Annotated in this window: 47 protein-coding genes and 2 pseudogenes (1 of these 49 running past the window's edge); 14 read left to right on the top strand and 35 right to left on the bottom strand. The window is 57.7% G+C overall.

The window, feature by feature from the left end; genetic code table 11:
- Positions 1-1872 carry the 3' portion of an ATP-binding protein gene (locus OO258_RS17960; protein ID WP_266031914.1) on the top strand. The gene continues 312 nt to the left of window position 1, outside the view, so 1872 of the gene's 2184 nt are visible here — the last part of the coding sequence; its start codon lies off the left edge, out of view; the stop codon is at positions 1870-1872.
- Positions 1873-1938: 66 nt separating this feature from the next.
- Here OO258_RS17960 and OO258_RS17955 read toward each other — a convergent pair whose 3' ends face one another.
- Positions 1939-2553, bottom strand: a complete 615-nt coding sequence (locus OO258_RS17955; RefSeq protein WP_266031913.1) for a LysE family translocator — start codon at positions 2551-2553, stop codon at positions 1939-1941.
- 111 nt (positions 2554-2664) lie between these two features.
- Here OO258_RS17955 and OO258_RS17950 point away from each other — a divergent pair, with 111 nt between their 5' ends.
- Positions 2665-3117: an Lrp/AsnC family transcriptional regulator gene (locus OO258_RS17950; RefSeq protein WP_133972560.1), complete on the top strand. Its 453-nt coding sequence runs from the start codon at positions 2665-2667 to the stop codon at positions 3115-3117.
- Positions 3118-3770: 653 nt separating this feature from the next.
- Positions 3771-5183, top strand: coding sequence for a purine-cytosine permease family protein (locus OO258_RS17945; RefSeq protein WP_110743166.1), 1413 nt, complete (start codon positions 3771-3773; stop codon positions 5181-5183).
- Positions 5184-5247: 64 nt separating this feature from the next.
- Here OO258_RS17945 and OO258_RS17940 read toward each other — a convergent pair whose 3' ends face one another.
- The 5 genes from OO258_RS17940 to glnT all read right to left on the bottom strand — a co-directional run bounded on the left by OO258_RS17940 (position 5248) and on the right by glnT (position 10951).
- Positions 5248-6549: an ammonium transporter gene (locus tag OO258_RS17940; RefSeq protein WP_266031912.1), complete on the bottom strand. Its 1302-nt coding sequence runs from the start codon at positions 6547-6549 to the stop codon at positions 5248-5250.
- A 52-nt stretch (positions 6550-6601) separates the two neighbouring features.
- Complete coding sequence (locus tag OO258_RS17935; protein ID WP_016715698.1) at positions 6602-7927, bottom strand: FMN-binding glutamate synthase family protein; 1326 nt, start codon at positions 7925-7927, stop codon at positions 6602-6604.
- Positions 7928-7942: 15 nt separating this feature from the next.
- Entirely contained in the window at positions 7943-8617 is a 675-nt protein-coding gene (locus OO258_RS17930; RefSeq protein WP_110743169.1) for a protein glxC, read from the bottom strand.
- A gap of 27 nt (positions 8618-8644) precedes the next feature.
- Positions 8645-9550, bottom strand: coding sequence for a class II glutamine amidotransferase (locus OO258_RS17925; protein WP_110743170.1), 906 nt, complete (start codon positions 9548-9550; stop codon positions 8645-8647).
- Positions 9551-9616: 66 nt separating this feature from the next.
- Positions 9617-10951, bottom strand: a complete 1335-nt coding sequence (gene glnT / locus OO258_RS17920) for a type III glutamate--ammonia ligase (protein ID WP_110743171.1) — start codon at positions 10949-10951, stop codon at positions 9617-9619.
- A gap of 346 nt (positions 10952-11297) precedes the next feature.
- On the opposite strand from glnT, the gene OO258_RS17915 reads away from it, so the two are divergent.
- Both OO258_RS17915 and OO258_RS17910 read left to right on the top strand, forming a co-directional pair.
- On the top strand, positions 11298-11891 hold the full coding sequence (locus OO258_RS17915; protein WP_110743172.1) for a helix-turn-helix domain-containing protein: 594 nt from the start codon (positions 11298-11300) through the stop codon (positions 11889-11891).
- Positions 11892-12184: 293 nt separating this feature from the next.
- Positions 12185-13114, top strand: coding sequence for a DMT family transporter (locus OO258_RS17910; RefSeq protein ID WP_266031911.1), 930 nt, complete (start codon positions 12185-12187; stop codon positions 13112-13114).
- A 179-nt stretch (positions 13115-13293) separates the two neighbouring features.
- On the opposite strand, the gene OO258_RS27720 is transcribed toward OO258_RS17910, so the two are convergent.
- The 3 genes from OO258_RS27720 to OO258_RS17900 all read right to left on the bottom strand — a co-directional run bounded on the left by OO258_RS27720 (position 13294) and on the right by OO258_RS17900 (position 17438).
- Complete coding sequence (locus tag OO258_RS27720; protein WP_416309215.1) at positions 13294-13710, bottom strand: winged helix-turn-helix domain-containing protein; 417 nt, start codon at positions 13708-13710, stop codon at positions 13294-13296.
- A complete protein-coding gene (locus tag OO258_RS17905; RefSeq protein WP_266031910.1) occupies positions 13685-16093 on the bottom strand; it encodes a membrane-bound PQQ-dependent dehydrogenase, glucose/quinate/shikimate family in 2409 nt (802 codons plus the stop codon). Before OO258_RS17905 ends, OO258_RS27720 begins: the two co-directional genes overlap by 26 nt.
- A gap of 340 nt (positions 16094-16433) precedes the next feature.
- Positions 16434-17438: a LacI family DNA-binding transcriptional regulator gene (locus tag OO258_RS17900; RefSeq protein WP_266031909.1), complete on the bottom strand. Its 1005-nt coding sequence runs from the start codon at positions 17436-17438 to the stop codon at positions 16434-16436.
- Between the two features lie 234 nt (positions 17439-17672).
- Between OO258_RS17900 and OO258_RS17895 the strand changes: the two genes are divergently transcribed.
- Positions 17673-18545 carry a sugar phosphate isomerase/epimerase family protein gene (locus tag OO258_RS17895; RefSeq protein ID WP_266031908.1) on the top strand — a complete coding sequence of 291 codons (873 nt, stop codon included), beginning with the start codon at positions 17673-17675 and terminating at the stop codon, positions 18543-18545.
- Positions 18546-18629: 84 nt separating this feature from the next.
- On the opposite strand, the gene mmsB is transcribed toward OO258_RS17895, so the two are convergent.
- From mmsB to OO258_RS17865, 6 genes are all read right to left on the bottom strand, one after another.
- Entirely contained in the window at positions 18630-19820 is a 1191-nt protein-coding gene (gene mmsB / locus OO258_RS17890; RefSeq protein WP_266031907.1) for a multiple monosaccharide ABC transporter permease, read from the bottom strand.
- Positions 19817-21352, bottom strand: coding sequence for a multiple monosaccharide ABC transporter ATP-binding protein (gene mmsA, locus OO258_RS17885; RefSeq protein WP_266031906.1), 1536 nt, complete (start codon positions 21350-21352; stop codon positions 19817-19819). The genes mmsB and mmsA overlap by 4 nt, the downstream gene beginning before the upstream one ends.
- Before the next feature lie 55 nt (positions 21353-21407).
- Positions 21408-22475: a multiple monosaccharide ABC transporter substrate-binding protein gene (chvE, locus tag OO258_RS17880; RefSeq protein WP_266031905.1), complete on the bottom strand. Its 1068-nt coding sequence runs from the start codon at positions 22473-22475 to the stop codon at positions 21408-21410.
- 93 nt (positions 22476-22568) lie between these two features.
- Positions 22569-23654, bottom strand: a complete 1086-nt coding sequence (locus OO258_RS17875; protein ID WP_016499236.1) for a Gfo/Idh/MocA family protein — start codon at positions 23652-23654, stop codon at positions 22569-22571.
- A 51-nt stretch (positions 23655-23705) separates the two neighbouring features.
- Entirely contained in the window at positions 23706-24701 is a 996-nt protein-coding gene (iolG, locus tag OO258_RS17870; RefSeq protein WP_266031904.1) for an inositol 2-dehydrogenase, read from the bottom strand.
- 46 nt (positions 24702-24747) lie between these two features.
- Positions 24748-25614 (bottom strand): sugar phosphate isomerase/epimerase family protein, encoded by an 867-nt coding sequence (locus OO258_RS17865; protein WP_266031903.1) that lies wholly within the window; start codon positions 25612-25614, stop codon positions 24748-24750.
- A gap of 318 nt (positions 25615-25932) precedes the next feature.
- Between OO258_RS17865 and OO258_RS17860 the strand changes: the two genes are divergently transcribed.
- The 3 genes from OO258_RS17860 to OO258_RS17850 all read left to right on the top strand — a co-directional run bounded on the left by OO258_RS17860 (position 25933) and on the right by OO258_RS17850 (position 28476).
- Positions 25933-26847 (top strand): LysR family transcriptional regulator, encoded by a 915-nt coding sequence (locus OO258_RS17860; protein ID WP_266031902.1) that lies wholly within the window; start codon positions 25933-25935, stop codon positions 26845-26847.
- Positions 26848-26952: 105 nt separating this feature from the next.
- A complete protein-coding gene (locus tag OO258_RS17855; RefSeq protein WP_197898951.1) occupies positions 26953-27336 on the top strand; it encodes a nuclear transport factor 2 family protein in 384 nt (127 codons plus the stop codon).
- Positions 27337-27411: 75 nt separating this feature from the next.
- Entirely contained in the window at positions 27412-28476 is a 1065-nt protein-coding gene (locus OO258_RS17850; protein ID WP_416309219.1) for a maleylacetate reductase, read from the top strand.
- Between the two features lie 57 nt (positions 28477-28533).
- Here the strand turns inward: OO258_RS17850 and OO258_RS17845 are convergent, their stop codons facing one another.
- Positions 28534-29448 (bottom strand): LysR family transcriptional regulator, encoded by a 915-nt coding sequence (locus OO258_RS17845; protein WP_266031900.1) that lies wholly within the window; start codon positions 29446-29448, stop codon positions 28534-28536.
- A gap of 156 nt (positions 29449-29604) precedes the next feature.
- Here OO258_RS17845 and OO258_RS17840 point away from each other — a divergent pair, with 156 nt between their 5' ends.
- Both OO258_RS17840 and OO258_RS17835 read left to right on the top strand, forming a co-directional pair.
- Positions 29605-30477, top strand: coding sequence for an intradiol ring-cleavage dioxygenase (locus OO258_RS17840; protein WP_266031899.1), 873 nt, complete (start codon positions 29605-29607; stop codon positions 30475-30477).
- Positions 30478-30537: 60 nt separating this feature from the next.
- The gene (locus tag OO258_RS17835) at positions 30538-30843 is read left to right on the top strand and encodes a Dabb family protein (RefSeq protein ID WP_004576104.1); all 306 of its coding nucleotides are present in this window, start codon (positions 30538-30540) and stop codon (positions 30841-30843) included.
- A 143-nt stretch (positions 30844-30986) separates the two neighbouring features.
- Here the strand turns inward: OO258_RS17835 and OO258_RS17830 are convergent, their stop codons facing one another.
- The 4 genes and pseudogenes from OO258_RS17830 to OO258_RS17815 form a co-directional block, all read right to left on the bottom strand.
- Positions 30987-32345 carry a carbohydrate porin gene (locus tag OO258_RS17830; protein ID WP_266031898.1) on the bottom strand — a complete coding sequence of 453 codons (1359 nt, stop codon included), beginning with the start codon at positions 32343-32345 and terminating at the stop codon, positions 30987-30989.
- 216 nt (positions 32346-32561) lie between these two features.
- Positions 32562-34025 carry a sugar porter family MFS transporter gene (locus OO258_RS17825; protein ID WP_266031897.1) on the bottom strand — a complete coding sequence of 488 codons (1464 nt, stop codon included), beginning with the start codon at positions 34023-34025 and terminating at the stop codon, positions 32562-32564.
- A gap of 267 nt (positions 34026-34292) precedes the next feature.
- Positions 34293-34420: pseudogene (locus tag OO258_RS17820) on the bottom strand (OprD family outer membrane porin); the annotation flags it as partial.
- A gap of 113 nt (positions 34421-34533) precedes the next feature.
- Positions 34534-35424, bottom strand: a pseudogene (locus tag OO258_RS17815) (LysR family transcriptional regulator).
- 102 nt (positions 35425-35526) lie between these two features.
- Here OO258_RS17815 and OO258_RS17810 point away from each other — a divergent pair.
- Positions 35527-35970 (top strand): cupin domain-containing protein, encoded by a 444-nt coding sequence (locus OO258_RS17810; protein ID WP_110743175.1) that lies wholly within the window; start codon positions 35527-35529, stop codon positions 35968-35970.
- Between the two features lie 41 nt (positions 35971-36011).
- Here OO258_RS17810 and OO258_RS17805 read toward each other — a convergent pair whose 3' ends face one another.
- A complete protein-coding gene (locus OO258_RS17805; protein ID WP_266031896.1) occupies positions 36012-36317 on the bottom strand; it encodes a winged helix-turn-helix domain-containing protein in 306 nt (101 codons plus the stop codon).
- A 241-nt stretch (positions 36318-36558) separates the two neighbouring features.
- Positions 36559-36924, bottom strand: a complete 366-nt coding sequence (locus OO258_RS17800; protein ID WP_266031895.1) for a LysR family transcriptional regulator — start codon at positions 36922-36924, stop codon at positions 36559-36561.
- Between the two features lie 150 nt (positions 36925-37074).
- Between OO258_RS17800 and OO258_RS17795 the strand changes: the two genes are divergently transcribed.
- A complete protein-coding gene (locus tag OO258_RS17795; RefSeq protein ID WP_266031894.1) occupies positions 37075-38175 on the top strand; it encodes an alkene reductase in 1101 nt (366 codons plus the stop codon).
- Between the two features lie 130 nt (positions 38176-38305).
- On the opposite strand, the gene OO258_RS17790 is transcribed toward OO258_RS17795, so the two are convergent.
- The 12 genes from OO258_RS17790 to OO258_RS17735 all read right to left on the bottom strand — a co-directional run bounded on the left by OO258_RS17790 (position 38306) and on the right by OO258_RS17735 (position 55553).
- A complete protein-coding gene (locus tag OO258_RS17790) occupies positions 38306-39229 on the bottom strand; it encodes a LysR family transcriptional regulator (RefSeq protein WP_108078684.1) in 924 nt (307 codons plus the stop codon).
- Positions 39230-39390: 161 nt separating this feature from the next.
- Complete coding sequence (locus tag OO258_RS17785; RefSeq protein ID WP_266031893.1) at positions 39391-40605, bottom strand: MFS transporter; 1215 nt, start codon at positions 40603-40605, stop codon at positions 39391-39393.
- Positions 40606-40819: 214 nt separating this feature from the next.
- The gene (locus OO258_RS17780; RefSeq protein WP_266031892.1) at positions 40820-42244 is read right to left on the bottom strand and encodes an efflux transporter outer membrane subunit; all 1425 of its coding nucleotides are present in this window, start codon (positions 42242-42244) and stop codon (positions 40820-40822) included.
- Entirely contained in the window at positions 42234-45386 is a 3153-nt protein-coding gene (locus tag OO258_RS17775) for an efflux RND transporter permease subunit (protein WP_266031891.1), read from the bottom strand. Before OO258_RS17775 ends, OO258_RS17780 begins: the two co-directional genes overlap by 11 nt.
- A gap of 10 nt (positions 45387-45396) precedes the next feature.
- Positions 45397-46527, bottom strand: coding sequence for an efflux RND transporter periplasmic adaptor subunit (locus OO258_RS17770; RefSeq protein WP_110743182.1), 1131 nt, complete (start codon positions 46525-46527; stop codon positions 45397-45399).
- Between the two features lie 509 nt (positions 46528-47036).
- Positions 47037-47765, bottom strand: coding sequence for a hypothetical protein (locus tag OO258_RS17765; RefSeq protein ID WP_266031890.1), 729 nt, complete (start codon positions 47763-47765; stop codon positions 47037-47039).
- Entirely contained in the window at positions 47755-48828 is a 1074-nt protein-coding gene (locus OO258_RS17760) for an MsnO8 family LLM class oxidoreductase (RefSeq protein ID WP_266031984.1), read from the bottom strand. Before OO258_RS17760 ends, OO258_RS17765 begins: the two co-directional genes overlap by 11 nt.
- A gap of 2 nt (positions 48829-48830) precedes the next feature.
- On the bottom strand, positions 48831-49307 hold the full coding sequence (locus OO258_RS17755; protein ID WP_110743184.1) for a nuclear transport factor 2 family protein: 477 nt from the start codon (positions 49305-49307) through the stop codon (positions 48831-48833).
- A 318-nt stretch (positions 49308-49625) separates the two neighbouring features.
- On the bottom strand, positions 49626-52013 hold the full coding sequence (locus OO258_RS17750; protein WP_266031889.1) for a membrane-bound PQQ-dependent dehydrogenase, glucose/quinate/shikimate family: 2388 nt from the start codon (positions 52011-52013) through the stop codon (positions 49626-49628).
- A 135-nt stretch (positions 52014-52148) separates the two neighbouring features.
- Entirely contained in the window at positions 52149-53663 is a 1515-nt protein-coding gene (locus OO258_RS17745) for an aldehyde dehydrogenase family protein (protein ID WP_266031888.1), read from the bottom strand.
- Positions 53664-53909: 246 nt separating this feature from the next.
- Positions 53910-55007 carry an alkene reductase gene (locus OO258_RS17740; protein ID WP_180688106.1) on the bottom strand — a complete coding sequence of 366 codons (1098 nt, stop codon included), beginning with the start codon at positions 55005-55007 and terminating at the stop codon, positions 53910-53912.
- A gap of 39 nt (positions 55008-55046) precedes the next feature.
- Positions 55047-55553: a nuclear transport factor 2 family protein gene (locus OO258_RS17735; RefSeq protein WP_266031887.1), complete on the bottom strand. Its 507-nt coding sequence runs from the start codon at positions 55551-55553 to the stop codon at positions 55047-55049.
- A 186-nt stretch (positions 55554-55739) separates the two neighbouring features.
- On the opposite strand from OO258_RS17735, the gene OO258_RS17730 reads away from it, so the two are divergent.
- Positions 55740-56699, top strand: coding sequence for a LysR family transcriptional regulator (locus OO258_RS17730; RefSeq protein WP_218278940.1), 960 nt, complete (start codon positions 55740-55742; stop codon positions 56697-56699).
- 72 nt (positions 56700-56771) lie between these two features.
- Here the strand turns inward: OO258_RS17730 and OO258_RS17725 are convergent, their stop codons facing one another.
- On the bottom strand, positions 56772-57557 hold the full coding sequence (locus OO258_RS17725) for a carbohydrate porin (protein ID WP_266031886.1): 786 nt from the start codon (positions 57555-57557) through the stop codon (positions 56772-56774).
- Positions 57558-57671: the final 114 nt, after the last annotated feature.

Here is a 57671-nt window from a genome sequence, read left to right as displayed (position 1 = left end):
TATATCGAGGACTATTTGCTCACCATCGACCGCAATGGCGGGCCCGAACGCGCCTACTTCACCTTCTGCTACAGCCCTATCCGTGGCCACGACGGCCAGGTACTGGGCATGCTCGATACCGTCACCGAAACCACCGCCAACGTGCTGGCCAACCAGCGCCTGAAGTTCCTCGACGACCTTGGCCGCAGCATTGCCGATGCCACCGAACCGGACCAGGTGCTCGCCATCGCCACCCACCGGCTCCTCGAGCACCTGCAGTTGTCGAGTTGCGCCTACGCAGTCATGGATCCCGACGAGGACGGCTTCACCATTTGTGGCGACGCGGTAGCACCCGGCTCGCCGCACCTTGTCGGGCAATATCAGCTGCGCGACTTCGGCCACCTGGCAGTCAGCCGCCTGCGCAGCGGCCAGGCCCTGGTGATCAACGACAATCTACGCGAGCTGGCCCCTGAGGAAGCGGCCACCTTCCAGGCAATCGGCATCACCGCGACCATTTGCATGCCCCTGATCAAGGGCGGCCGGCTGACCGCGCTAATGGCCATTCACGATAAAGCACCACGGGCATGGACCCACTATGAGCAAGCGCTGATCAGCGAAGTCACCGAGCGCTGCTGGGCGCATATCCAGCGCGTACAGGCCAACGCCGAGGTTCGCGAAGCCATGGCGGCGCTGGAAGCGCTCAATGCCACCCTGGAGCACCGCGTGGAGGAGCGCACCACCCAGTTGCTGCACACCGAAGCCGTATTGCGCCAGGCGCACAAGCTGGAGGCGATCGGCCAGCTGACCGGCGGCGTGGCCCATGACTTCAACAACCTGCTGACCATCATTCGCTCGTCACTGCACTTTCTGCAACGCCCCAGCCTGGACGAAAAACGCCGCGAGCGCTATCTCAAGACCATGTCCGACACCGTTGACCGTGGCGCCAAGCTGACCGGCCAGCTGCTTGCATTTGCCCGCCGCCAGGCGTTGAGCCCGGAGGTGTTCGAGGCCGGGGCACGGCTGGAGGCCATGGCCGATATGCTCGACACCGCCACCGGTGCGCGCATCCAGATCGAATTGCAGCTGCCGCAGGCGCCCTGCCATATCCGCGCCGACCTCAGCCAGCTGGAAACCGCAGTGATCAACCTGATGCTCAATGGCCGCGATGCCATGGCCGGCGAAGGCACCCTGCAACTGCGCTTGCAAGCGGACCAGCCGCTACCCGGCCTGCGCGGCCATGCGCCGCAGCCAGGCCCGTTCGCGGCGATATCAGTGCGCGACAGCGGCGTCGGCATCGCCAACGAATTGCTGGAGCGCATTTTCGACCCGTTCTTCACCACCAAGGCGCCGGGCGAAGGCACCGGTCTTGGCTTGTCACAGGTGTTCGGCTTTGCCAAGCAGTCAGGGGGCGATGTGCAGGTTCACAGCATCCCCGGCCAGGGCACCACCTTCACCCTGTACCTGCCGCAGCAGGCGCCACCGGCAGACCACGCCGAAGACGCCACGGCGACCCGCCAGCAGCAGGCAGAGGGCGGCCGGCGACGGATACTGGTGGTAGAAGACAACCCGGACCTGGGCAACTTCACTGCGCAGATCCTGGAAGACCAGGGCTACCGGATCAGCTATGCGCGTTCGGCGGAAGAAGCGCTGGCACAGCTTACCGGCCCGGCGGGTGATTTTGATGCGGTGTTTTCCGATGTGATCATGCCCGGCATGGGCGGCCTGGCGCTGGCCCGTGAACTACGCCGTCAGCGTCCACAGTTGCCGATAATCCTGACCTCAGGGTACAGCGAGGCGGTTGCCGAAGGCGGGCATCAAGGGTTCGCCTTTCTGGCCAAGCCCTACTCGGCGGAACAATTGTGCCAGGTACTCGGCCAGGTGCTGGGCAGTTAAGCGTGGGGCGCGCTGCGTCCCTGTCAGACCGGCAACCACCTCCGAAGCCATTCATGACCGGTGAAATCAGTTGATCTGCCCGGCTATCAGCCCCAGGGCCACGGTAATCATCGCCACACCCGACACCCGCCCTACCAGCTTTGCCGCGCCCGGCCGAGTGCTCAGCACGGCCTTGGCGCCATAACCCACCAGCGAGTAGATCACCAGTGAGCTGCACAAGTGCACCAGCCCCAGCAGCAAGATCTGCACCGGCACCGGCCAACTGGACTGGGGGTCGGTGAACTGCGGCAGCAGGGCCAGGAACAGCAGGAAAACCTTGGGGTTCAGGCCACTGACGCAGAATCCCTTCAACGCCCAGCGCGAACCCGACTCCCCGACCCCGCCCTGCCCGGCTGACGGCAATACCGGGCTCAGCAACAGGTTGCCACCCAGCCACAGCAGGTAGCTACAGCCAGCCAGGGTAAGCAAGGTGAGCGCCAACGGGTGGCCCGCCAGCAGGCTACCGACCCCAGCCGCCACCACAAGGGTGGCGAGAAAGTGCCCCGACAACATCCCCGCCACCGCGGGCATCACCCAACGCCCGCGCATGCCTGCCGAGATGGCATAGGCCCAGTCTGCACCAGGGGTAATCACGAATAGCATCGACACAGCCCAGAACGCCGTCAGCACACTGATAGCCACTTGAATCTTCCTTATCTACTGCTTGGGGATGAGGAAAGATTACGGATTCCGCCTGGGGATTTTCTTTCGTATATTCCCCGCCAACATTCATTTACTGGAAGATTCTTGCCAATGGACAGAACTGACCGAAAAATCCTTGCCGAGCTGCAAAAAGACGGTCGGCTGTCGGTGACCGAACTGGCCGACCGCGTGGGGCTCAGCCTGTCCCCCTGCCATCGGCGCCTGAGGGCACTGGAAGAGTCCGGGGCGATTCTGGGCTATCACGCTCGCCTGGCACCGAGCGCCCTGGGGCTGAACTTTGCCGCGTTGGTGTTCGTCACCCTGCGCGAAGTCACCCGCCAGCCGGTGGCTGACTTTGAAGCGGCGTTGGCTGAGATCCCGCAGATTGTCGAAGCGCAGCGGTTGTTCGGTGACCCGGACTACCTGCTGCATGTGGTGGCCAAGGACCTGCCGGCGTTTCAGAAGCTGTACGACGAGCAACTGACCAGCATTCCCAATGTGAAGCGCTTGAGTTCCACCCTGGTGATGAAAGAGGTGATTCAAGACCGGCTACTGCCGATGTAGTTGTTTCCTCTCGGCCGGCCCCTTAGCGGCTAAATCCACCCCGATACACCACAGGTTCATGCTTGTAGGCGCAACTGTCTTGCTCAATTTCCAGGATCTCGCCCAATCCCTGTGGGAGCGGGCTTGTCCCGCGAACACGGGCAAAGCCCGTGCCAGGCACCGTGTTGAATTCTTCGCGGGCAAGCCCGCTCCCACAGGTACCCCGCAGGCCTGAGGCTGATGCAGTACTTGGAGAAACAACTGGCTTGCTCAACACCTGAAAACCGGCGCGATCATGGTGGAAGCAACTGATTTGCTCAATTTCCAGGATCTAGCCCAATCCTTGTGCGGCTTCAGCCGCGAAGGGGCCGCTACAGGCAACCTTTTCACCTGCACTGTAAACGTGCACACCGCACCACCCCAGCCCACCACAAACCTGCACGCCCCCAAGCAAACCCTTCTACCCCAAGCCTTCCGACCAACTGGCACCCTCCTTGCTACCGTCAACCGCTTAAGCTTTTGTCAGCCTTAGGTTTTTTAACGCTTATGGGTACATATTTACTAATTTCCCCTTACCCCAGCGCCCCGCATCATCGCTCCAACAAGAACGCGTCGCCCTTCGCCGGCACGCCCCCGGGCAGCTCCCTATGCCCTACCTTGCCTTGGAGTCAGTCATGACCAGTGCAGCCAATTCGGCACCCTTGATAGAAAAACACACCATCGGCTATGTGCCGCCGGAAGACCGCCATGGAAAGGTAAGGGATCTATTCACACTGTGGTTCGGCGGCAATATCGCGCCACTGCCCATCGTCACCGGCGCGCTAGGGGTGCAGTTGTTTCACCTGAACCTGGTATGGGGCATCGTCGCCATCCTCGTCGGTCACCTGGTCGGTGGCGTGCTGATGGCCTTGCACTCGGCCCAGGGCCCGCAGATGGGCATCCCGCAGATGATCCAGAGCCGCGCCCAGTTCGGCACCCTTGGTGCGCTGCTGGTGGTGGTGATCGCCGGGGTCATGTACATCGGCTTCTTCGCCTCCAACATCGTGCTTGCCGGCAAGTCGCTGCATGGCGTGGTCGACGCCGTACCCGTCCCGGTCGGCATCGTCATCGGTGCGCTGGGTTCGGGCATCATCGGCATCATCGGCTACCGCTTCATCCACGTACTCAACCGCATCGGCACCTGGGTGCTGGGCATCGGTATCGTGGTCGGGTTCGGCTACATCTTCACCCATGTGCAAAGCGACGACTTCCTCACCCGCGGCGGCTTCAACCTGGCCGGCTGGCTGGCCACCGTGTCGCTGGCGGCGCTGTGGCAAATCGCCTTTGCACCCTATGTGTCGGACTACTCGCGCTACCTGCCGGCAGACGTGAAAGTCAGCTCGACCTTCTGGACTACCTACCTGGGTTCAGCCCTGGGTTCAAGCCTGTCGTTCATCTTCGGCGCCGTGGCGGTGCTGGCAATCCCGGCCGGTATGGACACCATGGACGCGGTCAAGCTGGCCACCGGCACCCTCGGCCCGATCATGCTGGTGCTGTTCCTGCTCAGCGTCATCAGCCACAACGCCCTCAATCTGTATGGCGCAGTGCTGTCGATCATCACCCTGGTGCAGACCTTCGCCTACCGCTGGATTCCGACCGCCAAGAGCCGCGCGGTGCTGTCGCTGATCGTGCTGTCCGCCTGCTGCGTGGTGGCGGTGTTCGCCTCTGCAGACTTCATCGGCCATTTCGTCGACATGGTGCTGGTGCTGCTGGTGGTGCTGGTGCCATGGACGGCAATCAACCTGATCGACTTCTATGCCATTCACAAGGGCGACTATGACATTCAGTCGATCTTCCAGGTGGATGGCGGCGTCTACGGGCGTTACAACCCGCAGGCATTGATCGCCTATGCGATCGGCATCGTGGTGCAGATCCCGTTCATGAACACACCGCTGTACGTCGGGCCGATTTCCGAGCACATCAACGGGGCTGACCTGTCGTGGCTGGTGGGCCTGGCAGTGACCTCGCCGCTGTACTGGTGGCTGGCCAGCCGTGACAGCGCCTACCGCCGTCGGCAGACCAGTGCGAAGTTGGCCATGGGGCACTGATCGAATCGGTGCCGGCCTTTTCGCGGGTCAAGCCGCGAAAAGGCCGGCACAGGCACCGCATCAATCAGAGGTTGTACGCCCGCTCATTGTGCTCCGCCAGGTCCAGCCCCTGCTCTTCCTCTTCTCGGCTGGCCCGCAGCCCCACGGTCAGCTTGATGGCCCCGAGAATCGCCCAGCTCACCACGAAGCAATAGACAAAGGTAAACGCCACGCCCTTGAGCTGTATCAGCGCCTGCCCGAGCGGCGAGGCCCCTTCCACATATCCGCCCAGCGACGGCGCGGCAAACACACCGGTCAACACGGCCCCGATCATCCCGCCAACACCATGCAGCCCGAATACATCGAGGCTGTCGTCATACCCCAGCGCCTGCTTGAGCCGGGTCACGGCAAAGAAGCAGATCGCCCCAGTCAACAAGCCGATTACCATCGCGCCCAACGGCCCGACAAAAGCACAGGCTGGTGTGATTCCGACCAGTCCGGCCAGCGCGCCGGAAGCCGCACCCAGCGCTGTCGGTCGACCATGCATCACCTTTTCGGTCAACAACCAGCCGACAATCCCGGCACAGGCCGCCACCATGGTCGCCAGCATCACCACCCCTGCCCCTTGGTTGGCCGCAAGCCCTGAACCGACGTTGAAGCCGAACCAGCCCACCCACAACAACCCTGCCCCTACCAGGGTGAAACCGAGGTTGTGCGGCGGCATCGCCACCTGCGGGTAACCCTTGCGCTTACCCAGCATCAACGCCGCCGCCAGGGCTGCCACACCAGAGTTAATATGCACCGCCGTACCGCCAGCAAAGTCCAAGACACCCCAGTTGACCATCAATGCCCCCGGCCCGCCCCATACCATGTGGGCGATTGGCGCATACACCAGCACGAACCACGCCGCCATGAACAGCAGCGAAGCGCTGAACTTCATGCGTTCGGCAAACCCACCGGCAATCAGCGCCGGCGTGATGATCGCGAAGGTCAGCTGGAACACCGCGAACACGCCTTCGGGGATGGTGCCGACCAGGCTGTCATGGCCGATGTCCAGCATCAGGGCCTTGTCCAGCCCGCCGATGAAGCTGTTTACGGTGATCTGCCCTTCGACCATGCCGCTGGTATCGACCACTAGGCTGTAGCCGAACAGCACCCAGAGAATGCCGATGACACCGGCCACAGCGAACAGCTGGGTGAATACAGACAGAAAGTTCTTCGCCCGCACCATGCCGCCATAGAACAGCGCAAGGCCAGGGATGCACATCATCAACACGAACATCGCGGCGCAGATCATCCACGCGGTATTGCCGGTGTCCAGAGTGGGTTCGGCGGCGTGGGCCAATGGCGTCAACGCGAGCAGCACAACAGCAAGGGCATGCTTCATGGGTCACTCCTGTGCGAATGGGGGGCTGCTTCGCAGCCCCCCGAGGGTCAACTCAATACTGCGCCTGGCCCGGCACCCACGCGGTCCCTGCCAACGGCACCCGGGCCATGGCCGCCGCCTCGACGGTCAACGCCACCAAGTCCTCCGGATCAAGGTTGTGCAGATGCGACTTGCCACACGCCCGCGCCATGGTCTGCGCCTCCAGCACCAGTACCCGCAAGTAGTTGGCCAGCCGCCGCCCGGCTTCCTCCGGGTTCAACCGCTTGGCCAGCTCCGGGTCCTGAGTGGTAATCCCGGCCGGGTCGCGACCGTTCTGCCAGTCGTCATAGAACCCTGCCGCCGAACCGATCTTCTTCAGCTCGCTGTCCAGCCGCGGGTGGTTGTCGCCCAGGGCAATCAGCGCCGCCGTGCCAATCGCCACCGCATCCGCCCCCAAGGCCATGGCCTTGGCCACATCGGCACCGTTGCGGATACCCCCCGAGACGATCAGCTGCACCTTGCGGTGCATACCCATTTCCTGCAGCGCCTGCACCGCCTGGGGAATAGCCGGCAAGATCGGGATGCCAACGTGCTCGATGAACACCTCCTGGGTTGCAGCCGTACCACCCTGCATGCCATCGAGCACGATCACATCGGCACCCGCTTTCACCGCCAGCTTGACGTCGTAGTACGGGCGGCTGGCACCGATCTTCACGTAGATCGGTTTTTCCCAGTCGGTGATCTCGCGGATCTCGGCAATCTTGATGGCCAAGTCATCCGGGCCGGTCCAGTCCGGGTGGCGGCAGGCACTGCGCTGGTCTACGCCGATCGGCAAGGTACGCATGCCGGCCACCCGCTCGGTCACTTTCATGCCCAGCAGCATGCCGCCACCGCCCGGCTTGGCACCCTGGCCAAGGACGATCTCGATGGCGTCGGCCTTGCGCAAGTCGTCGGGGTTCATGCCGTAGCGTGACGGCAGGTACTGGTACACCAGGTGCTGCGACTGGCCGCGCTCCTCCGGCGTCATGCCGCCGTCGCCGGTGGTGGTACTGGTACCAGCGATCGTCGCGCCACGGCCCAGGGCCTCCTTGGCGTTGGCCGACAGCGCGCCGAAGCTCATGCCGGCGATGGTCACCGGGATCTTCAGGTGGATCGGCTTTTTGGCAAAGCGGTTACCCAGCACCACGTCGGTACCGCACTTCTCGCGGTAGCCTTCCAGCGGGTAGCGCGACACGCTGGCACCGAGCAGCAGCAGGTCGTCAAAGTGCGGCACGCGGCGCTTGGTGCCGCCGCCGCGGATGTCATAGATGCCGGTTTCGGCGGCACGCTGGATTTCCTGGATGGTCAGGCGGTCGAAGGTGGCCGACTCACGCAGTACCGGGGGGAATTGCTCGCTCATGGGAATGCTCCTGGATCAGTACGCGCTGGCGTTGTCGACTTTGAAGTTGTACAGCTGGCGGGCCGAGCCGTAGCGTTTGAAATCGGCGGCCTTGTGCGTCAGGCCGGCCTTGTCCAATAGCGCCTGCAACTCTTGCAGGTGCTCGGCGCGCATCTCTTTCTCGATGCAGTCCGAACCCAGCGACTGCACTGAGCCCTTGACGTAGATACGCACCTCGTACAGCGAATCGCCCAGCGCATCGCCGGCATCACCGCAGACCACCAGGCGCCCGGCCTGGCCCATGAAGCAGCTCATATGGCCGATGCTGCCGCCCACCACAATATCCACGCCCTTCATCGAGATGCCACAGCGCGCACCGGCATCACCCTCGATCACCAGCAGCCCGCCATGGGCAGTCGCGCCAGCGGCCTGCGAAGCGCTGCCCTTGACCCGTACCGAACCGGACATCATGTTCTCGGCCACGCCGACACCCACGTTGCCATGCACCGTGACGCTGGCCTGCTGGTTCATGCCGGCACAGTAGTAGCCAGCGTGGCCTTCGATATCCACGGCCACCTCAGCATTAATGCCCACGGCCAGGTTGTGCTTGCCGTCAGGGTGAGTCACCCGCCATTCGTGATCTTGCACCTCGCCGTGCAAAGACTCGTTCAGGACACGCACCGAAGTGCTGGAAAGGTCAATCGTCTTCATAAGGTTCTCCAGGGGTTCGGTGGGAAGTCAGGCGCTTTCGCGCTCCCAGACGTACAAGGTGGCCGGCGCCGGCTCCCAGACCTTGGCGTGCTCGATGCCCGGCAGGCCGGCCAGGGCCTGGTACTCCGAGGCCATCGCCACATAGTCGTCGGTCTCGGCCAGCACGGCCGGCTTGCAGGCAATCGGGTCGCGAATCACGGCAAAGCCATTGCGAGTGCCGATGGCGAAAGTGAAGAAGCCGTCCAGGTCCTCCAGCGCGCCGTCCAGGGCCTGGGCCAGGCTGTCGCCCTGCTGCAGGCGCCAGGTCAGGTAGCCGGCGGCCACTTCAGTGTCGTTGTCGGTTTCGAAACTGATGCCTTCGCGCTTGAGCACCTGGCGCAGGCGGAAGTGGTTGGACAGCGACCCGTTGTGCACCAGGCACAGGTCGGCGCCGGTGGAAAACGGGTGGCTGCCTTCCATGGTCACGGCACTTTCGGTGGCCATGCGGGTATGGCCGATGATGTGGCTACCCTTCATGCTCGCCAGGCCGAAGCGGCTGGAAATTTCTGCCGGCAGGCCCATGCCCTTGAGAATTTCGATGCTCTGGCCGGCGCTCATGATGCGTACGTCCGGCGCCAGTTCGCTCAAGGCCTGGCGCGCTGCGGCCTCGCCGGTATGTACTTTCAGCACCGCGGCGCTGGCATTCTGGAACCAGTCCAGCGAGCAGCCCAGGCGCCCTTCCAACTGGCCCATCAAGCGGGTCCAGGGGTAGTCGGGATCCGTGGCTTGCAGGGTCAGCTTGACCCAGCCATCGGCCACTTCATCGCCGTAGATGGCAAAACCGGCGCTGTCCGGGCCTCGGTCGGTCATGGCTTCGAGCATGGGTTCGAAGAGCTTGCCAAGCTGGGCTTCCAGCTCAGGCTTCTTCAGGTAAAGACCTACGATTCCACACATGGTGATGCTCCTTCTAGGCAGTGGGTGGCCGCCGCGTACGCGGCTACCCAGGGATAGGGTTGGCGGTCAGAAGAACTCGGTGTAGCGCTGGATCTCCCAGTCGGAGACATGGCGGCAGTACTCCACCCACTCCATGCGCTTGAGCTTGATGAACTCGTCGACGATCTCGGCGCCGAGGACCTCGCGGAACAGCGGGTCCGCCTCCAGGGCATCGGCGGCTTCCTTCAACGACTGCGGCAGGGTCTTGATCCCGCGCGCGGCGATCTCCTCCAGGCTCAGGTTGTAGAGGTTCTCGTTGCACATCTCGCCCGGCTCCAGCTGGCGGTCGATACCATCCAGGCCGGCTGCGATGATCGCGGCGGTGACCAGATACGGGTTGCAGCCGGCGTCCGGCAGGCGGAACTCCAGGCGGCCATAGGGAATGCGCACCATCGCCGAGCGGTTGTTGGCACCGTAGGCGACGAACGCCGGAGCCCAGGTGGCTCCAGACAGCGAGCGGCCAACCACCAGGCGTTTGTAGGAGTTCACCGTCGGTGCAGCGAAGGCGCACAGCGCCGGCCCATGGGCCAACAGGCCTGCGGCAAAGTGATAGGCCAGTTTTGACAGGCCCATGCCACTGCTGTCCGACGGGTCGTGGAACAGGTTCTTGTTGCTACTGCTGGCCAGTGACAGGTGGAAGTGCATGCCATTGCCGGCGCGCTTGGGGTCGGGCTTGGGCATGAACGAGCAGATCATCCCCAGGTCATTGGCGATCTCGCCGGCGGCCATGCGGAAGAATGTGAAGCGGTCGGCCGACTCCATGGCGTCGCTGTAGGTGTAGTTGATTTCGAACTGGCCGTTGGCGTCTTCGTGGTCGATCTGGTAGATGTCGAAGCCCACTGGTTGCAACGCTTCGGTCAGGCGTTCCAGGAACAGGCGCGAGCGTGAAAGGCCTTTGTAGTCGTAGCAAGGCTTGTCGAGGTTGTCGGAAGCGTCTACCAGCTGCAGCTTGCCGCCCTCGTCGCGGCGGAACAGGCTGAACTCGGGCTCGAGGCCGGTGTTCAGGGTCCACCCCTTGTCAGCCAGGCGCTGCACCTGCTGCTGCAACACAAAGCGGCTGTCGTAGGGCCAAGGCTGGCCGTTGACGTGGCCCACGCAAACCACCCGGCCATAACCGGGTTGCCATGGCACCGGAATCAAGGTCGACAGGTCGCCGCGTGCCATGAAGTCCGGGCCGTGCGGCTCCATGCCCATGCCGCAGATGGCGAACCCGGCAAAACCGGCGCCCTCCTCGGCGACCATTTTCAGGCCCGAGACCGGCACCGACTTGGTCTTCGCCGAGCCATGGATATCGACGAACTGTGCCAGCACGTACTTGATACCGTGCTGGTCGAGGGTGCGCTGGGTGTCTGCTGGCAACATGGGGTGAACACTCCTGGGTGAGGGGCAATGATTCCGCTTGGGAAACTTACTTTCCTCACAGGAATGCAATGCGCTTGCCAACTTCGTCCTGGGTGCGCGTTCGGTGCTGCCTGGCCTGGGCTCTTTGCGGTTGAACCAGCGCCCCCGCAGGCAGTGCAGGCCCCTGCAGGCGCGGGTTTACCCGCGATGAGTCCAGCCTGGGTAACACAAAATCCAGACAGGTTTTTATGCTCGGGTTATGGGAAACTTGTTTTCGTGCGAGGAAAGCCACAGCAGATGCCAATGCATTGCGCACTTTCCCAGTGCGAAATCTTTATTCTTGAACTGAAACCGTGCAGGACCTTCGATGTCGACCGAAACCGAACCGCGCCTTCGCCTGGAGCAATACCTGGGCCTGCAGATCAAGCGCCAGCGCCAGGCCCAATCCCTCAAGCTGGCTGATGTAGCCCGCATCGCCGGCATCAGCCAAGGCATGTTGAGCAAGATCGAGAATGCGCAGGTATCCACCAGCCTCGAAACCCTGAGCCGCCTGTGCGATGTGCTCGGCATGCCGATGGCCAAGCTGTTCAGCCAGTACGACCAGCCCGATGGCAATGCCCTGCTGGTAAAAGCAGGTGAAGGCCTGGAAGTGGTCCGCCGCGGCACCGAGAAAGGCCACACCTACCATTTGCTCAATCACGCCAGGGGGCCGAAGAAGAATTTCGAGGCTTATATGGTGAGCATGGACGACGCCAGCGAGGAGTTTCCAACCTTCGCCCACCCAGGCACCGAGTTCCTCCATTTGCTGGAGGGTGAACTGGTGTACCGGCACGGCAACCAGCTCTACCACATGCACGCCGGCGACAGCCTGACCTTCGATGGCGAAACCCCGCACGGCCCTGAGCGGCTGGTGCAGGTGCCGATCCGCCTGCTGTCGATCATGAACTACGGCGACGAGTGACGCGGCGCTGCAAGGCAACATCCGATGTCGTGAACAGACAAGCACACGGCGCCCGCAATCGGCTTTGAACCCTGTATACAAAGATAATACACACATCGATTAGCCCCGCGCCGTGGGCTGATCGGTGTGGTATTCGCGAGTAAAACAGCCTCGCTTCACAATTCCAACGCTGTGGCGCCCTTTTGCACCGGGCAATTCGTCCGGGCTCATAACGATAAAACTCCCAGTATTAGAGACCTGCGTAGCGCAACCGGGAGTGTATGCGCGCGCCACCTTGTGAAGACTTGACTGCCATGATCGCGACTTCAATCCCTGTAGCCGGTGCTGCCACCGGCCACCGTAACGCCCTGTGCGTTGCCCACATCGCCGCTGTACTGTTCGGCCTGACCGGTATTCTCGGTCACCTGATCGAGGCCGACGCCAGCATCATCACCTTCGGCCGCGCCACTTTCGCTTTCATCGCCCTGGGCTTCGTTGCCGGGCTCAAAGGCACGCGCCTGCTCGACGCACTGACCCTGCGCAACCTCCCGGTTCTGGGGTTGACCGGCGCCCTGCTGGCTACCCATTGGGTAACGTTCTTCATTGCGGTGAAAGTTGGCGGCGTTGCCGTGGCAACCTTGGGCTTTGCCAGCTTCCCGGCATTCATCGCCATGATTGAGCGCGGCGTGTTTGGCCAGCGCATCGGTGCCGTGCAAGGTTTGCTGTTGCTGATGGTCACCGCAGGCCTGGTGCTGGTGGTGCCAACCTTCGACCTGCTCGACAAGGGCACCATCGGCCTGCTCTGGGGGCTGGGTTCGGGCCTGGCGTTCGCCCTGCTGACTGTGGCCAACCGCCGTAACGGGTCGAGCATGAATGCCATGCAGGTGGCGTTCTGGCAGAACGTGGTGGTGGCTGTGCTGGTGGCGCCGTTTGCCTTTACGCACCTGGGTAATACCAGCCTGGGCGGCAGTGACTGGGTCAACCTGGCATTGCTGGGGGTGTTCTGCACCGGGCTGTCGCAGTTCCTGTTCGTGAAAAGCCTGGAGGGGCTGGAGGCGCGTACTGCCGGTATGATCATTGCGCTGGAGCCGGTGTACGCGATCATCGGGGCGTGGTGGTTGTTTGGTGACCAGCCAAGCCTGCGCATGGCTGCGGGTGCAGCGCTGATCGTGCTGGCGACCATTCTGGCGGCGGCGCGAAAGGCACCTGCCGAGCAAGGGGATACGAGCCGCTGCGCGCATTGATGCGCTTCGCTGTCGGGCAGGATCCGGTTTTTTGGTCTTGGCGCGTGTGACTGGAAACGGCGCAGACCTTCACTGACGCGGGGGCGCGAGGTACCTTTGCGCCCTACGACGGGTTACTTTGGTCTTGGCCAAAGTAAGTGATTGATAGCGTTCATGCGCTGAATCCATTTTAAGGCAGGTTACTGCTGTCCATGTAAGCTGAGACCGATACCACGATACGTATGAATTCGTAGGCTACAGCCCAGGGCGATGAGAACCTTGCGTAGATAGCTTAGCTGTACTTCCAGCACCTTAGTCCCAGGGTCGAAATGGATACCCCAGACCGCCTCGAACAGGGCAGATCTCGACACGATTTTCTCAGGATTTGCTATGAGAGCTTCCAATAGCCTGCATGAAGTCGCTTTGAGGATGATCCGCCTACCGCCGCAGCTAACCTCACGACGAGTAGGATCCAGATGGAGGTCTGAAAAGGCTACGTGAGCTACGTGACCTGCAGGAGCGGCAATTCTGTTCAAGATTCGCAATGTCTCGGAGGGTTGCAGGTCATTGACCTGCAACCAGGGAGGGATATTACTTGCCTGCGCCCGGCAAAGCATAAGCGATCACATAGTCGCCACGGTTTTCGTTGGAACCTGTACGGGTTGCCCCGCCCACGGTAACAACGATGTACTGCTTGCCGTCACGACCAATGTAGGACATTGGAGCGCCTTGACCACCAACCGGTAGACGACCGCGCCACAGTTCTTCACCCGTGTCGTTATCCAGGGCTCGGATGTAGTAATCCAGGGTGCCGTGGAAGAAGGTCAAACCGCCTTTGGTAACCAGCGGCCCGCCCATGGTGGGCATGCCAAGCGGCATGTAGACACCAGGCACGATGCCGTGCACGGGTGCATCCTGAATACTGCCCATCGGCACCTGCCATTTGGTTTCACCCGAGGTGAGGTCGATGGCAGTCATGGTGCCGAATGGGGGCTTGAAGCATGGCACGCCCAGCGGCGACACAAACATCGAACGTTCTACACCCCACGGCGTGCCCAGCTGCTCGGAGTATTCGCCTTCGGTCGTGGGTACCAAGCCAATGCGCTTGGCCTCATCCTGTTTGATGAAACGACCCCACTGAGCCATACGGATATCGTTGACGATCAGGGTACCGGTGGATGCATCAATTGCACCGCCGCCCCAGTTGAAGCCCCCATAGTAACCTGGGTATATCAGTGTGGCCTGGCCTTCAACCAGCGGCGTAAACTCCCCTTCCCAACGCATGCCTTTGAAATCGATTCGGCACATCAGCTGATCAAAGATCGTACCGCCCCACATGTCCGACTCTTTGAGGCGATCCGCTCCAACGGACAGCTGGGAGTAAGGCTGGGTCGGCGAAATCCGCATACCTGGGACGCCATCGGTTGCCACCTTGCGCTGCTCCACCGGGAACACCGGGGTGCCATCGCGTCGATCGAGAACGAAGATCTGCCCACGTTTGGTCATCGCAATCACAACCGGAGTCGTGTCACCCTTTTTGTTCGGGAGGTCGTACAGAATCGGTTGGGCGGACACGTCGTAGTCGAACATGTCGTTGTTAGCAGTTCGGAAGTGCCATTTATCGACACCGGTCTTCACGTCGATTGCAACGATCGAATCGTTGTATTCATCCGAGCCAGGCTTGCGATCACCGTTCCAGAAGTCCGGGGTCTGATTGCCTGTAGGAATGTAGGCCAACCCCAGCTTTGCATCATACGAGGCAGTACCCCAGAAGTTGGGCGACTCTGCAGGATAGTTTTCACCCGCAGGTAATGGCACGCCCCGCTTTGGGTTCAACGCCTCCCAAGCCCAGAGCAATTCGCCGGTGCGAACATTAAAGCCGCGCGTCACACCTGACGGTTCACCGGTCTTCAGGTTGTCGTTGATCTTACCACCGACAATGATCACGTCCCCGGCCACAAGCGGAGCCGAAGTCAGATAGTATGAGCCGTCGGTGTTCGGGCCAATGCCTTTGAGCAAATCAACGGTACCGTGATCACCAAAGCTATCGCAGGTCTTACCAGTATTCGCATCGAGCTCAATCAGGCGAGCATCCACTGTCGTCATGACGATACGGCGACGACATTCAGCAGGCTGAGCAGCTACCGATGGGTCATCTACCGTATCCCCGTTCGCTACGACAGCTTGAGCTTTGTCTACGTCGTAGTAGGCAAGTCCACGACACCGTTTCCAGGTACGGTTAGACGGTGTTTCCTGAATCACCGGGTCGTACTTCCACTTTTCAGCACCAGTGACAGGATCAAGTGCAAAGACTTTGTTGAGTGGCGTGCACAGGTAAACCGTGTCATCAACCTTGAGCGGTGTGCCCTGATACTCGGCGCCGTTAATTGCCATGTCGCCGGTACGGAAAGTCCACGCCACCTGCAGATCTTTGACGTTGGATTTGTTGATCTGGTCGAACTGAGCGAAACGCTCACCATGGGTATTGCGGCCATACGCTGTCCAATCATTACCGTCTGATTGACCTGCATCCGGCACGACCACTGGGGAGGTGTCGCCCTTCTTCGCCACTACAGTTGCATGTGGCTGGAACATACCGTAGCCAAAGCCAACCAGGCTGATGATGAGGAGCGAGCTGATAGCGGCGCGTGCCGGATTGCCCATCAGTCGATGATTACCCTCAAGCAGCGGCACGATCAGCACCAGTACCAATGCAATCACGATGAAGGTGATCAAGCGCGGTACAAGCTGCCAGAAATCAAAGCCAACTTCCCAGAATGCCCAGCACGCGGTAGCCACCAGCAACGCCAAGGAAATCCAGGTCGCAACGATCTTCTTTTTGACCAGGGTGAGACCAGTAGCCGCCATGGCTAGGCCAGCCAAGAGGTAGTACCAGCTGCCGCCCAGCGATATCAGTTTTGCTCCCCCAAAGGCGAGCCCTGCGCCAAGCAACGTCAACACGACACCGATGGCTATCGGTAAGACGCTCTTAAATCTCATGCGTTTTCCTACATTCACGCGAGGGGCCAGGCCCCTCAATCAAAAACCGTCCAAAGCGCTGCGCCAGACCCTCTCCCGAGGCTCCTTCCAAGCGTCCCTAAACCAGACTTTCGAACATCCATGCTCTATGAGAGCGCTCTCATCTGCACGCCGAACGACCCGCAGACTAGAGCACGTCACCGCAAATGAGAGCGCTCTCATTCGACGATCAAAAAACGGCGCTCTCCGAGCGCCGCCTACGAAACGGGCGCATGGTATGTCCTGTAACAAAGTGAGTCAATGTGACGCACATCAAAAGATGAGAATTATTTGCATCTCGGACAGTCACGGGGCTACCCGCTTAGCCTGAGCTTGGCCCAGTTGACTTTCGAGTTATGAGAGTGACCGGCATGTCCACACGGCGGGGATGGGTAGCATTGCCCGCCAACATCGCCTGCAAGGCCACAACAGCTGCCTGGGCCTGGGCATCTGTATCCTGCTTTAAAGTCGTCAGCGAGAAGAGGCTGTTTTCCGCATCAGGAATGTCATCAAAACCGACAACCGATACGTCAGATGGGACGCTTAACCCCATGCCCTTCAACCTGTCCAGAACACCCAAAGCGATGAAGTCGTTCGAGGCGAAGATGGCGCTTGGACGCTCATCCCGGGCAAACAGCGCATCCACTCCTCGCCTACCGAACGCGGCATTGTGCTCGCCTCTGATCAGGATCGGATTCAAACCAGCAGCCTTCATGATTTCACAGTAGAACCTTGCCCGGTCTTTGGAGGAAGGCTCGCGCCCCCCTGCCAGGTGAGCAATTCTTCGGTGCCCCAATGCGAACAGATGATCCATCGCAAGGCGCACTCCCGTCTGGTCATCGACCGCGATTGAGATGACTTTTTTGTGAGCGACCCGTTTGCTTCCAATAAAAACGCAAGGGAGCTTATCGGCGATCTCGCCAATGACCTTGGGATGATGCGGAGTACCCAGGAGGATCACCCCGGCTGCTCGAAGCGTCAGCAACCTTTCTATCTCGAAAGCTGCTGAATTACCTTCAACCGGCCGTAGGGAAGTGACAGGTTCGAAGCCCGCAGCCAGCAATCTCTTGTCGACCGACTGGGCCAACTGGATATGGAAAGCGTTGTTGGGGTCTCCGATCACCAACCCAACGATGGATGATCGGGCGGAGACTAAACTCCGAGCAGCCAGGTTCGGACGATACTCGAGCTCAGAAGCAATCTGATCGATCCGCTCACGCGTTTCAGGCCGAACACCAGGATCCCCTCGAAGCGCCCTCGACACCTGAGCACGTGACATCCCAGCAGCTTTAGCTACGTCATCAAGGGTAGTGAAAGGCTTTGCCATGATCTACAGACAGCTCCGAGCATGATGCCCGCAGGCTTCGTTGGTAGACGCGTAAGCCGAGAACTAGGCATAACAGTGTTCGGGCCGAGGATAACACACACCCTGAGCAAGGACTTAGCTGCGCATAGCTAGGCGGGCTTTTCCATTCCGTTTGTGGAAAATTGTTTTCCAAATCCGGCCCTTACATCCCCTGAACCGCGCGAATACATTGGGGTTTTATGTTGAGATGCTCGGATGACGCACAGAGAAGAAGACCTGAAGCCCGGCCTGACATTCACCATGCCGTTTTCTAATGTCCTCCACCTGCCCTTCCCGGACAAGGTAAGAGCTACTCGGTTGGCGGGTTTCCACGAACTTGCTATCCAACCACAGGAGGTGGCCAGGATCGCGGCATCCGGTCTTTCCATTCAGAACATGCGACTGATCGCTGAGGATAACGGGATCAAGATCAGCCGCCTGGATCCTCTCTGCACATGGAATCCTAATTGGCACCCCAATAACATGGATGACAGCTTCATCTCGGATCACTCGACTACTACCCTGGAATTTTTCGAGATCGCGAGCGAGCTTGGCTGCACCCACATGAGCTTGAACGCTACATTCACAGCCAATGCCTATGCACTGGATGAACTGGTCTCGCACTACGCCGAGATCTGCCGTCTGGCCCACGAGGAAGGCATAGTTTGCGACCTTGAACCTATCCCTATGTGGGGAGTGACGTCTCTTGAACAGGGCTGGGAGATCGTCGAGCGTGCCGGTGCCCCTAACGGCGGCCTTGTGCTCGATACGCTCCATTTCGTTCGCAGTGAATCCAAGCTCGAGACTCTGGCAACGATTCCAGGCAGCTCGATTCACTGCGTGCAGATCTGCGATGGCATCCATCCGTTGAAATCCGGCGTGACCCTGGAGGCCGATTGCTTTGAACGCATGTGGCCTGGCACCGGTAACTTCCCACTGGCAGACATTGTCTCCGGTCTGCACAAGATCGGTGGCCTGAATGATGTCGGGCCAGAGGTTTTCTCTGTGCTGAACCAAAATATGGCGACAGAGGACGTTGCCAGACTCTGCAAGCAGTCGCTTTTGGCGTATCCGGAGCTCAGGGCCTAACCACGGCTACTAGCTTTTCCGCCACTACACAGCAGAAAAAAATCCCGGCTCAATAGCCGGGATTTTTCCATCAGATTTGAGCCTCTACGCCCTGTTCTTCTGGTACACGTCTACGAACACGGCGGCCAGCAATACTGCCCCCTTAATCATTTGCTGGTAGTCAACGCCGATGCCCATGATCGACATGCCGTTGTTCAGCACCCCCATGATGAAGGCACCGATCACCACGCCCATTACCTTCCCTACCCCACCGGATGCCGAGGCTCCCCCGATGAATACGGCAGCAATGACGTCCAGCTCGAAACCGCTGCCGGCACGGGGCGTTGCGCTGTTCAGGCGTGCCGCGAAGATCAGGCCCGCCACAGCAGCCAGTACGCCCATGTTCACAAAGGTGAAGAAGGTCACTCGGGCGGTGTTGATACCGGAAAGCTTCGAGGCCTTCAGGTTACCGCCCACTGCGTAGATCCAACGCCCGATCACCGTCCGATTCATGATGAACGTGTACAGGCCGATGAGTGCACACATGATGACCAGTACGGTAGGAAGCCCTCGGTAAGTCGCCAACATGAAGCAGAAGGCGATGATGGCGCCACCCAGGATTCCATGTTTGAGCGCAAACAAAGACAGGGGCATAACCTCCCCACCAGCTTTGCTGACCCTCCTACGAGCACGCCATTCAATCCAAAGGAAGCACGCAACTACCAATACACCGAGCACCAGAGAGGTGACTTTGAGACCTTGGCCTTGGAAGGGGTCAGGCAGGAAGCCCGCGCTGAGGGCGACGAACTCTGCTGGGAATGGCCCAATCGATTGCCCTTCACCAATGGCGATGGTGGCCCCACGGAAGATCAGCATGCCGCCCAGTGTCACGATGAATGAGGGCATTCCCCAGAACGCCACCCAGTAGCCTTGCGCAGCACCTATGAGGCCGCCGATGAACAAGCAAAGCAGTGATACCGTGATGAAGTCGAACTGGTACTGCACCATCAACACAGCTGCTATCGAACCGATTACCCCAACGATGGAGCCAACTGATAAATCGATGTGACCGCAGACTATGACCATGAGCATGCCCAAGGCCATGACCACGATGTAGCTGTTCTGCAAGATCAGGTTGGTCAGGTTGAGAGGCTGGAGCAATGCGCCGCCCGTGGCGATTTGGAAGAATACGATGATGACGAGCAAAGAGCTCAACAACCCGTACTCGCGGGCGCCTCGTTTGATAGCAGGAAGCAAGCTCGGTTTTGCCGCCACAGGGGCGATGACATCAGTCATTGGATCACCTCATTTTTCATGATGGCGTGCATGATTCGCTCCTGAGACGCCTCTTTGATTGGGAACTCCCCGACGAACCGTCCCTCGTTCATCACATAGATCCGGTCGCAGGTGCCGAGCAGTTCGGGCATCTCCGAAGAGATCATGATCACAGTCTTGCCTTTCGCCACTACCTGGTTAACCACCCCATAGATCTCGTACTTGGCACCCACGTCGATACCCCTGGTGGGTTCATCCAAGATCAGGACTTCGGGGTCGGAGAACAGCCATTTCGCGAGCACCACCTTCTGTTGGTTGCCCCCAGAGAGACGCTCTACAGGCTGGCGAAGATCGGGGCTTCGAATGCGCAGGGTTTTCTTGTAACCATCACCAACACCAAGCTCCTCGGTCTCGTTGATGATCCACCGGCGTGCCAGGGATTTCAGGCTGGCCAGGCTTACGTTCCGACCAATACCATCGGCCAGCAATAGCCCGGCGCCCTTGCGATCTTCAGTGGCGTAGGCGATGCCGTTATCAATGGCTTCACGCACGCTGCGCACGCGAAGCTCCTGCCCATTCAGGCGAACGGTTCCTCGAATGTTCTTGCCGAAAGAACCACCAAAAATGCTCATTGCGAGTTCTGTACGACCAGAGCCCATGAGGCCTGCGATACCCACCACCTCACCTTTGCGAGCATAGAAACTCACGTTGCGAATGAAGTCCTCGCCCGGGCGCTCCGGATGCTCTACCGACCAGTTCTTCACCTCAAGCTGCTTCTCGCCGAGGTTTGGCTCTCTGCTCGGGTAACGGTCAGCCAGCTCACGACCAACCATTGCCTGGACGACTCGGTTTTCGCTCAACGGCGACTCACGACAGTCAATGACGTCGACCGTCGTCCCGTCCCGGATGACCGTAACCCCGTCCGCTACACGTGATATTTCGTTGAGCTTGTGGGAGATGATGATTGACGTGATGTCCTTCGCTTTCAGCTCGAGCATGAGCTCCAGAAGCCGCTCGCTATCCTTCTCATTGAGGCTGGCGGTAGGCTCATCAAGGATCAAAAGGCGAACGTCCTTGCCGAGCGCTTTTGCAATCTCGACGAGTTGCTGCTGTCCGATGCCCAGTTGGTTTACACGGGTCTGGGGCGAAACCTCCAGGCCTACTTTCTCCAGCAAAACCTTCGCTTTGCGATGTGCAAGCGACCAGTCGATAACTCCCCTGGTAGCAACTTCGTGGCCAAGGAAAAGGTTTTCAGTGATCGAGAGCATCGGCACAAGCGCAAGCTCCTGGTGGATGATGCAGATCCCCAAGGCCTCGCTGTCACGCAGGTCGCTGAACTGGCGTACCTCACCGTCAAAACTTATCGCCCCATCGTAACTTCCGGCAGGATAGACACCACTCAGGATCTTCATCAGGGTGGATTTCCCAGCGCCGTTCTCACCGCAAATGGCGTGGATTTCACCCTTGCCCACCTGAAGATTCACACTGGTGAGGGCTTTAACCTGACCAAAACTTTTTTGAATGCCGCGCATGTCAAGAAGATGAGGTGACATGGCTCTCCTCCTATCTCAAAAGCGGCCCGGAGACCGAGCCGCTGACATTGGGCAATTACTGCAGACGTTCTTTGGTGTAGTAACCGGAATCGACCAGAACCTTCTGCACATCCTTGGCTTCTACGGAAACTGGAGAGAGAAGCTGGGTAGGAACGACCATGGAGCCGTTGTTATACGAGGTGGTGTCGTTTACCAGCACATCCTTGCCTTGAAGAGAGCTGTCCATCATCACGGCTGCAGCTTCAGCCAAGGCGCGAGTGTCCTTGAACACGGTCGAATGCTGGTCACCCCGGATGATCGCCTTCACGCTAGGAATTTCCGCATCCTGGCCCGTCACGACAGGCATCGGGTTGCCGCCGCTACCGTAGCCGACCCCCCTCAGCGAAGAGACCACACCCACCGCGAGCTGGTCGTTCATCGCAAGCACGGCATCGAGATGAGATTTGCCGTAGAAGGCGCTGAGAATGTTGTCCATCCGGGACTGGGCAAGTGCCCCATCCCAGTTCAGCGTGGCGACCTGGTCGAGCTTGACCTGCCCGCTACGGATCACGAGCTTGCCGCTATCGATGTAAGGCTGCAGAACGGACATCACCCCGGCGTAGACGACATGAGCGTTGTTGTCGTCAGTGGAGCCCGCGAAGATTTCGAAATTGAATGGCCCGGTACCTTCGTTCAACTTCAAGGCACTGACAATGGACTCCCCCTGGAGCACGCCAGTTTTATAGTTGTCGAAAGTAGCGTAGTAGTCGAAGTCTTTGGAGTTTCGGATAAGACGGTCATAGGAAATGACCGTGATGCCCTTTTCCTTGGCCTGGCGAAGCAAGTCCGTCATCGTGGTGCCATCGATAGGAGCGATGATCAATCCCTTGACACCTTTTACCAACAGGTTTTCCAGCTGGGACAACTGAGTGGAAACTTCGTACTGGGCATATTGAATATCGGTTTTGTAGCCAAGCTTGGTAAGCGCATCCACCATGCTTTGGCCATCGGAAGTCCAACGCGCCTCAGCTTTAGAGGGCATTGAAATACCGATCAAACCTTTAGTGCTTTCTTCTTTCTTCGAGCAGCCGACAACCGCAATCGCCACGCACAGAGTCGCAGCAAGCCTCATGAACTTGTTCATAACTTTCACCTATTACTGTAGCCATTATTTTTCTTTTTACTCAGAACCGCCCCCATTGCGGGGGCGGTACAGCAAGGTGGCGCGACTAACTACTTAGCCGAGCTTAACTTCCTGACCTGCTTTATCGGAGGACTCGAAAATTGCCTCCAGCAGGATGTTGATGTTGTGAGCCTGGCTAGCTGGCACTTGCGACGGTGTACCGTTCTGCAAGGCCTGGACGAACGCCGCAGCTTCACGGTCGAAGTACACCGGATTACCGATTTCAGCGATCTCGGGGGAGTACACGGTTTTGCGTACCGCCCAGATTTCAGGGAAGCTGGTTTCGTTCCAGTGAGTCCAACCTTGCGGATGGCCGTTTTTGCCGTCGTGGTACAGCTTGTAGGACGCCGGCATTGGAGTGGAATGCATCACGCCATGGGTACCGTAGGCCGTGATGTCCCAGGTTTCAGTCCACGGCATCGGATCCCACGACATGAAGTCGATGGTGACCATCTTGTCGTCGTAGTTCAGAACAGCAGCAGCCGCATCTTCACGAGCAGAATCGCTCATCTGGCCAGCGAACTTGCTAATGCGGGCGTTGACGGAGCGAGGCATGCCGAAGTGCAGGAGGATCCGGTCGATGGTGTGGCAACCAATCACATAGAACGCACCGCCACGGTCACCTGGCTGCTTCATGTGGTTGGTATCAGCTTCATCATGGGAGCAGCCGGCATGGGCACGCACTTGAAGTACCTTGCCGATCTCACCGCTCTCGAGAACCTGCTGCATTTTTTCCACCGAAGGCGCGAACCTCCAGCAGTAGCCGACCTGGAACAGACCTCCGGTACGCTCAACGGCCTCGACGATGCGCTGGGTGTCCTGCGGCCCACGACCGGCTGGTTTCTCACACAGCACAGCCTTACCTGCTTCCAGGGCTTCAATTGCCCAATCGGCCATCAGGTAGCTCTTCGGGTGAACCAGCACTACGTGAACATCAGGGTCGGCCAGGATTTCGTCCTTGGTGCGAGCCTCGAGCTCGAGCGCATCAACGAACGGCTGCAGCAGCGGGCTGTCGTCATAGGCGCCGAGGAAGCGAACGCCTGGGATACGCTTGAAGGCTTTGACGCGTCCCGAAGTATGCGGGTGGGTGATGCCCAGGCAAGCGACACCCAGTGGTTTGCCATTCAGATTCAGCGACATTGTTGTTCTCCTATCTCACGAAATCGGGCGCCCGAAGGCGCCCGTCGTCAATCAAAGCTTTACAGCGCGACCAGTGCTTACGGACTCGACACAAGCATCAGCCAGACGCAGGGCCTGGAGGCCGTCGAACGGGGTAACCGGCAGCGGCTTCTCTTGCACCAGAGCTGCAACAAAGGCGTCCAGTTCGGACTTGTAGGCCTGCTGGTAGCGCTCCAGGAAGAAGTTCAGCAGCGGCTCACGGGAGTCAGTTGCGTCCTGAGTCCAGCGGCGCATGGTAGTTGGGCGCAGGTTGTCTTGGAGCAGCATGCCTTTGGAGCCGAAGACTTCGATACGCTGGTCGTAGCCGTAAACGGCCTGACGGCAGTTGTTGATGTGGCACTGCTTACCGCTGGCGGTCTTCATGTGCACCATCGCGGTGTCGTAGTCGTCGTACTTTTCCATCAGGGGGGAGTCGACCAAACGGCTACCCATGGCGGTGATTTCCACCGGCTCTTCACCCAGCAGCCAGCGACCGATATCCAGGTCATGGATGGTCATGTCGCGGAAGATACCGCCGCTGTGTTGAATGTAATCCTCTGGAGCGAGACCTGGGTCGCGGCTGGAGATGATGACCTGGCGCACTTCGCCGATTTCGCCGGCAATGATCGCTTCACGCATCGCTGCGAATGTGGTTTCGAAACGGCGGTTGAAGGCCAGCATTACGCGACCGTTCAGGCCTTCGATTTCTTCGACGGCTGCTTGGCTTTTCAGCAGATCCAGATCAATCGGCTTTTCGCACAGCACTGCTTTACCCTGGCGAACCGCACGCATCATCAGCTGGATGTGGGTATTGGTTGGCGTGCCAATAACGATGGCGTCCACGTCATTGCGGTCGATTGCGGCTTCGCAATCAGTCATCGCGTCAGCACCCAGCGCGCCGGCCAGGGACTGGGCAGCGGAAGCATACGGATCGGCCACAGCGATCAGACGAGCATGCGGGTTTGCGGCCACGTTGGCGGCGTGAATTTTACCAATGCGGCCTGCGCCCAGAACTGCAATTCCAACCATGATGAATTCCTCGTTGTTCTTAAAGTGATGGTGGTTAAACGCGGGCTCAGAAGCGCGCGTGTACGAATTGGGCCATCGTCGAGTCAAAGGCACGCTTGGCCACTACATCCAGGGGAAGCTTGCGCAGCTCAGCCGAGATGAGCTCCACACCCCATGGGCCGCGATAGCCGGTGTCGAGAATTGCCTGCACGAAATGTGGGAGATCCAGTTGCCCCTCACCACAGCATTTGCGGTGATGGGTGGAGTCGTTGAACACGTCACCGACCAGGGCCAAGTCAGCGTCATCGATCTCGACACCCTTGATCAGTTCAAGAGGAATCTTGCTGATCTCATCGAAGCCCATACCACCACGAGCGATGTGCCAGCTATCGACCATCAGGCCACCGTTAGGGCGAACACCTTCGGATACAGCCAGCGCCTTATCGATGGTGTTAACGCTGGAGAACGGCAGGAACTCGATGGCTACGTTGACCTTGTACTCCGCAGCTTTGTCACAGAGGATCGCGAACGATTCACGCATCAGCGGGACGTTAACGTCGCCCTCTTCAAACAGGCCTGCAGCACATTTCAGGCGAGTGGCGCCGACATCTGCAGCGATGTCGAGCAGCTCTTTGCACATACGATCCGATACCGAACGACGCTCGCAAGCCAGGTGCCAGTCGATCAGGAACTCGACCTCCAGGTGCTTCATGCCGTTGTCCTGGAAAATCTGGCGAACGGTTGGTAGCCCAAGTTTTTCGATGGAGTGAACGATGTCGGAGTACACCAACCCCATGCCTCGCCAGCCGGCTTTGGAAGCTGCTTCCGCGCGTTCCTGCAAGGTGTACGGACTGATTTCGCTCTGCGCACCTGGGTAGGTATCACCTGCGATAGTCCAATAGGAGGCGATCAGATCAACTTGATTACTAGGCATGTCGAATCACTCAAATTACGAGGGAAAAGCGAACGGTGTTCGCGAAGCAAGAAGCTCCATCCACGTGAATACCGCCCACGGGAATCTGGGTAAGGCGTTCAGGAAGATGAGAGTTGTTGAGGTCGAGCAACAAGAAGGACGAGCGGAAGCCTCGGAATGGCTGACCGCGAAAATATGGAGTGCACGAAGCTTGGGCTTGGCGTCTCATGGTTTGTACCAATTCTTGTTTTTGTGACGTTGAGGTGAGTCTAATTTCTCCCATGGAAGGAAAAAACCCGTAAGATCGGGATACAGCTTCCCACCTAGCGGGAGAATCGCGTGGATCCGTTCAAAGAAGTCGAGTTTTTTATCCAAGTGGCCGAGGCAGGCAGCATCAGCAAGGCAGCCGAGCGACTTGGATTGTCTGTCTCTGCGGCAAGCCGGCACCTAATCGCTTTGGAAACGAGGTTGGGTGTTCGCCTTGTGCAGCGCACAACAAGGCAACTGTCACTCACCGAGGTGGGAGAGGAGTTCTACAGGCGCACCAGGTCTGTGATGGCAGACCTGAAAGAAGCCGAGAGCGTGGCCAGGGACGCGGTAGTGCAGCCACGTGGTGTGCTCCGGGTTACTGCCTCCCTTTCATTCTGCCTGCTTCACATCGAACCGCTGCTTCCTGAGTTCACTCGGCGCTACCCCGAGATCAGTGTCGACGTGATCGCTGCCAACCGATACCTGGACGTGATGGAAAACAACGTAGACGTCGCCATCCGCACTAGGCAGTTCGAAGCAGATAACAACCTCACGATCAGGCGCCTGGCAGAAACCCGTAGGATCCTCGCCGCCTCCCCCGCTTACCTCGAGAAGAACGGCACTCCCAAGCATCCGATGGATCTTATCCGCCACAAAATGCTGGTCTACGACTATGCGATCAACCCGACCGAGCTGCCATTCAAGCGGCGTGATGAAAACGCGACAGTGAATGTGAGATCTTTCATTTCTGCCAATGACGGCCAGTTTGTATTGAAGGCAGCACTCGATGATCTCGGGATTTTGATCCAGCCGAAATACATCGTGCAGGATCACCTGGAGCGTGGAGAACTCGTCTCGGTGTTGGACGACTGGGATCTTCCACGCCTCACCATGAACATCGCCTTTCAGACACGCCGGCACATGCCTGCAAAAGTGCGGCTGTTCATTGAAGCCTTGGCGGAACGGTTCCGGAAAAACGACTACGAGCGCCTTTGGACTAAGTAGGCAGTTTTTCACAGGTGAAATAAAGATTTCCCGGAAATCGGTTTTTAACCGATAACGGTAAATATACGCTGACCCGACCACGCACAGGATTCAGGTCAGCCCAGCATGATCCACATCACCGAAGAGATCAGATCTCACATTCATGATCTGGAAGGTCGTCGATATCGCGCCATGCTTGAGGGCGATATCGATACCTTTATCGCCCTCTCCCACCCGGGCCTCACCTATACCCACTCCACAGGTGTCGTCGACTCGCTGTCGAGCTACGTGGCCAAGTGCAGGGACGGCTACTACCAGTACCTCAACCTCGACGTCCCAATCGACAACATTCAAGTCCTCGGCAACGTTGCGATTGTGCATGGTCGAATGGCCGGTGAGATCGTAGCCGGCGGCACACACAAAACGCTGAATAACCGGACCCTTTCCATATGGGCGTCATTGGGTGGCGAGTGGAAGTTTCTGGCCTACCAGCCCACCCCGATCAAGTAGCGCACCGTAATTCATCTGCAGCGCTCAGCCTGCTGCCATTTGCAGTCAACAACAATAGGACTAGAACCCGTGGCTATCGCGAATTTCACCTACACCGGTCTTCCTTCCCGCGTCATCTTCGGAAAAGGCTCTCTTCAGCAACTCGAAGCTGAAATTGATCACCTGGGATCGCGCCGTGCGTTGGTACTCTCGACTCCAGAACAGCGTAGCCAGGCAGAACGCATCGCCGACATCTTGGGCTCTCGCGCTGCCGGCATCTTCGACAAAGCCGTCATGCACGTCCCAATTGAAACTGCTCGAGAGGCCCGCCAGGTCGCTCAAGAACTAGGGGCTGACTGCGCAGTGGCCATCGGCGGCGGCTCTACCACCGGCCTGGGTAAAGCGATTGCCCTGGAATCCGGCCTGCCAATTCTTGCTATCCCGACCACCTACGCCGGTTCGGAGATGACCTCGGTTTATGGCCTGACTGAAAACGGCATCAAGCGGACGGGCAAAGATGTGCGCGTTCTGCCGAAGACCGTCATCTATGACCCTGAGCTGTCGGCGACTTTGCCAGTCGAACTGTCCGTAACCAGTGGTATGAACGCCATCGCGCACGCAGCAGAAGGTCTGTACGCACAGGACGGTAACCCTGTGATGTCGCTCATCGCTGAAGAAGGCATCCGCGCAATGGCCGAAGGCCTGAAGCTGATTCTCGAGAATCCGGAAGATCTGGATGCTCGCTCGGACTGTCTGTACGGCGCCTGGCTGTGCAGCACTGTCCTGGGCAACGTCGGTATGGCGCTTCACCACAAGCTCTGCCACACCCTGGGCGGCAGCTTCAACCTGCCTCACGCACCAACGCACACTATCGTGCTGCCGCACGCTATTTCCTACAACTCAGAAGCAGCACCTGATGCGGCTGCCCGCATCGTTCGGGCCCTGGGTGGGAAATCTGCCTCGGCAGGCCAAGCGCTGTACGACCTGTCCAAGTCCTTGGGTGCGCCCCTGGCGTTGAAATCCTTGGGCGTCAACGAAGCCGACATGGATCGCGCTACTGAAATTGCGCTGGCCAACCCTTACTGGAACCCTCGCCCAATCGAACGTGGTGCGATCCGCGAGCTGCTTCAGAACGCTTATGAAGGTAACCGCCCAGTTTAAGTTGCGGATTTGCCTTAACCCACTCAATCCTCGTGCGGGGGGTTGAGTGGGTCTTTTTTACCTCGTCCAATACCGCTCGTAGCCTTCCTTCTTGAAATGCTCTAGCAGGAAATCGATGAACAGTCGGGTCTTCGCAGGCATGTAGCGACGATCCTGGAAGGCAAGGTTGATCGTCAATCGCGGCAAATCCCAGTCATCAAGAACAGGGAGCAATCTGCCGGCAACCAAGTCGTCGTAGATGATGTACTTGGGCTGCACCAAAATTCCTGCACCGGCAAGCGCCGCAGCTCTAACTATCTGCCCGTCGTTCGACTCCATTGAAGGCTGAATCTTGACCGAAGCCCTCTCCTCCCCCTTGGTGAACTCCATCGAGTTGGGATGATTGGCGTGGCTGTAAATAAGCAGGTCGTGATTCTCGAGGTCGGCCACTGTTTTTGGATACCCACGTTGGGCCAGGTATGACGGTGATGCTGCAAGCACTCTCCGTGTTTCCGCCAAGCGCCGAATCGTGATGTTGGAGTCAGCCTCAAATTCTCGGGTACGAATAGCGAGGTCAATCTCGGTATCCATGATGTCGTAGTACCGGTTGGCACCGATGATCTTCACCTTGATACCTGGGTACAGACGCTTAAATGCCGGCACCAGAGGCGCTAGGTGGAGCATGGAGAAGGAAATCGTCGCCGTGATAGTCAGGGTACCGGTGGGCTCGACCAACGCCGCATTCACCGATGCTTCGGCCTCAGCCCATTCAGCAAGCAAGGCCTTACAACGCCCGTAAAAATCATGCCCCGCGTTGGTCAACGCTAAGCGCCGAGTATTTCGGTCGACCAGACGCACTCGAAGCCGACTCTCGAGCGCTGCCAGGTGTCGGCTCGCTGCAGCATTGGAGATGTCCAATTTTTCAGCGGCCTTGCTCAGCGTTCCCAGCTCTGCTGTTTGAACGAAGAGCTCTATCTCGGTGTAGCGATCCACGGGATGCCTCTCAGTTTTTCACAGGTGAAACAAAGAATTTCATTGTCAGTATTTTATTCCACTGGGAAGCACTTTAGCGTAGTTACACCAATTCGAAAATGCTGGGGAACCCCCCGACATCGCCGATTACAAGAAAGAAGGAACCAGGGGCAACCAATGAGAAATCTGGACGAACACACTATTACCCAGGCCGTTTTGACTCGAAACGCCAACGCTGATGACGCGCGCCTGCGCGAGATCATGACCAGCCTGGTTCAGCACCTTCACGCTTTCGCTCGTGAGACAAAACTCACCGAGCCCGAGTGGGAGAAAGGCATAGAATTCCTGACCGCAGTGGGCCAGATCTGTTCTCCGACGCGCCAGGAATTCATCCTTCTCTCGGACACGCTGGGCCTGTCCACCCTCGTGACGGCACAGAATCACAAGAAGCCAGACGGCTGCACTGAAGCCACCGTGTTCGGCCCATTCCACGTGCAGAATGCCCCGCAGTACGATCTCGGCGCCGACATCAGCGATGGTTTGCCGGGCGTGCCGTGGTATGTGCGTGGCTCGATTAAGGACATCGATGGGAACCCAGTGCCTCACGCAGTCATCGAGGTATGGCAAGCTGACGACGCCGGCTTCTACGATGTCCAGAAACCCGAGCTCGGCCAGGAGACCTATCAGGGCCGCGCGGTGCTGCAGGCCGACAGCCAAGGCCTCTACCACTTCAAAACCATCGTTCCTGAGTGCTATCCGATTCCCCACGATGGCCCGGTAGGCAAAATGCTGCAGGCGCTAGACCGCCACCCGTGGAGACCGGCGCACCTGCACTTCATGATCATCTCGCCGAACCATGAGCGCCTAGTAACCCACGTCTTCCGTGAGCAGGGTGAGTACCTAGACTCCGACGCCGTATTCGGTGTCCGCTCTTCGCTCATCGCGGACTGGGTGGAGCATCAGCCTGGCCTCGACCCCTACGGCCAACAAGTAGATTCCCCGTACTACACCCTCGACTTTGACTTCGTTCTGAACCCAGTCACCCGATAAGAAATTCCACTACAGCCCGAGCACGACTGCTCGGGCTTTGCCCTTCTCTGGAGCACCAACATGCAACCTGTAAAACACATTGTCATGTGGAATTTACGCGGTGACAGCGAACAAGAACGCACCGATAACATTCACAAAGTGAAGAGCGAGTTCGAGTCGATCCGACACGAGATCCCAGGCCTCAAGCTTCTCGAAATCGGTGTCGACTTCAGCAAAATCGACTACGCATGCCATGTCGTGCTGTATTCGGAGTTCGAGTCGGTTCAGGCGCTCCAGGACTACGCAACCCACCCCGCCCACATCCGCGTGAAAGAGGCTCTGGGCAACCTGCGTACCCATCGGTACCAGGTCGACTACGTAGGCTAAACCCACGTGACAGGAGCCCGTCCAATCAACGGGCTTTTTATTGCCTGTTGGTTCTCTACATGCAGCCTCATGTGACACTGCTCACAACTCGTAGCCCAAAAAAAGCCCGACATTAATGTCGGGCTTGGCGCTCTTGAATCGGCTTAGAACTTAACCGCCATCTTCAAGCCTGCAACCACTGCACTGTCGACCTCATCCACACCACCCGGGTGACGGATGTATTGAAGGTTCGGCCTGAGGGTGAGCCAAGGCGTTACGGCAAAACCGTAGTAGATCTCGGCATCGTATTCGGTATCACGGACGGGCATGAACGCCGGGTTTTCGAAGTTATTGATGCCCGCGAGCTGGTTAGTGAGGCTGGCGTGCTTGGCGACCGCTGGGTTGACGTGGATACGTGCGACGCCGAAACCGAAGTCGTCCTTCGGACGTGAGTCGAACGGGCCCTTATACGAAACACCTGCCTGAACGAAATTGTCGACCAAGTTGGTTTCCTTATCGTGCATTGTGGCATTGAAGAAGACAGACAGACCGCGATCAGTGGAGCCACCGCGAGACGTCAGCTGTTGCTGGATGACTATCCATGAGCCGTGCTTGCTGCCGTGGCTCTGGAATGCTCCGCCTGAGACCGGCTGTGGCTGGCCGTCGGCGCCGTCGAAGACATCGTCAGCCTTCGCATTGCTGTAGTAATACCCGGCTCGATATTCGCCTGGCAGGCCATTTACCTTCGGTGTCCAGACCAGCTCTACAGGGAACAAGGCCCCCTCAGCACCACTGCCGCTTAGCTTGAAGCCATTGCCGGTCTCAAGGTAGGAAGAGTTGACCTCAAAGGCCCCCACCTGCGCATAGACCTCTGGCGTGATCTTGTATTTCACACGCGCAGCCCACTGGCTTACAGGCCAGTTGTACCAAACGGAGCCCGCCCAGTTCGCCACCTGGGCACCGCAGAAGGCGTTGTTCTGGAAATCGCAGGGGAAGGTGTTGAAGTCCTCACCTTCGCCGAAGCGCCCGAATTTCACATCGAGGTCACCGTCCAGAAGCTCCTGGCTCAACCACATTTGCGTAAGGCGCCAGGTCTGACCTCGACCATAAACCTCTTGGGTAGAGCTGAGCATGCCGGCACGAGGATCTCCGATGCGGTCGCCTGCGAGATTACGGCCACTGCGCTCGGTGACCATCAACTGGAATTTGGCGCCCTGCCATCCAGCGAGCTTGTTCAAGTCCAGCGTTGTGCCCAGAGCAACCTGGTCGGTGTAACGCGCTGTCTTGTCCTTATTGTACCCACCATGCAGATTTGCTGCTGCCTCCCCCACATACTCAACGGTGAAGTCTGCCCCTTTGTCATGGAGCTCAGAACGCAGACCTCCCCAATCACCAGTCATATAGTTTGAGGCATCAAATTTTTCATCTGCCCTAACATGATCCGATATCAAGCCGATCAAACCCAAAACTGAGACGCCAAGCAGAACACGTGGATTTACGGGATGAAGATAAACGACTGACATACACTCTCCTACTTTTATTATTTTAACAAAGTGCAAGCTTATTAAGCAGAAGCTTCACTGCTTCAATCGCACGCGGACGAGCGTACCTCCATGCACTAGGCATCGAAGCGCGCAATTAGAATTAGGTTTTTAGATATTGGAATGAGACCAACTGGGGCTTAATCAAGTGATGCTACCGTCCTGGTAGCATCACTGTGAATCAACTACCTGATCAGATCACCACGAAGCACCGGCAGTGGCCTTCACTCTGGCCTGTTCTCCCAGGCTGGCCTTGCCCCCAAAGCGGCGCTCCATGAGTCGCTCAATCTCTTCCAGGGAAAGACCCTTCGTTTCTGGAACGAAACGCATACAGAAGATGATCGAGAAGACGTTCACCACAGCGAATAAAAAGAAGGTCATGCCGCCGAAGTAGTTCAGTGCAATTGGGAACACGAACGCAACGATGGCGTTGAAAATCCAGAACAGTCCGACCGCAATACCATTCATGACACCGCGAGAGTGAGTCGGGAAGATTTCAGACATCAGAACCCAGTACACCGGGCCAATGCACATTTGCATGAAGAAGAGGAAGACAAGAATACCAGACAGCGCCAGGTAGCTCTGAGTGAGAGAGCCCGGCATGAAGTTGATAACGACGCCCAGGAAGATCTGAGTCAGAACTACGACAGCGAGCCCCAAGAGCAGCATCGGGCGACGGCCCATCCGGTTAATGGCCCACATGCCGATCATGCATGCAACGACAGAGATCACGCCGTTACCGATGGTTGCCACCAGAGCAGCGCTGGTGCCCATACCAGTAGCCTTGAGGATGCTTGGCGTGTAGTACATGAAGGCGTTGACACCGGTAGCCTGAATCACGAAGCCCAGACCGCTACCTACCAGGAGCAGCTTGATCAGCCATGGCTCACTCAGCTTGCTAACGATGCTGGTATGAGTACGCTCATAGCTGCACTGCTCGACGATTTCTTTAACTTCTTGGTCAGTCTCTTTCTCGGTGTCACGCAGACCGAGAAGCACTTTTCGGGCCTCATCCACGCGGCCTTTGGTAACCAACCAGCGAGGAGAAGTCGGAACGAAGTTGGTGCCCATGTACAGCAGCGCTGCTGGTATCAAGGCAATCGCCAGCATGTAGCGCCAAATGGCAGGGTTTTCGAAAAGGTGGGCCAGGATGGCACTGGAGATATAGGCCAGACATTGACCAGAAACGATCATCAGCTCACTCTGGCAGACTAGGCGGCCTCGATGCTTCGGGCCTGCGAGCTCTGCAATGAAGACTGGAACAATCGAAGATGCACCACCGACAGCGATGCCCAGGGCGAAGCGAATCATGATCATGGCCCAGATGCTTGGGGCCAGGGCGCTACCAATTGCACCGAAAGCGAACAGCAGCGCCAAGAGCTTGAGAACAAGCAGACGACCATAACGATCAGCTAGCTGACCAGCAGCGAACGCACCTACTGCACCACCGAAAATCAGAGAAGATGCAACCGCACCTTCAGTGACTGGTGTCAGACCGAGTCCACCTTCACTCGGATCTAGGGTCATGAATGGGAGGGCACCCGAGATCACACCCGTGTCGTAACCGAAGGCGAGAGAACCCATGGTTGCGATGGCCGCTACGCGCCAGAGGATCTTGGATTTTTGGCTAGGCAAGGCATGGTCGCCAGGTTGCATGAGCATCTACCTTTTTTAGATTTATGGAGTTGGTAGTGGCAGGCTATCCGCGCTACATGCAAAAAAAAACAGGCGAAAGGGAAATGTGTTTTTCTGGCATGAAATTCTGGGGGAAGATGCGCGGTCATTATTTCACTAACCCCCGATCTCAACCGAGTACAAGGTGATGCGATTTAGCGCTTGGGTGCACCGTACCGGAGCTACATTCACATGCTGCATTGGCTGAGCAGGCCCCATCAAAGTCCGCTTGAAGACGCCCGCTTGGAGGAGCGTTTACAGCAAAGACAAAGGGTAGGAGATGCTCAATCGATTCTCATCAAAGCTGGAGTTGGTGCCCCAGTTTCGCCGGAGGGGGAGTTGCGCCATTTGACGCTGCGAACCTTCAACGACCCTGACTGAATCGGCAAGATCAAAAAACCCATTGGTCTGGCTCAAGTGCTCGAGGACGGCGAAGTCCGGATGAAGTTTTTCGGACGCTGATGAGCTGTCGGAAATGCAGACGTCACGGCCGCAACTATTCCCTGCGCAGCGCGTCCAGGACTACCCTGAACGCCGCCGTTTGCTGTCGGCGTGTGGGGTAATAGAGGTGATAGCCAGGGAACATTTCTGACCAGTCCGCCAATACCTCTTCAAGCGCGCCGCTGTTGAGGTATTCCTGCGCGTGCGCATCGGTAACCTGGGCCAGCCCGACCCCAGCCAGACAGGCATCGAGTATCTGCAGCGAGCTGTTCATGATCAGGGGCCCTTGCACGCGAACACGAAACTCGCTGCCATCGCGGGTGAACTCCCATGGATAGACGCCGCCGTGCGTAGGCAAGCGCAAGTTGATGCAACGATGGGTTATCAGCTCTTCAGGTCGCCGGGGTGCGCCGTAACGCTTCAGGTAGTCGGGTGAGGCTAGTGTAACCATGCGCATGGGCGGCCCAATGGGCACAGCCACCATGTCGGCATCAATGATCCCGCCCAAACGTACACCCGCGTCAAATCGGGCGGCAACGATGTCAGTCAGACCATAATCCGTCATCAATTCAATCGCGATATCTGGGTAGGACTCAATCACGGGTCGCAGCTTTGGCCAAAGCACGTGCCGGACGGCGTACTCGTCGGCAGTAATGCGCACCGTCCCTGACGGGTGTTGCCCGAACGCTGACAGCGCACCAAGGTGACCATTGATTTGATCCAACAGTGGCGCGATATCGCGTAGTAATCGGTCCCCCGCCTCCGTTCACGTGACGCTCCGGGTGCTGCGGGTGAGGAGCCGAACGCCGAGACGCTCCTCCAGGCCCCGTATCGTCTGGCTAACGGCTGAGGGTGACACACCCAACCATGCCGCCGCCCGGGTGAAATTGCGCTCCCTGGCCACCGCCACGAAGACCACTAGATCGCTCAGATTGCCTGTCTTCATTGTTAAGCTCAGCTTCAAACCGACTTCTGGATTTTGCTAATTATCGAATTAAACCGCGCTCGGTACAGTTCCCTCAATCCGTTTTCGAGAGATTTGACCACCATGACAGATAACAGGCTTCCCAACGCCGACATGCAAATTCACCGTGCTGGCTCGACCAAGGCGATCCAAGGGCCTGCTGAGTGGTTCACCGGACGCGTGCGCATTGACTGCGTCTTCACCGCTCCAGCCCCTGCGCGCATTGGTATTGCAGTGGTCAACTTTGAGCCGGGCGCTCGTACTCACTGGCACAGCCACCCTCTCGGCCAAGCCTTGCTGGTCACCGATGGCGTAGGTTGGACGCAATGCGAAGATGGGCCTAAGACCGAGATCCGAACCGGCGATCTTATCTGGTGCAATTGTGGCCGACGTCATTGGCACGGTGCGACCGACACCACGGCATTGCAGCACATCGCGATCAATGAGTTGCTGGAGGGGAAGGCAGTGGATTGGCTGGAGCCGGTAAGTGATGACGTCTTCCTGGGCAGCGCTGCGAAAAAGGACTGAGCCAAAACAAGGCGTTGCTTATTCCGGCCTGGAGAAACAGATCATGAATGCTCGACCAGCCTGAGGCCTTTACCACGGTGCGTTTCGATGACAGCAGTGGAACCCAATAGTCGCAACGTTTTACGCAGGTAGTTGAGCTGCACTTCTATGCGCTTGGTTCCCGGGTCGAAATTAAAACCCCACACATCCTTGAAGATACTTTGGCGGCTGACAATATGATTGGCGTTAATGACGAGAAGCGAGAGCAACCTAAAGGAGGTACCCTTGACTACAACACGCTTGTTTTTACAGATCGCTTCCCGTTTAAGGGCGTTCAGGTTCAGGTCAGCGTAGGCAAGATCATTCATGGTAGGAGGTATGGCTCTCATGCAATCCCATCACCGGCAGTTACGCCAAATACTCACCACCTACAAGCCTTCATCGAAACGAACCGCTTGTTAACATTCGCTGACCCGCAGATGCACAAGCCCAGGTGTGATGCAGCCGACAATACCCCCGATCAGCCCTGTGCAACTATTGCAAAAATGCGCCTGACCGATTCATTTTATGAATCGATCAGGGCGTTTAGGGGCGACGCTGGGTGTGCACTCAGCGAGGCGAGGCTGAGAACTTACCAAGTGCTTCACCCAACAGGCTCAACGAGCGCTCGAGGTGCCCGGCAATCGCGTTAGCGTGCGAAGTGGCGTGCAATTGCCTGCCTCGTCGGACAAAAAGTTCATCACCAAAAAACGTTCTTAGATCCCTGAGCGTATTGCTAATAGCAGGCTGAGTGACACCGAGCATAAGCGCTGCACAGCTCGCACTTTTCGAGCGGTGAACAACCATGAAAACGACCAACTTATTAAGATCAAGGCAACGCAGGCGGATGGGGTCAAAATCGGTACGCACAGTAGACAATCGAACTTCCCTCAGCAGGCGGCGGTTCTCATCAGGACGGCTGGATATACACCGCATTTCAGGCTACAGGCGGTGAACCCGCAGGACAACGCCTTATTCTGGAAGCTGAGTCCATAATGCCTGGAATCGGGGAGCAGTTATCAGCAGCGATATCCCGCGTATATTTCCCTGATCAGCGCATCGGAGCGCTCCCTAGAGAGGATCCTAATGAGCATGCTTTTCACGCCCTATACCTTGTCAGGCCTCAGCTTGAAAAACCGCGTGGTCATGGCCCCCATGACGCGCGCACGCGCCGAAACGACAGTTCCCGATGACCTGACTGTGCTGTACTACCAGCAGCGCGCTGGTGCCGGACTGATCATCACCGAAGGTGTACCCGTTTCGGTGCAAGGGCGGGGATACCTGTTCAACCCTGGGTTGTATACGCAAGAACAAGTCGAAGGATGGAAAAGGGTCAACGCAGCCGTTCACCAGAAACAGGGCTGCATTTTCGCCCAGTTGTGGCATGTGGGCCGTGTATCACACACCACCTTGCAACCAAACGGTGAAGCGCCTGTCTCGTCGAGTGCGAAGCTGGCAGCTAACTCCAACGCATACGCCTACGATGAAAATCATCAGCCTGGCCCGATCCAGGCCAGTAAGCCGCGGGCCCTGACGGTCCCTGAAATTGCTGACATCAAAGGCGATTTCGTCCGTGCTGCATGCAGGGCGATGGAAGCCGGATTCGACGGTATTGAAATCCATGGCGCCAATGGATACTTATTCGAGCAGTTCATCAATCCAACTGTGAACGACCGTACTGATGAGTATGGAGGCTCGATCCAAAATCGAATCAGGCTTCTCCTCGAAACCATCGATGCAGTCGCGGCAGAAATTGGCCGAGAGAAAGTGGGCGTACGTATCTCCCCATTCGGACGGCTTTTTGACATGGCGCCATTTGAAGATGAAGCCGAGACATGGGTAACGGTTGCGGCCGAGCTGCAAAAGCGAAACATCGCGTATGTGCATTTGAGCGACCAACTGACCATCGGTGCGGAACGGATGCCTGAAGGATTCGCCAAGCAATTCAGAGCATCGTACCGAGGCACGCTCATTGCGGCGGGAGGGTTTGATCGCGAATCCGCTGAAGCCGCTCTGGAGGCGGGCGAGCTCGATTTAATCGCCTTTGGCCGCCCCTTCATCGCCAACCCTGATCTAGTTGAGCGCATGAAGAATGGCTGGCCCCTTGCCACTCCTGACCGTGAGACGTTCTACGGCAACAGTGGCGAAAAAGGATATGTCGATTATCCAGTCTACAACCCAGCCTGAAGAGCATCTGCGCGCTGAACCTGCCTGAGCCCAGTCCCTGGCCGTGGTGGCATGCGCCGGCCAACACGCACGCTGCGAACAAAAAGGCGACCTCAACGTGGGTCGCCTTTTTCATATAGAAAGTCACGCATCATCTGTCAGGACGGAAAATTTTCGAGTCCCGTTGAGCAAGTTCGAGGAGCGCATCGACGATCATCCGCACCTTGGGCTGAATGTAGCGCGTACGCGGCCAGATGACATGGATTGGCATTTCAGCCCCCTCATACTGCTGAAGGACGGGAATCAAGAGGCCTTGCTCGATCTGATCATGAACGAGCCACGTTGGAAGTTGCGCCAGCCCTCCCCCCGCAAGTGTCATCTCCAACAACATCTCTCCATCACCCATCTCGTGCTTCACGCATACCTCTTGCTCGCTGACATGCCCCTTGTCATCCAGCAGCATCCAGGTTTTTCGAGTGCCGTTTCGCCAACCGACTATACAGTCGTGAGACAGTAAATCTTCTCGGGTCTGCGGGACACCGCGCCGCTCAAGGTAACTGGGTGTGGCGCAAATCAGCAAGCTCTGGCTACCGAGCTTTCGCGCGACAATCTCCCCGTCATCTTTGAGCGTTCCAATCCTTACCACCAAGTCGACCCCCTCATTGATGATATCGACAAGCCGCTCACTAAAGCTCACTGACAGATCAAGCTTGTGGTACCGAACCGAAAGATCAATCAGTGTCGGTAAAATGTGCCGCCGGCCAAACGCAGCGGGTAGGTCGACACGCAGCCGACCAACGGGCTCCTGCTGGCCGGTGGTAAGGAAACTTTCCGATTCTGCCAGCTCGTCAATTGCCCGAAGGCAACTGGCGAGAAATGCCTCTCCTTCACTCGTCAATATAAGACGCCGAGTCGTGCGATGCAGAAGCTTCACACCGAGTCGGGCCTCCAGGCGAGTAACACTTTTACCCACTGCAGAGCTGGTCACTCCCAGTTCCAGCGCTGCTGCAGTAAAGCTGAGCGTTTGAGCTGAGGTGACAAACTCCCTGATTCCGTCAAACGTGTTAACCGCCATTATGGAGCCCCGAGCTGAAAGGGGTGGAATTTACGCACCCTAATGGTGAAATTGTACCGAAATACACAGCCCTTGCTGCTGCCTTGCAAGCGCCCGGACACCGAATTTTCGGGGTGAGGTTTACCTGCCTCAGCGGCATTGCCTTGGCGGGCCGCAGCGCGCTACTTCTTAGGCACACCCACCCTGTCCTTGCCCACTAGCAGATACCCCAGCGACATCGCGACTACCCCCAACATTACCGCTGAGGCGTTCTCCATACCTAAGGCATCCACCAACGCGCCCATACCGATGATGCCGATCGCACTCCCCAAATATCCTGCGAGATAGAAAAGCGATCCCAAAGCAGCTCTGTGAGTACCAGGAGCAAGCGATGTGAAAACACCCATTGCGCCCACGAACGTCGCGCCATATCCCACCCCTGCGAGGACAGTGAAGAGTACGAAGATTGATGGCTGATGTACGTACAAGGCGACCAGGCACCCCACCCAGGCCGCGCATATCAACGCCCCACCACTGCCCATGGCGAGTTCAGGCCTGACGCGTCGGCAGAAGAATTGCGTTATCCCCGCTGTCGCCTGGAACGCGGTAACAAGTAAACCCGCCGAGGCATGACTGTGCGCTGAGACCTCCGTCAGCGTGCTGATGATCATCGAAGGCCCTAATGCGACGAAAACCGATCCAACTGACCATGCGACCACCAGGATCAATGAGATCCGAGTGAACGCCCGCCAGCTACCTCGCATTTGTTCGTCGAGGGTCAAGCGCTCACTGCCGTCGCTTGCTTTGGGAATGTGATGCACAACCTCCCCGCTCCACTGCACGCGACACAACCCAATTGCAGTCAATATGGCCAGGCAAGCGTTAAGTACAAAGGGACTGAGCGTAGGGTAAAAATCAACGGCGATGGCAGCTGAGCTCAGCACCGGCCCCAAGGCTGCGCCGGACGTGAAGGACACGGTGGCCAATACCGCTGCATGCCGCTTGCGGTCTTGAGCATCAAAACCAACCAGCGCCGCATTGGCGCTGCCGGTAAGTGCACCCGTACCTACCCCGGCCAAAAAGCGTCCCAGGAAGAGCCCATCAAGCTCCGTCGAAAATGCGAATACCAATGACCCTGCCGCCACAGCAAACAGTGCCGGTACCAAGACACAGCGGCGATCCTCCAAGCGGTCGGAAAGCCTTCCCAGGACTGCCAATGCCAGCAAGACGCCGATGGCGTAAACGGCAAAAAGCGAGGTCAGGGTTGTCGACGAGAAATGCAGGTTCGCTTGATAAAGACCGTACAAGGGGGATGGGGCTGTACTGCCTACGAGCGCGCTCAAAATGGCCAGGGAAACAAGCAAGCGAGCTTTAGCCAAAGAGTGATGTGCAGACACGAGTTAACCACTTCGCTAATCGGGGATGCGCTGACTATACCGATGCTTAGCCTGCTAAGCATTAGCCTGAAGGTTAATTCTGCTCGCTCGAATCGCACTGAACCCTTCCCGGGCGTGGGCGTTGTATGGACGGATTACCCTGGCGAAAGCGCGCAAAAAAGAAGGCGCCCCTTAGGCGCCTTAAAGAGACTCCCACCAAAGGAGATCGGGAGTTTTACTGCTGTGCTACAGGTGGTTTCTGGGAGACCTCAGACCACCCTCCCCCCAGCGCTTTGTACAGCTGGACTTGGGACGTAAGTTGAGCAAGGTGGTCGGTCAACAGCTGTTGCCGTGCAGACAAGAGTTGACGTTGGGCATCAAGTAGAGCCAGGTAGCTATCCACCCCCTCGTCATAGCGCTGCTGCGCCATCTGGTTGTATTCCTCGAAGGTGCGCACCAGGTCACGCTGGCTCTCTATCTGCTCCCCCCAGGTTCCCAACGCAGCCAGGCCATCCGCCACTTCGCGGAAGGCGGTCTGGATTACCGACTCATAGTTTGCAATGCCAAGATCCTTCTGGATTTTCGCGTAGTCCAGACTCGCCTTGAGTCGCCCGCCATTGAAAATGGGCAGATTGATTTGAGGGGCAAAGCTCCAGCTTTCCGAACCTGCATCAAACAGGCCGCTAAGTCGGCTGCTGGCGGTCCCTGCGGCCCCGGTCAACGTGATGCTCGGGAAAAACGCCGCACGAGCAGCGCCAATATTTGCATTGGCCGCAAGCAGCTGATGCTCGGCAGCACGGATGTCCGGGCGCTGCTGTATCAGCTCCGCGGGTAGACCTGCTGGTATGTCTGCGAGCAAGGGTTTGTCCAGATCTACGCCGCTCAGGTTTGCCGGCAGATCGATCCCTAGCAACAGCCGCAAAGCATTCGCGTCCTGGGCAACCTGGCGGGTGAATGCTTGAACCTGCCCGCGTGCGCTGTCTACGAGCGTCCTTGCCTGTCGCACATCGAGATCCGACGCAGTACCTGCCTCGCTACTGGCTTGTACCAGATCCAGGTTGTGCCTGTAGTTTTGCAGTGTCGACTGGGTAACCTCCAGAAGCTGCTGATCCGTGCGCCATGTGAAATAAGCGATCGCAACGTTGGCGACCAAGCCCAACTGCACGCTCCGTTGCGTTTCTTCGCTCGCGAGATACGTTTCCAGCGCACTCTGATCAAGGCTACGTACTCGGCCCCAAACGTCCAGCTCGTAGCTCGTCAGCCCTACCTGAAGACTGTTATCTCCCGAGGTGATGTGTTGACCCGTTGTTGAAAGGTCCCCCGGGGTTCGGGAGCGCCCAGTGCGCCCGTCAACGCCAATCTCAGGCAGCAGCGCCGCCCCTTGGATGCGGTACTGGGCGCGGTATGCGTCGACATTCAGTGCCGCTTTGCGCAGGTCGCGGTTGTTGGACAGAGCCAAATCCACCAGCTCATGCAAGGCGGGGTCTTTGAAGAAGGTTTTCCAATCGATCCTCGCGACGCCTCCTGAAGATGGGGCCGCATAAGCGGCGCCCTCAGGAAAGGTGCTGGGAACCGGGGCCTCGGGCCGTTGATAATCGGGGATCAGGCTGCAGCCACCCAATGTCATCGCCAATACCAACAGCAGGGGTTTATGCGTCATGATGAGCGCCCTCGTGGATAGCTACGCGCACAGCCCCACGCTGCCTTGACTTGAACACTTTCGTCACAGCCACGTAGAACAACGGCACAAAGAAAATGGCCAGGAATGTTGCTGCGAGCGTACCTCCGACCACCGCAGTACCAATCGAATGCTGACTGCCACTGCCCGGCCCGTAAGCGCGTGCAAGAGGCAACGTACCCATCACGAACGCGATGGAAGTCATGATGATTGGACGCAGCCGCAGACGCGCTGCCTCAGTTGCAGCCTGCACCAGAGTGCGGCCCTGGTTTTCGTAGAGGTCTTTTGCGAACTCGACGATCAGGATGGCGTTTTTCGCTGCAAGCCCCATGGTCGTCAACATGCCGACCTGGAAGAACACATCATTGGAAAGGCCTCGCCCGAGGGTTGCGGCGACCGCACCAAGCACCCCGAGCGGCACAACGAGCATGATCGATACGGGCACCGACCAGCTTTCATAAAGAGCTGCAAGGCAGAGGAACACGATCATCAGTGACAGCACATACAGTGTGATCGCTTGAGAACCTGCCGCTCGTTCTTCATAAGAAAGCCCAGTCCAGGACACTCCAAAGCCATTTGGCAGCTGCGAAGCGACCCGTTCAATCGCTGCCATGGCATCCCCTGTGCTGTAGCCCGGTGCTGGCTGTCCCAGCAACTCAACGGAAGGAATGCCGTTATAGCGCTCCAGCTTGGGCGAGCCATAGACCCACTGACCACTGGCGAACGAGGAGAATGGCACCATCTGCCCAGCCGCATTTCGCACGTACCATTTGTCAAAGTCTTCCGGCGAGATCCGAGCGTCCATTTCACCTTGGACATACACCTTTTTCACACGCCCCTTGTCGACGAAGTCGTTGACGTAGGTGGAACCCCAAGCAACAGACATCGTGTCATCGATCGACTCGATCGAAACCTGCAGTGCCCGCGCCTTCTCATCATCAATGGTCACCTGGTACTGAGCCTCATCAGCGAGCCCGTTAGGCCTGACGATGGCCAGCGCAGGCTCTTTGGCCACCAGCTTGAGCAACTGATCACGCGCCTCCATCAGCGCAGCATGGCCTCGAGCACCGTTGTCCTGGAGGAAAAGGTCAAAGCCCGTCGCGTTACCCATTTCCATGATGGCAGGGGGGACGATTGAAACGACATTCGCATCTCGGACAGTGCTGGCAAAGCGCGTTATCCGCTGAGCAATGGCAAAGGCTGAGTTTTCACTGTCAGTACGCGCCTCGAACGGCTTGAGTCGCACCCAGATCACGGCAGAGTTCTGCCCGCGACCCGCGAAGTTGAAACCACTGATATTGAACGCGGAGACGACACCGTCTTTCTCCTCTTCCAACAGATACGTTCGAACTTTATCGATGACCGTCTGGGTGCGTTCAGCACTGCTGTTGGGCGGTGTCTGAATCTGCACAATCAGCAATCCTTGGTCTTCATCCGGTAGGAAGGCAGACGGCAGATTTCTGAACATGGCGACGACGCCAAGCAGCAGCAATGCATAAATCACGAAGGTTCGTTTGGGGTTGCGCAAGATCCTCGAAATCGAGGACGCATAGCGATCAGTGTTTCGTTCGAAGACGCGGTTGAACCACGCGAAGAAACCGGTTTGCTTCTTCTGACCACCGGCATGCGCCTTGAGCATGGTTGCGCAGAGTGCCGGGGTGAAAACCAGCGCGACCAGTACAGAGAGCCCCATCGCGGTGATGATCGTAATGGAGAACTGCCGGTAGATGATCCCTGCGGAGCCGCCAAAGAAAGCCATCGGCATGAACACGGCACTAATCACCAAGCCGATGCCTACCAGCGCTCCGGAGATTTGCTGCATCGATTTGTAGGTGGCGTCACGTGGCGACAGGTGCTCCTCTTCCATCAGTCGCTCGACGTTTTCCACGACCACGATGGCATCGTCCACAAGCAGCCCGATCGCCAGCACCATGGCGAACATCGTCATCACGTTGATAGTGAACCCACAGGCGTACAGCACGCCAAAGGTACCGAGCAGCACCACCGGCACCGCCAGGGTTGGAATCAAGGTCGCACGCATGTTCTGCAAGAACAGCAGCATGACCAGAAACACCAGAACGACTGCCTCGAACAGGGTATGCACCACCGAGTCGATCGAGGCTTTCACCGAGGGGCTGGTGTCGTAGGGGTAAACGACTTCTACGCCGGGCGGCAGGTAAGGTTTAAGCTGGTCGACAGTATTTTTGACGCGTTCGACGGTCTCCAGCATGTTCGCGCCGGTGGCCAAGCGCAACGCAATACCGGCTGCAGGTTTACCGTTGTAGTTGACGTCGTAGGAGTAGGTTTCATTGCCCAGCACCACTTCGCCCAGATCCTTCAAGCGAATCTGAGAACCGTCCGGCTGCACCTTGACCAAAATTTCCTTGAACTCATCAGCGGTTTTCAACCGGGTTTTACCGATCACCGTCGCGCTCAGCTCAACACCTTTACGCGTCGGCAGTCCGCCAATAGCTCCGGACGAGACTTGGACGTTCTGCGCCGAGATAGCGGCGGTGACATCGCTGGGCATCAACTGGTAGCTATTGAGCTTGGCGGGATCAAGCCAGATGCGCATCGCATTCTGGAAGCCAAACACGAAGAAGTCGCCCACCCCTTGGGTACGGGACAGCGGATCCTGGAAGCTCGACACGATGATGTTGCCCAAGTCACCGTAGCTCAGCTTTCCATCCTTCGAGTAAATGCTGACCAGCAGCATGAAGTTCACCTGGAACTTCACCACGCGGATCCCTTGCCGCTGCACTTCCGCCGGCAGGTTAGGCGTCGCAAGCTGAAGTTTGTTCTGAACTTGAACCTGCGCGATATCAGGATTGACGCCCTGGTCGAAAGTCACTGTGATTTCAACGCTACCGTCACTGTTTGCTGCCGAACTGATGTAACGCAGGCCATCCAGGCCGTTCAGCTGCTGCTCGATGACTTGCACCACCGTATCTTGAACGGTCTGCGCAGAGGCACCTGGGTAGGTGACGGTTATCTGCACAGCCGGCGCCGCGATATTGGGATATTGATTGACAGGAAGGCTGTGGATCGCCAGTGCTCCACCGAGCATGATCGCGAGCGCGATCACCCAGGCAAAAATTGGCCGATCAATGAAGAAACGAGACATTGTAGACCTCTCAGTTTGCCGTCAAAGCGGTGTTCACGTGGACGTTCGATGCAGGCTGCCCTTCGACGACCGAGTCCGCCTGGACGAACTGCAGCCCCTCGGTGATAACCCGCTCACCTGGCCTGACACCACTGTCTACCAGCCAGGCGTTCCCTACCGTGCGCACAGTCTCGAGATCGCGCTGCTCTACATGATTGTCAGCAGTGATCACCCATACAGTCGCAACACCCCGGCTGTCCCTGACGATGGCCTGCTGAGGCACCAGAATGGCGTTTTCGCGGACCCCCTCTTTCACTTGGGCATGTACAAACATCCCAGGCAGCAGAGCACGTTCAGGATTGGGAAAAACAGCGCGCAAAGTGACCGAGCCGGTGCCTTGGTCAACGCTCACTTCGGAGAATTTCAAGGTACCGGCAAGCGGGTAGGCACTGCCGTCATCCAAGGTCAGACTGACCTCAGCCTGGTCAGTGCCCGAGGTTTTCAAATCACCCGACTTCAGTGCGCGCTTGAGGGCAAGGATACGGGTGATGGGTTGAGTGACATCGACATAAATCGGATCGAGCTGATTCACCGTTGCCATAGCGGCGGCCTGACCGTCAGTCACAAGCGCACCTTCAGTAACAGCGGATCTGCCAATGCGACCCGTGATAGGTGCAAGCACTTTGGTGTATTGGACATTGATGTCGGCCACACGCTTGTCGGCTTCAGCCTGCTTCCACGCAGCCACGGCATCATCATGTTGCTGCTGACTCACCGCGCGCGCTTTCAGCAAACGCTCATAACGCTCGGCCAGATTGCGCGCGCTGCGCAGATTGGCCTCAGCCCTGGCTTGCTGAGCCACGTACGTGCGCGGGTCGATTTGATACAGCTGCTGGCCTTGTTTGACCTCAGTGCCTTCCGTGAACAATCGGCGCTCCAGAATGCCCGCAACTTGCGGACGAACTTCAGCGACGCGAAATGCGGAGGTTCGCCCAGGGAGGTCGGTACTCAAAGTCAGCGGAGCTTCCCGGACTGCGTAGTACCCCACTTTAAGCGCTGCAGGACTCGCCGCTTGATCCTGCGCAGAATCACAGCCCGTCAGCAGTAATGCAGCAGAAAGGGGCAAGACCCCTAACGCGGCCCGAGAAAACGATTTGTTCATAGAAACTCCGGTACGTAACCGCTTGCGCACACGCGTGCAAGCAAGAGCCTGAAGGCCCAAGCTCGCCTGGACGGTCATGTAGAAATTTGGCGCGAATGATGATGTCGACCGGAACAGAGCCCGGGCGCCATCGCTTGGAGGGAATTCTAATGCTCGTCCTGATTTTGATTAATCAGCTGGAATTCCAGTCATTTCATCCCTGTATTCCAATATAAAAATCAGACAAGACGCCGTGCGCGTGAATACGCCTGCGCATAGCGCTGTAGCTGTTGAGAGGCAGGTTGCAAAGAAACGGAGACTACGGGCGCTTGGCATGTTCCGAATCCTTTGAAGGAGTCCGGATGTTTGGCAAGGCGGTGAAGGAAGGATCAGCTTGAAGCGCAGGACAGCCTTGTGAAGACCACAATCGATGAGCTGTAAAAATTGGAATGTGGCTGCTGTTCACCTTAGAGCATAGTGGGGCGCATACCACTGCTGGCCTGTAGCTGCGCCCCCGAACCGGACTGTTTTCAAAGAGGCGTATCACCAAAGTCGATGACCCGAGCGTCCTCGATGGACGGCATTGAGCGCGCGACATCGTCCGTAAGACGAAGCTTTACCACACGCACTCCAGCTGGCTCACCCATAACTGCGGTCACTACCGCATCGTATGCAGGGCTTCCTTCCGAGGCGACGACTTGGGCGGAAAGGTGACGCACCTCATTTCCGAGGGCACGCCGGACTGAATCACTCACTCCATTTAGTCCTCCCAGCTCTGCATGAACGCGCGCGAGGACACGATTGGTCGACCATGAGGTTTCATAGCTTGACCTTTTGTTCGAGAGGATCGGCGTTTTGTCGAGGGAGATAAAGCGCGGCGCCCCCGGCGAGAACTCGATTCGCGTTTCATAACTGATGATCGAGCCTTGCATACCCGCCTTCCCTGGCGCTTGGTAAGCGACAACCATATTCAACAGACCATCGCCATTTTCTGCAGTCGAGTAATTTGAGTGGATGATGTGATGGGCGCTGATTTTATCCGGTATCGATGCGAACCAAGCCACAAGTGACTGATGATCCTGGGCGAACACATGGTGCACCCGGTGACCGGATAGAAGAACGTTCGGATGGAACATTTTCAGGTGTTCATCGAGGTCACCTCCAGGTGCTTCCAGGAAGGCGAACCAACGATGGGCCAAATGCAGCGCTATGTGATTTGACGGTGAGAGGGCTTCAATCGGAAGGCTATCAGGCGTCATGCGCCCTCTCCTTGCATTCCTCTGCCTGAGCGAGCGAATGACTCACAACCTCACTTTTCCTCAGCGAATGGGCAATGCTGGTCAATGCATTCAGCCGGGCGGTCTCACCTGGCATCATGAGGTTGATCATGACCTCATCAGTACCATAAGCATCTGCCAGCTCACGTAGTTGGACCACGACATGATCAGCTGTCCCGTAGATGAGCCGCCCTTTGTTGCGCTCGCGAATCGCCAACTCATCCGATGACCAGTGATGGGCACGGGTACTCTCGATTGATGGCACCCGATCGAACGGGCTGGCACTCTCTGCGTAGGTAAGCCAGAGGTGAAAGGCCGCCGCATAATCCTTGGCTTCTTCAGGCGTATCTCCGACTGCTACAAATACGGCTACGACCACCGAAGGTGATTGTGAAAAATCAGTCGGTTTGAAAGCCTGGCGATACGCGCTAGCTGCATGCGGCCCATCGCCACGAGGATTGATGAAATGGGCAAAGGTGAACCCCAGGCCTGCCTGCGCGGCGACTTCCGCCGTCGCCCCCGAAGCACCTAGAACATAAGGCTGAGGTTTGTTGCGGGTCTCTGGATGCGCGCGCATGCCCTCATAGCGCGAGTTGGGCATATGGTTCCCGGTCACGAACCCGAGCAAGTCGGCAACTTTGCGGCCATAGGGGATCGACTCGCCTTTTTCATCATTGAGCGCCATGCTCGTGCGCCTGGCAGCCCCAGGGGCTCTACCGAAACCAAGGTCGATGCGCCCAGGGAACAGCGCTTCAAGCAATTGGTAATTCTCGGCAATCTTCAAACTGCTGTAGTTAGGTAGCAGCACCCCACCGGAACCCACCCTGATCGCCTTGGTTGCCGATGCGATACGCGACATGAGTATCTCAGGGGAATTGCTGGCAGTCGCTGGAGCACCATGGTGTTCCGAGACCCAGAACCTGTGGAATCCGCTTTCCTCCGCAAGCTGAGCCAGGCGCACGCTAGCCGCCAGCGCATCGACAGGAAGCAGTCCCTCATCCACCGGAGAGTAGTCAAGAATGCTCAGCTTCAATGGCGTGTGCATATTCACGCTCCTTCCGTTTGGCCGGATACTTGCTCAGGGTTGCTGCGATCAGGCCAGACAACCTCCAATCGAGTACGCGTGATGCGCCACTCGCCATTGATTCGCTTGTACTCATCGGCGTACAGCCCTAGCAGCAGTAACGGGTTTGGATCAGGCTTCGACGCAGTCTCGAAGTCGATGAGGTAGCAGCGCCCCTCGGCAGTATCAGGCCCGGTCAACTTGATCCAGTGATTGGTGATTGCGTGCATGAACGGGAAGCTGCGCCGGTTATCCCGGTCGTAGAGTGCAAAGGCCTCCTGCAAACCGGATTTGATCGCCTCAATCCCCTCCATTTTTCCGACAGTCACCTCAACCACAGCGTCCGCCGCGAAGACCTCGCTTAGGGCCTGGATGTTGTTACCGTCCAGGTGATGGGCGTAAAGCGTTCTGAGATCGCGAATGGCTTCACGATCGATAAGCTGTTGAATAGCGTTTTCCACGAAATGTCCTCCAATGAGAGTGGGAGACCAGGGCTATGCAAGCGCTTGCGCAAACGGCGAAGGCCTTCTGACCACCTGCCTGAAGGCCGGTGAGTTTCAGCCAGCTGCTGCGCCCAGTCATCAGAGCTCTACTCTAAAAGGGATCGCGGAAAAGATAATCGGGCTCCGATTCCAAACATTCAGGAATGACAGGACAGAATGAGTGGGCATCGGCGGGGGGCGCTGATCAATGTCGATGCAACGCTTCGTGAAGGCGGGGTTGGAGCGGCGTCGGGTCCGCCGAGGCCACCTCAGGGTTGAGGTGACCTCGACGGCTTGTTACTGCTGTTTAGGCAACGCGTAGGCGATCAACAGATCGCTTCGATCCGTTGAGCTACGTGCACCGCCGGCACTGACAACCACGAATTGCCGATTGCTAGACGGTGAAACAAAGGTCATAGGTGTCGCTTGCGAACCCACTGGCATGCGAGCTTTCCAGAGCTCTTCGCCGGTGGATTGATCGTACGCCCGCAGGAAATAGTCCTGAGTGCCTGCAAAGAAGACCAGGCCTGAACGCGTCGAAACGGTACCGCCGATGGTTGGCATGCCAATCGGGAAAGGCGCCCGGACTTTGACACCCGCGATTGCAGTATCCTGGACGGTGCCTGCAGGACGCTGCCAGATGACCTCCCGCGTCTTGAGATCAATACCGGTCACAGTCCCATAAGGAGGGGCTTGGCACGGAACGTCTATCGGGGAGACAAAGGACGAGTTGGTCACAACGAATGGCGTGCCACGCATAGGAGCGAACTCCGAGTGGGGCTTACCGTTGCCATTGGTCTCATGATGTTCGCTCGGGATCAGCTGCACGCGAAGCGGTATCCGGATGTCGTTGACGACCATCACGCCAGTATCTTCGTTGATAGAGACACTACCCCAGTTCATGCCGCCAAAATTACCAGGGTGCTGAAGGCTCGCAGTGGTGCCTGGTGGTGTGAAGGCACCCTCGTATCGCAACGATCTGAACTGGATGCGGCAGAGCAACTGATCGTAGATTGTGGCGCCCCACATGTCCTGCTCAGTCAGTTTTTCCTGACCGATGTAAGGCATGCCCACCGAGAACGGCTGGGTCGGCGCCGTTTTGTCGCCAGCCAGTTCTTGTTGCGGGACGCTTCGCTCGACCACTTCAGTGATTGGTTTACCCGTCTCCCGATTGAGCATGAAAATGTTGCCGGTCTTGGTCGTTTGGATCAACGCCGGTTGGTTGGCGCCATTGCCATCCGGGACATCATACAGAGCGGGTTGCGAAGGAATGTCATAGTCCCAGATGTCGTGATGAACAGTCTGGTAAGCCCAGCGCTCTCGCCCAGTCTTGTAGTCCAGCGCGACAACTGAGGACGCGTAGCGATTGGCCGCCTCAGAGCGATGCCCGCCCCAGAAATCGGGGGTAGAGTTGCCTAACGGTACATAGACAAGCCCCAGCTTGGAATCGTAGGCAGCAGTCGACCACATGTTGGGCGTTCCGCGGGTGTACGTTTCACCCGGTGGTGGATACTTGGTGATCGATGGATTGCCCAAATCCCATGCCCACTCCAGCTCACCCGTGGCAGCGTTGAACGCGCGGATGACGCCAGACGGTTCCTTGGTTTCCAGGTTGTCGTAGACCCAGCCACCGACAATCAAGAGGTTGCCAGCGACAGTGACGGGAGAAGTGCCCATGTAGTAGGTGGGTTTAACCTCGCCCATGCCCTGCTTGAGGCTAACCTGGCCATTCATACCGAAGCTTTGGCACTCTTGCCCTGTCTTGGCATCAAGAGCGATCAGCCGCGAATCGAGCGTGGAGAGAATGACCCGTTGCGGGCAATCCTGAACCGCGGTCGAGGCACTGCGCACAGCATCAGAGACCTCAGTGGCGTCGTAATAGCTGACACCGCGGCAACGGTTCCAGACCTTTTGGTTTTGCACTTTGGCATCGTAGCGCCAGATTTCCTTACCGGTGTTCGCATCCACCGCGAAGACCTTGTTCAAAGGGGTGCAGATGTAAAGCGTGTCGCCCACCTGAACCGGAGTGTTCTGGTTTTCAGAACCTGCATCAGCAATCTCTCCGGTACGGAACGTCCACGCCACTTCAAGGTTGGAAACGTTCTCTGGGGTGATCTGCTCAAGCGGTGCGAAGCGCGTTCCAGTCGGCGTACGTCCATAATGTTGCCAGTTGCCGTTTACAGCTTTATCGGCCGCGCCACTAGCGACCGCAGGACGAGCCGGCCCCTGGATAACGCCATGTGGGAAGAACATCGCGATGAAGCCGGCGACCAGCAGCACTGACGTGACCCCTGCACCTCCCACCCACACTTTCCGACGCTGCGTGAAGCCCACCTTCGAGGCCAGCAGCAGTACAGGAATCAGAAGAAGCAGGAACCCTGCGAGGCGTGGCACCATCGGCCAAAACTGGAGCCCGACTTCGTAGAGCGACCATGCGATGGCAGTTGCAGTGAGACCCAGATAAACCCAGACACCCAGCTTTTTACGCTGAAAGAATCCGTAGGCCGATACAACGAGCAATACTCCGGTGAGCAGATAGAACAAGGATCCGCCAAGCCAGGCAAGGTATACCCCACCTACGAGTAACGGAGCGGCGAGCACCAAGAGTAAACCGCCAAACCAGAGAGGTAGCTTAGACAGAACAAGTGTGCTCACTTGATCGGTGACGTCTTTTTGGAATTGCATGTGCGCACCTATTGTTTTTTTCGCGCTTTGGGATCGTACACAGAGCAGCTCTCAGCCCCCATCCGCGGGGAATCTGAGAGCCTATTGCGACGCAGTCTTAATGAGGTTCGTGTGGCCCGTTGGGCGGGCAAATGATTAGCTCTTCAGCAGCACTGCGACTGATTTGGTCTCGGTGTAATGCTCAAGCCCGCTAAGGCCCATTTCCCGGCCAATGCCAGACTCCTTGAAACCGCCAAAGGGCAGAGAGGGGTCTATCTGGTTGTGACTGTTGACCCAGATGATCCCTGCCCGGATGCGCGCGGCGAGCGCATGCGCTTGGGTGACGTTCTGTGTCCAGATACTGGCGGCCAGTCCGTACTCCGTGTTGTTGGCTTCACGCGCCAGATCGTCGAGGCTCTGGTTGGAGATCTTCATCGCGGAGATCACCGGGCCAAAGATCTCTTCTCGATAAACCGTCATTCGATGATCGACGTTGGCCAGCAGAGTAGGTTTGTAGAAGAACCCCTCCCCGTCCATCTGACTGGCACCGCAGATCACCTTCGCACCTTCACTGACACCGGTGCGGACGAGTTCACTGACGCGACCAAGCTGGCGCTGGGAGATCAAAGGGCCGATCTGCGTCGCCCTATTCAGCCCATGCCCGAGCTTCATCTCGGAAATGAATTCAGCGACACCGTTGATGACATCGTCGTATACATCTTCGTGGATATAAAGTCGGGAACCCGCAGTACAGGCCTGACCACTGTTCAGCATGACGGCTTGAGCAACACCAGGAATGGCGGTAGACAGGTCAGCATCCGGGAAGACGATGACAGGGCTCTTGCCACCCAGCTCAAGCGTTACTCGCTTGAGCGTCTTGGCTGCTGCCGATGCGATTGCTTTGCCGGTTGCGGTACTGCCAGTGAAGGCGATTTTGTCCACCAAAGGACTGTTAACCAAGGCAGCGCCGCACCGGCCATCCCCCGTCACTACGTTCAGCGTGCCAGGCGGAAGCCCTGCTTCCTCACAAATGGCCGCCAGACGCAACGCGGTGAGAGGCGTGTCCTCCGCTGGCTTGAGCACAATGGAGCAACCCGCAGCCAGCGCAGGAGCCAGTTTCCAGGCAGCCATAAGCAGTGGGACATTCCAAGGGATGATCTGCCCAACAACGCCGACTGGCTCATGGGTCGTGTAGGCATGCCACTCGCCGGCCAAGCCTACAGGCACGGACAGCCCGTTAAGCTTGGTGCACCACCCGGAATAGTAGCGGAAATGCTCGGCTGAGTTCCGCACATAGGCATCTTTGACAATGCCGTAGGGCGACCCCTCATCGAGAACTTCGAGCTCTGCCAGCTCTTGCGAGTATTTGTCGATCAGTTCGCCAATCCGCCAGAGCACCTTGCTTTTTTCAGAGCCCGAAAGTTTGCGCCAGGCACCAGAGTCGAATGACTTACGAGCAGCGCTGACAGCTTTGTCGACGTCGGCTTGATCACCGTCCGCAACCTCAGCGATGACTTTTCCCGTAGCCGGGTCGAATACTTTTCTTCGTGCCCCGCTCTGGGCGTCTTGCCACTGACCCTCGATGAACAGCTTGTGAGATTTACCGAGGAAGCTGGCTGCTTCACTCGAGATGGCAGGGTAAGAGAGATCGATCACATCATGCGCAGGCATAGCATCTTGCTCCGGCTCTGGAGGGTTCAAACGAACCTCATGTTGTATTTTGGTTGCCGATACCGAACCTAACCAATTCTGCGATTCATGACCAATGGAAAAAATGCGGATTTAGATACGAAAACCGTATCGCGCCAAGCACGTAGCCCACCCCCCGGCCGAATCCCGCCTTAAAATAGAAAAGGCAGTGGGCACGGATACCCACTGCCCCTTCATCAAGGCGACATTCAGGCTCAGGCGGACACGTCAGGAATGGCCGCCATAGGGCGGATAGTCAATGTATCCTTCATCCCCTCCTCCATAGAAAGTCGCACGGTCAAACGGGCTGAGCGGCAAGCCGCGCTTGAATCGATCTACCAGATCGGGGTTGGAGATATAGGGGCGACCGAAAGCAGCAAGGTCGACAAGCCCATCATCCAGCATGGCCTGGGCAGTTTCTTGTGTCAGCGATCCCGCGAACATCAATGTGCCGCGGTAGACCTCCCGGAACTCGCGAACAAATTCACGGTTCATGAGGTTTCCGCAGAGTGAATCCTGATCACTCAAATGCACATAAGCCAGGTCTCGCGAACTCAATGCTGCCGCCGCCGCCAGCCACGTTTCACGCTCATCCGCAAACGCTGGCATGGCTGACAAACGCCCGAAAGGCGCCACCCGCAGACCTACTCGGTGACTGCCAATCGCTGCTGAAATCATATCTACCGTTTCCAACAAGAAACGCAGCCTGTTCTCAATGCTGCCGCCGTACGCGTCAGTGCGCGTGTTCAATCCGCCATTGATGAATTGCTCAAAGATATAGCCGTTCGCGCCGTGAATCTCGACACCATCAAACCCTGCAAGGATTGCATTTTCAGCTGCCTTGACGAAGTCTTGCGACACCCTGGCGACCTCAGCGGCAGGCAACGCCCGCGGGCGCGTTACCTGAACCTGACCCGGCTCACCATCGGCGGTATAGCCGTAGCACGTAGTGTTTTCGGCCAAGGTATCGACTGACGAAACTGGAGCGTTGCCATTGGGCTGCAAGGACGTATGAGAGATACGACCAACGTGCCAGAGCTGAATGAAAATCTTACCGCCCGCTTCGTGAACCTGGTCGGTAACTCGCCTCCAGCCAGCGACCTGTTCTGGAGAGAAAATGCCAGGCGTGAAGAGATAGCCTTGACCCTCCTGGGTTATCTGCGCCCCTTCTGTGATGAGCAAACCTGCACCGGCGCGTTGGCGATAATAGGCCGCGGTGCTGGCATTGGGCACAGTGTCCTTGGCTCTCGACCTGGTCATTGGCGCCATTACGACGCGCGAGGTTAATTGAGTGCCCGATAGATCGTAGGGAGTCAACAACGTCATTTTTTGCCTCTGCGAATGCATGCCACAATAGGGTTCGTCTTACCAAGACTCTTTTTTGAAAGGGGCTTCAACCCAGCCCTTTGCCCAAGGGGATGACTGCTCGATGGTTCCGGTCATGGATTGGAACAACCACGCCCCATTTATTTTCACTAAATGGTCGGTGTAGTTTCCAGCGAGCAGAAATGCTTCGCCTTTGGCGTCCGCACCGTCAGTGCGCATTGTCAACAAGCAGACGAGATTGAAGTGGGCAACCGCACGATCGCCCTGATCACTGATTTCAATGCGCGGCGCAAATATGTCGTGCTGGCTCCACAAAATGCCTTTGCTCAAATTTTTACAGTGTGCTCGGATTGCACCTTGACCGCGGACATCACCCCCCACACCTTTGATGATCCATTCCCCGTCTTCGGAGAACAAGGCGGCAATGCTATCAGGGTCATAACCATTATCTAAATGAAAGGCGTATCGGTATTTAAGTTCTTTGATTTTTTCCCGATCCTCCAGTTGCTCAAGACGCTGTTCGATGGAGCGAGGCTGTGACGACATAGGTGGCTTTTCCTTGTTGTTATTAGCAATCCAGCAATGTGCATCGGTGAAAAATGCAGTCGGCCCTTGGCATGACCAAACTGCCGCACACACTTACAACGTAGCGATCGCAGCGATGTTTGACTAATAGAGTTTTTTGCTTTATTGATACAAAAACCGAATCACAAAATAAAATAGCCAAATGCCATGAATCCTTCCCTTGCCAGCCCCAGCGCCAAAACTTATAGCCTTTTCAAGCGGTTAAAGTACCGACACCTTTTCATGTTGGCGACTTTGGGCAACTGCCAGAATCTGCATCGGGCCGCCGAGACACTCAACATGTCCCAGCCCACCCTTACCCGGATGCTTCAGGAAGTAGAAGATGCTTTTGGGTGCGCACTGTTCGAACGCCAACCTCGCGGCGTCGTGCCCACCCCGGTGGGCGAAGAACTCTTGAAATTCGCCCATTCAGCGCTCAATAGCCTTGATCGCTGCGTAGAAGACCTGACCGCCAGGGCGGAGGGTGGCTACGGCCATCTAGCCGTAGGTGTCGTCATGGGTAGCGCACTCGATCGGGTGGTCTCGACTATTGCGACCATGAAAAGCGCCTCACCTCATCTGGGAATCCGGATGATGAGTGACACCAGCGACGTGCTGATAGAGATGCTGGAGCAGGAGCGGCTGGATGTGGCGATTGCACGTCTCGGCACCCCAGGCGATAGGTCCAGATTTGAATTCGAACCCCTCGGTAACGATCGTCTGGTCATGGCGGTGCGAAGTGGACACCCACTGGCAACGCACGCCCCTGCGAAGATGGAGGACATTCTTCAGAAATGGACGTGGCTCCTTCAACCAGCAGCGAGCCCAGGGCGAAAAGCCGTGGAACGCTGGTGGGCGGACAGGGATCTACTCCCTCCCTCCAAAACGATCGAGTGCTCGTCCATTTGGGCGATGCTGCAGCTCGTGCAATTAACGGATGCGGTCATGGTGTTAAGCGAAGCAGTGATCAATGATCACGTCCGTACAGGGCTGATCACTGTCCTCACAGGGTACGTTATCGAAGGTTTACCGCCCTATGGAATCATTTTGCGCAAAGGCATGGGAAGGAGCCGAGAGCTTCAGAACTTCTTGAGCCATCTGCAACAATCTGCACCTGTTGAAGGCTAATGATCCTGCAAGCATCAGGGGCCCTGCGCGAACTGCACGTGGCCCCTGGGCAACCCAGCCAGACGCTACAGGCTAGAAACTCGCTCTGACCATGAGGCCCAGCAAGAACGCGTTATCGACCTCATCCACTGCGCCAGGGTGAACGATGTACTGCACGTTGGGACGCACGGTCAACCAGTCCGTGATCTTCACGCCGTAGTAGATCTCGCTACTGTATTCGTCCGTCTGGACGGGGGTAAAACGCGGGTCATCGTAGCGGGTGACCTGATTGTAGATGTTTACATGGCGCTGGTGTGCCGTCACATTCGAGGCAACGCTCAACCCCCCGATCGCGACTCCGATCGAGTCGTCGGGACGAGAGACAAACGGGCCATTGATGATAAGACCGATGTTGTAATGCCTGGCGACGAATCCAGTATCGCGATCATTCCAGAACCCTTCCGAAAAGACCTCGATCTTGCGGTGCTGATCTCCGCCAACATGGCCCACCGTCTGGCGCGCGACATACCACCAACCTTTGCGCCCCCGATGCGACTGGTAGCGAGTGTCGGGCTCGAACGCATGCTCATGGCCATCCGCGTTGTAGCGCAGGTCATCGGCGTCAGTGGTGTTATAGAAAGCGCCAAGCCTGAACTCCGCGGGCTGGCCAAATAACGCGCGTTTAGGCGTCCAAATGACCTCAGCGGGTATGAGAGCACCTTCCGCGCCACGGGTACTCACTTTGAAGGCATTGTCATTTTCTAAAAGGGTCGGGTTCTGCTCGAAGACTCCAGCCTGGACAGCGACATCATCAAGAAACTGATATTTGACTGCGGTCGCCCACTGACCGATCGGGAAGTTATACCAGGGCGGCGGCAAAAACTGAGTGCAACACCTGACCTTTCCGGTAGGGTGTTGCCATGTCTTATCACGAACTCAGCGTTGAAGAACGCTCCGATATCCAGGTCAGTCTGCTGCGTGGCATGAGCCAGC

The sequence above is a fragment of the Pseudomonas sp. DCB_BI genome, assembly GCF_026240995.1.
In the GTDB taxonomy this organism is placed as follows: Bacteria; Pseudomonadota; Gammaproteobacteria; order Pseudomonadales; family Pseudomonadaceae; genus Aquipseudomonas.
Note: the sequence above shows the minus strand (reverse complement) of the source record. Positions and strands in the feature narration are given on the sequence as shown.

Coding starts and splice junctions, on each gene's coding strand:
- OO258_RS17915 (WP_110743172.1), top strand. CDS start 11,298: ATGTCGACCGAAACCGAACCGCGCCTTCGCCTGGAGCAATACCTGGGC.
- OO258_RS17900 (WP_266031909.1), bottom strand. CDS start 17,438: ATGGCAAAGCCTTTCACTACCCTTGATGACGTAGCTAAAGCTGCTGGG.
- OO258_RS17905 (WP_266031910.1), bottom strand. CDS start 16,093: ATGAGATTTAAGAGCGTCTTACCGATAGCCATCGGTGTCGTGTTGACG.
- OO258_RS17765 (WP_266031890.1), bottom strand. CDS start 47,765: ATGACGCCTGATAGCCTTCCGATTGAAGCCCTCTCACCGTCAAATCAC.
- OO258_RS17795 (WP_266031894.1), top strand. CDS start 37,075: ATGAGCATGCTTTTCACGCCCTATACCTTGTCAGGCCTCAGCTTGAAA.
- OO258_RS17750 (WP_266031889.1), bottom strand. CDS start 52,013: ATGCAATTCCAAAAAGACGTCACCGATCAAGTGAGCACACTTGTTCTG.
- OO258_RS17855 (WP_197898951.1), top strand. CDS start 26,953: ATGATCCACATCACCGAAGAGATCAGATCTCACATTCATGATCTGGAA.
- OO258_RS17740 (WP_180688106.1), bottom strand. CDS start 55,007: ATGACGTTGTTGACTCCCTACGATCTATCGGGCACTCAATTAACCTCG.
- OO258_RS17950 (WP_133972560.1), top strand. CDS start 2,665: ATGGACAGAACTGACCGAAAAATCCTTGCCGAGCTGCAAAAAGACGGT.
- OO258_RS17865 (WP_266031903.1), bottom strand. CDS start 25,614: ATGCCTAGTAATCAAGTTGATCTGATCGCCTCCTATTGGACTATCGCA.
- glnT (WP_110743171.1), bottom strand. CDS start 10,951: ATGTTGCCAGCAGACACCCAGCGCACCCTCGACCAGCACGGTATCAAG.
- OO258_RS17935 (WP_016715698.1), bottom strand. CDS start 7,927: ATGAGCGAGCAATTCCCCCCGGTACTGCGTGAGTCGGCCACCTTCGAC.
- OO258_RS17760 (WP_266031984.1), bottom strand. CDS start 48,828: ATGCACACGCCATTGAAGCTGAGCATTCTTGACTACTCTCCGGTGGAT.
- OO258_RS17925 (WP_110743170.1), bottom strand. CDS start 9,550: ATGTGTGGAATCGTAGGTCTTTACCTGAAGAAGCCTGAGCTGGAAGCC.
- mmsA (WP_266031906.1), bottom strand. CDS start 21,352: ATGTCACCTCATCTTCTTGACATGCGCGGCATTCAAAAAAGTTTTGGT.
- OO258_RS27720 (WP_416309215.1), bottom strand. CDS start 13,710: ATGCTTTGCCGGGCGCAGGCAAGTAATATCCCTCCCTGGTTGCAGGTC.
- OO258_RS17825 (WP_266031897.1), bottom strand. CDS start 34,025: ATGCTCATGCAACCTGGCGACCATGCCTTGCCTAGCCAAAAATCCAAG.
- chvE (WP_266031905.1), bottom strand. CDS start 22,475: ATGAACAAGTTCATGAGGCTTGCTGCGACTCTGTGCGTGGCGATTGCG.
- OO258_RS17800 (WP_266031895.1), bottom strand. CDS start 36,924: ATGCGGTGTATATCCAGCCGTCCTGATGAGAACCGCCGCCTGCTGAGG.
- OO258_RS17910 (WP_266031911.1), top strand. CDS start 12,185: ATGATCGCGACTTCAATCCCTGTAGCCGGTGCTGCCACCGGCCACCGT.
- mmsB (WP_266031907.1), bottom strand. CDS start 19,820: ATGACTGATGTCATCGCCCCTGTGGCGGCAAAACCGAGCTTGCTTCCT.
- OO258_RS17930 (WP_110743169.1), bottom strand. CDS start 8,617: ATGAAGACGATTGACCTTTCCAGCACTTCGGTGCGTGTCCTGAACGAG.
- OO258_RS17945 (WP_110743166.1), top strand. CDS start 3,771: ATGACCAGTGCAGCCAATTCGGCACCCTTGATAGAAAAACACACCATC.
- OO258_RS17780 (WP_266031892.1), bottom strand. CDS start 42,244: ATGACGCATAAACCCCTGCTGTTGGTATTGGCGATGACATTGGGTGGC.
- OO258_RS17875 (WP_016499236.1), bottom strand. CDS start 23,654: ATGTCGCTGAATCTGAATGGCAAACCACTGGGTGTCGCTTGCCTGGGC.
- OO258_RS17805 (WP_266031896.1), bottom strand. CDS start 36,317: ATGAATGATCTTGCCTACGCTGACCTGAACCTGAACGCCCTTAAACGG.
- OO258_RS17730 (WP_218278940.1), top strand. CDS start 55,740: ATGAATCCTTCCCTTGCCAGCCCCAGCGCCAAAACTTATAGCCTTTTC.
- OO258_RS17745 (WP_266031888.1), bottom strand. CDS start 53,663: ATGCCTGCGCATGATGTGATCGATCTCTCTTACCCTGCCATCTCGAGT.
- OO258_RS17835 (WP_004576104.1), top strand. CDS start 30,538: ATGCAACCTGTAAAACACATTGTCATGTGGAATTTACGCGGTGACAGC.
- OO258_RS17940 (WP_266031912.1), bottom strand. CDS start 6,549: ATGAAGCATGCCCTTGCTGTTGTGCTGCTCGCGTTGACGCCATTGGCC.
- OO258_RS17895 (WP_266031908.1), top strand. CDS start 17,673: ATGACGCACAGAGAAGAAGACCTGAAGCCCGGCCTGACATTCACCATG.
- OO258_RS17810 (WP_110743175.1), top strand. CDS start 35,527: ATGACAGATAACAGGCTTCCCAACGCCGACATGCAAATTCACCGTGCT.
- OO258_RS17770 (WP_110743182.1), bottom strand. CDS start 46,527: ATGAACAAATCGTTTTCTCGGGCCGCGTTAGGGGTCTTGCCCCTTTCT.
- OO258_RS17830 (WP_266031898.1), bottom strand. CDS start 32,345: ATGTCAGTCGTTTATCTTCATCCCGTAAATCCACGTGTTCTGCTTGGC.
- OO258_RS17735 (WP_266031887.1), bottom strand. CDS start 55,553: ATGTCGTCACAGCCTCGCTCCATCGAACAGCGTCTTGAGCAACTGGAG.
- iolG (WP_266031904.1), bottom strand. CDS start 24,701: ATGGTTGGAATTGCAGTTCTGGGCGCAGGCCGCATTGGTAAAATTCAC.
- OO258_RS17840 (WP_266031899.1), top strand. CDS start 29,605: ATGAGAAATCTGGACGAACACACTATTACCCAGGCCGTTTTGACTCGA.
- OO258_RS17775 (WP_266031891.1), bottom strand. CDS start 45,386: ATGTCTCGTTTCTTCATTGATCGGCCAATTTTTGCCTGGGTGATCGCG.
- OO258_RS17790 (WP_108078684.1), bottom strand. CDS start 39,229: ATGGCGGTTAACACGTTTGACGGAATCAGGGAGTTTGTCACCTCAGCT.